The organism is Sphingomonas sanguinis (assembly GCF_001476905.1).
Classification (GTDB): Bacteria; Pseudomonadota; Alphaproteobacteria; order Sphingomonadales; family Sphingomonadaceae; genus Sphingomonas; species Sphingomonas sanguinis_B.
The window spans coordinates 1-55729 of record NZ_LDTE01000009.1 but is presented as its reverse complement, the minus strand read 5'-3'; the positions used below and the strand labels follow the sequence as shown (position 1 = coordinate 55729).

The following is a 55729-nucleotide window of genomic DNA, read 5'->3' as shown; positions in this document are numbered from 1 at the left end:
AGCTATATCATCTGGGAAGCGCGCAATCTGGGCATGTCCAAATTTCAGATGCTGCGGATGATGGGCAATGTCGGCTTCGACGCGGTGCTGGGTTTCGTGCCGCTGATCGGCGATGCGGCGGACGTGCTGTTCCGGTCCAACACGCGCAACCTGCGGATCATCCGCAAGCATCTGGACAAGCATCACCCCTCCGGCGTCACGCTGGAGGGGTAAGGCCGTTCAGCGGCCGCCGCGCCAGATCTTCAACGGCGCGTTCGGGGCAAGGCCGCCCTGGTGCACCGGGCAGCGGGTGGGACGGAACGCCTTGTTCAGGCAAATCCAGATTTCGTCGAGCCAACCGTCGCGGGTCGCGGTGACGCGCATCATGTCGGCGGTCATGCCGCGATTGGCCGCCGCGAACGCCGTCGCTAGATCGCCAGCCGTCAGGTCGTCGCGCCGCGACAGCCCCATCATGTCGGGATAGCGCAACCGGTCATACAGCGCATTGGACCGCTGGAAATAGCGCGCCGGGCTATAGCCGGGCATGCAGGTGCCGTGCTTGGCCCATTCATGCTGGAGCAGCTGGGCCGAGGGGGTGGCGCAGATATGGCGGCGAACCACGGCCTGCGGGAGGATCGCGGTCGGGCGACAATATTGCGGCCAGTCCTTGCCCACCCCGTCCGGCCAAAGGCCATGCAGGGTGAAGCCGAACCGGTTGCCCGATCCGCACTGGAAGCTGCTGTCCCCCCTGGCATCGCGGCAATATTGCGGGCTCCAGGTGATGGCGAGCGTATAGCTGCCGATCGGTAGAACGCGCGTCGGCTGGCTGGCGCTGGGCAGGTCCGGGCGGATGCTCTGCGGCCCGGACGGCGCGGTGCATTGAAGCGTCTGCGCCGAGGCGAGTTGCGGGGCGGCCAGCAGCGCCAGACCGATCAGGATTTTCTTCATGCTTCGTTGACCTCCGACATGACACGATACCAGGCGCGGGCATTGGGCCGTGCCAGCATGACCAACGCGACGAGCGACGCCGCCGCCTGAACCGTCGTCAGCACGCCGAACAGCCCCTCCGCCAGCGCGCCGACCGACACCTGAAAGAGAAAGCCGAACAGGTTCATCGCGGTCAGGATCGCCAGGAAGATCAGCCCGCCCAGACTGGCGAGTCGCGTCGTCAGCAGCGTCGCCAGCGCGAACAGGACAATGGGGATGATATTGGCGATGGCGGCGATGGTCGCACCATATTGCGCCACCGCCTCGCCCCAGCCCATCACCGCAAGCACCGCCAGCAGCAGGATGGCGAGGAGCGACAGGCGTTCGCCCAGGATCACCGATTTGGGTCGCACGACCTCTTCCCCTTGTTGGCGAACGGCTCAGGCCGCCGCGAAATCCAGTCCGATATCGGCCGCCGGGGCCGACTGGGTCAAGCGGCCGACGCTGACATAGGTGACACCGGTCTCGGCCAGCGTGCGGATCGTGTCGAGCCGGACACCGCCCGAAGCCTCGGTCGGCACCCGCCCCGCGACCCGCGCGACGCCTTGGGCCAGCTTGGCGGGCCCCATATTGTCGAGCAGCAGATGCGTCGCTCCCGCCGCCAGGGCGGGCTCGATCTGGTCGAGTTCGTCGACCTCGACGATGATCCGCGCGATGCCCGCCGCCTTGGCCGCGGCGACCGCCGGCCCGATGCCGCCCGCGACTGCGACGTGATTGTCCTTGATCATCGCCGCATCCCACAGGCCCACGCGATGGTTCTGCGCACCGCCCATGCGAGTGGCGTATTTCTCGATCAGGCGCAGGCCCGGAATGGTCTTGCGCGTATCGAGCAGCGTCGCCCCGGTGCCCTGGATCGCCGCGACGTAAGCCGCCGTCATCGTTGCGATGCCCGACAGGTGCTGCACGGTGTTCAATGCCGAGCGCTCGGCGGTCAACATCGCGCGTGCCTTGCCCGACAGGCGGAGCAGGTCGGTGCCCGCCGGAACCGCCGTGCCGTCCTCGACCAGCCGTTCGATCACGACATCCGGGTCGAGGTGCCGGAAGAACGCCTCGGCGATGGGCAGCCCGGCGACGGTGATCGCGTCACGGCTCGCCATGGTGCCGATGAAGCGCGCCTCGGCCGGGATGACTGCCGCCGAGGTGATGTCGCCGCCCGGCCCCAGATCCTCGGCCAGCGTCGCGGTGACGAACGCGTCGAGGTCGAAGCCTTCGATCACGCTGTCCGTCACGGGCGCGGACCCAGATCGCCCTGGCCGACCGTGCCGCTGGCGAGCGTCAGCATCGCGTCGAGACTCTTCTTGGCTTGAAGCCGCAGCCCCTCCTCGATCTCGACACGCGGGGTCAGGTCGCGCAGCGCCAGGTACAGCTTCTCCATGGTGTTCAGCGCCATGTACGGGCAGATATTGCAGTTGCAGTTGCCGTCCGCGCCCGGTGCGCCGATGAAGGTCTTGCCCGGCATCGCCTTTTGCATCTGGTGGATGATGTGCGGCTCGGTCGCGACGATCAGCGTGTCGCTGGTGACGGTTTGCGCAAACTCCAGGATGCCGCGCGTCGAGCCGACATAATCGGCATGGTCGAGGATCACGGCCGGGCATTCGGGATGCGCGGCGATCGGCGCGTCGGGATGCTGGGCGCGCAGCTTCAGCAGCTCGGTCTCGCTGAACGCCTCATGCACGATGCACACGCCCGGCCACAGCAGCATGTCGCGACCGGTCTTGCGCGCCAGATAGCCGCCCAGATTGCGGTCGGGGCCGAAGATGATCTTCTGCGCCGGATCGATCTGCGCCAAGATCTGCTCGGCGGAGGAGGACGTCACGATGATGTCGGACAGCGCCTTCACCTCGGTCGAGCAGTTGATATAGGTCAGCGCGATGTGATCCGGGTGCTGGGCCCGGAATTCGGCGAACTGCTCGGGCGGGCAGCTGTCCTCCAGGCTGCATCCGGCGGCCATGTCGGGCAGCACGACGATCTTGTCCGGCGACAGGATCTTGGCCGTCTCCGCCATGAAGCGCACGCCGCAAAAGGCGATGACGTCGGCATCGGTCGCCTGCGCCTTGCGACTGAGGTCCAGGCTGTCGCCGACGAAATCGGCCAGGTCCTGAATCTCGGGCTTCTGATAATAATGGGCGAGGATGACGGCGTTGCGTTCCTTGCGGAGCCGGTCGATCTCGGCGCGCAGGTCGAGGCCCGTCAGATTCGTCTGGATGGTCATGGCATTCCCCCTAGGCGCACGCACGCGCGCCGACAATCATGGACATCAGCCCGTATTGCTCAGAACCTCTTGCACCGTGCGCGTCGTGTCCCAGCGTTCGTCGTTGGACGGCTCGTCGGAGAAGCGGACCTTGACGTTCGCCTCCACGCCCGCCGCACGCAACGGCATGGCAAAGCTGCGCTCCACCGCGCGCCGCGTGGCATCGCGGGCCAGCTTCATCGGTGCGGGCGCGCGCGCCTGTCGCATCAATTCCACCTGCCCGGCGGTACGATTGGCGGCATCCAGACGCTGCTCGGCATCGGTGAAGGTTGTCAACACGCCGCCCGAGCCATATTCGCGGATCGCCGACAGATCGACCTGCGGCCCGTCGATCTCGACCGGCGGCAGCGTGACCGACAGGGTGCGGCTGCCCGCATCCCAGCGGACATCCTTCTGCTGCAACTTGCCCAGATCGACCTCGTAGCGGACCATGCCCGGCATGATGAGCGTGCGTTCGGTCGAAAAACCCAGCTGCGACTGGCGCGAGGTAACGACCGCGACATAGCGGGCGGCAAAGGCCGACAACCGGTTCTGCTCGCGCAGTCCGTCCAGGCTGGCCCGTGCGATCGTCGTCGGATCGGGGGTCAGCCGGTCGGCGACATAGCGCTCAATACCCCACACCACCAGCAGTCCGGCCAGCACGAGCAAGACCAGCGCACCCGCCACCTTGGTCAGGAACAGGCCCACACCGCCGCGCCGCTCGGCCGTCGACCGCTCTGTGGGCGGAGAGGGATTCACGCCGCGCTCGTCCATGATGCTCCTTCCTCGCGAACCAGGCCACGTGTCCGCAAGTCATAAAGATGCGCCAGCACCGATCGTTCCGCCGCCGGAATCAGTTTGGGGTTGAGGCCGACATACATGCGGGCGGTCATAGCACCGATGGTCAGGTCCTCTCCCTTGGCGAGCAGCCGCAAGATCTGGCCCTCGCGCTGCTTGCGATGCCCCAGCATCCCGCGCACCAGCCGCTGCGGATTGTCGACCGCCTCACCATGCCCCGGATAATAGACGCGGTCATCGCGCTCCATCAGCTTTTCCAAGCTCGCCATGTAAGCGCTCATGTCGCCGTCGGGGGGCGAGACGATGCTGGTTGACCAGCCCATGACATGATCGCCGGAGAAGAGCGCCCGCGTCTGGGGCAGTGCGAAGGCGAGATGGTTGGAGGTGTGGCCCGGCGTCGCGATGGCGGTCAGCGTCCAGCCGTCACCCACCACGCCTTCTCCCTCTGCCAGTACTTGGTCGGGAGCATAATCGCGGTCGAAGGCCGCATCGGAGCGGCCGCCTTCATAATCGGGTGCGAAGGGCGCGGCGCCTACGATGGGGGCTCCGGTGATACGCGCCAGCGGGCGGCTGGCGGGGCTATGGTCGCGGTGGTGATGGGTGATGACGATCGCGGTCACCGGCCGCCCGGCAATCGCGCGGGTCAGCGCGTCGAGATGGGCGGGATCATCGGGACCGGGATCGATGACGGCGACGTCGCGGACGCCGACCAAATGGGTCTGCGTCCCCGTATAGGTAAACGCCGAAGGATTGGGAGCGAGCACGCGGATGACCAGCGGCTCGAGCAGGATCGGGATGCCGGTCGGATGCTCAGCCATTATCGATTATGTGGGCAACCCGCCGCCAATAGGCAAGCCCCGCGCCGCGACAAGGACGCGGGGCATGAAGAGGCATCAATCCTGTTCGGGCTTGGCCATCTCGGCCTTCAGCTCGGCGGTCGCCTGCTCCAGACCGGCCAACGCCTCGCGGCGGGCCTCGTCGGACAGGTTGCGGTCCTGGGTAATCGTGGTCCGAGCCATGTCGATGCCCGCCATGGCGACCTTCATGTTGGTGTGCGCCGAACGCTTTGCCATCTGGGCCGACTTCGCCGCGCTCTGCGCCATCGCCTCGATCCGGTCGGTGCAGATCACGGTCACCATCGCGCCGCCGGGCCGGGTGGTCGTGAAGCTCGTCCGCGTGTCGCCACCGCCGACGCCGCACTTTTGCGAGCGGATATCGGGGATACGGATGGTCGTGACCTGTTCCTTGCCATCCGGCATGACGAAGCGGATGACCTTGGTGTCTCCGACACGCGTCATCGTGGAACGACGGGCGACAGGAAGCGGCGGGACCGGTGGCACGTCCGCCACCTGCGTTACTTCGGGCACCGACGGGATGGATGGCGTGGTCGCCGCGATTGCAGGCATGGGCATCGCGGCAGGTGCCGGAGTGGCGGGCACGCGCGGCACCGCGGGAACGGCCGGCTCGGTCTGTGCGACGGCGGGCAAGATCGCCGCCGTGCTGGTCAGGTCGACGCCCAGCGTCCGCTCGACCTTGCTGGTGAGCGCCGCCGCCGCCGGGGTGCCCGACGCGGTCGCGCCCAACCCGGCCAGCACCAGCAGGGACACGGTGGCCCCGCCGACCGCCAGCTGACGACGCGATTTCGGAGAAGTGGTCAACATCTTCAGCCTCCCTTTCAGATCATCGATCGTGTGCAGGTGACAGGCGCCGGACAGGGCGCGGCCATGCGCGGCCTTGACGATGGCGCAGGCATAGACATGCCGGTCGGCCCGGCTGCGCCCCTTCAGGACACGGGCGTCGTTGGCCAGCTCCTGATCGGCACGGAACGCGTGGAAGGCCCGCCACGCCAGCGGGTTGAACCAGTGCAGCGCTAGAACGGCGAGCGCGATCCAGTTGGCGATCAGGTCGCCGCGTGCGTGGTGGCCCAGCTCATGCGCCAGTGCGAGGTCACGCTCATCGGCGTCGTAACGCTCGGCGAAATCGCGCGGAAAGGCGACGTAGCGATGCCAGATACCGAAGGCGAGCGGCCCCGGCGCGCCATCACTGGCCACCACGCGCACGCCCTTGACCGCATCCAGCGGTTCGGCATCCGCAAGCAGCCGCGTGCGGAAACGCCAATGGCGAAACAGCTGGAAGCTCAGGAACCCCGCCGCGCCGATAATCCAGAACAGCGCCACGCCCTGCTCCACCATCGGCCAGATGCTGGGCGCATCCGGCGTGGCGGAGATTTGCGCGGTCATGGGCAGCACGACATAGGTGGCGAAGCGCTCACTCGCAGCCGCCAATGGCGGGGTCGCCTGCTCCGACAGCCCACGCGGCAGCGGCGGCAGGATCAGGCGGAGCAGCGGCAAGGCCCAGAGCGCATAGGCGACCTGCGGCCCAAAGGCCTGCCGGACATGGCGGCGGGCCAGCAGGACCAGCGCCATGAGGAGGGTGGAGGCAATCATCGCCTCCACCACCCAGCCGAGTTGCGCGCCGCTCACGCCTTCAACTCCTTGAGCAGCGCCTCGATCTCGGAAATGTCCTGTGCGGTCAGCTCATCCCGTTCAGCGAGATGCGCGACCAGCGGGGTCAGGCGGCCGCCGAACAGCCGGTCGATCAGACGGCGGGATTCACCCACGACATAATCGTCACGCGCGACCAGCGGGCGGTATAGATAGCGCCGTCCCTGCTCCTCATGCCCGATGGCTTCCTTGGCGAGCAGGCGACCAAGCAGCGTCTTGACGGTGTTGGTGCTCCAGCCACGTTCGGGATCGACCCGCTCGGCGACATCCTGCGCGGTCAGCGGGGCCTCGTCCCACAAGACCTCCATCACCGCATGTTCGGCATCGCTGATACGCTCGGCCATAGACTCGCCCTCTCATTGACTACAAGCGTAATCCTATGCCGATTACAGGCGTAGTCAATAGGCAAAGCGATCCTCCCCGGCACGGGGAGGTGGCATCGCGCCAGCGATGACGGAGGGGGGCTTCCACACAGGACACCCCTCGCGGCGATCCCCCTCCACCAGCTTCGCTGGTCCCCCTCCCCGTTTCGGGAAGGATAAAAAAGGGCCGGATTTTCATCCGGCCCTCTGTCGCATCACGCGGTCTTCACATCCTGGACCAGCTCGGCCAGTTCGCCGCTTTCGTACATCTCCATCATGATGTCCGAACCGCCGACAAACTCACCCTTTACATAGAGCTGCGGGATGGTCGGCCAGTCCGAATAGGCCTTGATGCCCTGGCGAATGCCCTGGTCCTGCAGGACGTCGACGCTCTCGAACGGCACATCCAGATGGTTCAGGATCGCCACAGCGCGGCTGGAAAAACCGCATTGCGGGAAGAGCGGCGTGCCCTTCATGAACAGCAGGACGGCATTGTCCTTCACCAGCGCATCGATCCGCGCGTTCGTATCGTCGGTCATGTCATTCATCCTCGAAGGAAAACAGGTCAGGCGGCCGGAACCGCCGTGGTCAGTTGCAGCGCGTGGAGCTCGCCTCCCATGCGCCCGCCCAGCGCGGCATAGACGGCGCGGGTGCGCGCGACGCGGCTCATACCTGCAAAGCTGGCGGCTACCACATGGGCGGCATAGTGATCGCCGTCCCCGGCCAGGTCGGTAATCTGAACCTCGGCATCGGGAATGGCGGAGCGGATCATCGCGGCGATATCGTCGGCAGCCATCGGCATGGTCAGCGGCTCTCGATCAGCTGGCGGCGGGCCTCGACCTGCTGCTCATCAAGCGCACGACGGACCTCGGCTTCCTCGACATCGATCCCGGCGGCGGTCAGGTCGCCCAGCAGCTTGCGGATGACATCCTCATCACCCGCTTCCTCGAAATCGGCCTGGACGACCGCCTTGGCATAGGCGTCGGTCTCGGCGGGGGTCAGCTTCATGCGCTCGGCGGCCCATTGCGCGACCAGACGGTTACGCCGGGCCGTGATGCGGAACATCATGTCCTGGTCGGCCACGAACTTGGCCTCGAACCCCTTCCTGCGATCATCGAAACTCGTCATCGGTCCGCTATCCCCCAGCCCCGCGGGGCTTCGCCAGTCATCACGTTAGATGCCCGAAATAGGCATGACCTGGCGCAGGTGCAACCAATGGGCCGCTGCGTCGTTATCGGGCGCCGCAAATTCGCACCGGCCAAAAGGAACATAGCGCATCGCTCGCTCGTAATGTAAGCAGCGCAGTGATCGGACGACTGGCCGCCCTTACGAGCCGGGGCCGATCGGCAGGAGAGAGCGATGCGTCACGAGCATTTCCCGAAAAGCCGCGAGGTTGCCCGCGGGTATGACATGGCCCCATCGGCACCGGTGACCGGCTTGGTCAACGGCCTGTTGGCATCGTTCGTCCTCTGGGCCCTGATCGCAGGCGTCGTCGCCTTCGCCCTCTAACCAAGCGCAGCAAACAGGAAAATCAGGACAGCGCCGCCGTCAGCCGCGCCCGCCCCTCGATCCAGGGACGTCCCGCCGCCATCTCGCCCTCGAACCGGCCGATGGCCTCATCTCGCGCCAGCGTCAGCCCCACTTCGTCCAGCCCCTTCATCAGGCATTCGCGACGAAACGGGTCCAGCTCGAAGGGAAAACGATCCTGATAGGGCGTCGTGACGCTCATCGTTTCCAGATCGACGGTGATCGGCTGGTCCTTCGCCACCTCCAGAAGACGGTCGACCGCCTCCTGCGGCAGGACCACCGGCACGATGCCGTTCTTGAAGGCATTGCCCGAGAAAATGTCCGAGAAGCTCGGCGCGATCACCGCCTGGATGCCCATATCGGCCAGCGCCCAGGCGGCATGTTCGCGGCTGGACCCGCAACCGAAATTGTCGCCCGCGATCAGGATCGGAGCGCCCGCATAACGCGGATCGTCGAAGATATTGCCCGGCTGCGCGCGCACCGTCTCGAACGCGCCACGCCCCAGACCGGCGCGGGTGATGGTCTTCAACCAATGCGCCGGAATGATGACGTCGGTGTCGATATTCTTGGCACCCCAGGGATAGGCGGTGCCCGAGACGGTCGTGACCGGATTCATGCGTCGATCCTGCCCTGCTCAGCGCTTCGGTGCAGGCCGCTGCTCGGCCGTCGCGGGACGCGAGGCGACCCCGGCGGCATAGGCGGCCGCGCCGCACAGCACCGCGCCGGTGACGAGCATGACCAATACGTGCTTCATGATGCTACCCCTGCCGTCCCTGTTATGCGTCTTCACGATCGACGTCGTGGACATTCAACTCTCTAACATCGAAAAGGCGCCCGGTCACGGCCGCCGCCGCCGCCATCGCGGGGGACAGCAGGTGCGTACGCGCCCCCGGCCCCTGCCGCCCGACGAAATTGCGGTTCGACGTCGAGGCACAACGCTCGCCCGGCGGCACCTTGTCGGGGTTCATGGCAAGGCACATCGAACACCCCGGCTCGCGCCACTCAAAGCCCGCCTGTACGAACACCTGGTCCAGCCCCTCGGCCTCGGCCTGGCGCTTGACCAGGCCGGAGCCCGGCACGACCAGCGCGCGGACGCCGTCGGCAACCTTGCGGTCGCGTGCCACGGCGGCGGCGGCGCGCAGATCCTCGATCCGGCTGTTGGTGCAGCTGCCGATGAAGACGTGTTGGATCGCGACATCCTGCATCGCGGTGCCGGGGGTCAGGCCCATATAGTCCAGCGACTTGCGCGCCGCTTCGCGCTTGGACGGATCGGCGAAGCTGTCGGGATCGGGAACCACGCCGGTGATCGGCACCACATCCTCGGGGCTGGTGCCCCAGGTCAGGTTCGGCGCGATGTCGGCGGCGTCCAGCGTCACCACCTTGTCGTACACCGCCCCCGGATCGGTCGGCAGCGTCCGCCACCAGGCGACGGCCTTCTCCCAGTCCTCGCCCTGGGGAGCCATGGGGCGGCCCTTCAGATAGGCGAAGGTCGTCTCGTCCGGCGCGATCAAGCCCGCCCGCGCGCCGCCCTCGATCGACATGTTGGCGATGGTCAGGCGCCCTTCGACCGACAGGTTGCGGATGACGCTGCCGGTGAATTCGATGACGTGGCCGGTGCCGCCCGCCGCACCGATCTTGCCGATGATGGCCAGCACGACGTCCTTGGCCGACACGCCATGACCCAGCACGCCATCGACGCGCACTTCCATCGTCTTGGACGGCGAGAGGAGCAGCGTCTGGGTCGCCAGCACATGCTCGACCTCCGACGTGCCGATGCCGAAGGCCAGCGCGCCCAGCGCACCGTGTGCCGAGGTATGGCTGTCGCCGCACACCAGCGTCGTGCCCGGCAGGGTGAAGCCCTGTTCCGGCCCGACGACATGGACGATACCCTGCGCCGCCGCCGTCGCATCGATATAGTCGACGCCGAACTCGGCAGTGTTGCGACGAAGCGCGTCCAGCTGCTGTGCGCTTTCCGGGTCGGCGATGGGCAGCAGGTTGCCGTTGGCGTCCTTGCGCGGCGTCGTCGGCAAATTGTGATCGGGCACCGCCAGCGTCAGCTCGGGACGACGCACCTTGCGCCCGGCGGCGCGTAGCCCCTCGAACGCCTGCGGACTCGTCACCTCGTGAACGAGGTGGCGGTCGATATAGATGAGGCAGGTGCCATCGGGCCGCCGTTCGACAACGTGCGCGGCCCAGATCTTCTCGTACAGAGTCTGGGGTCGTTGGGCCATGATGGGGGCGCTGTTATCCGAAAAGGTGCGAAAGGCAAAGGCGAAGCGTAATCTTATTTCGCTTCGGTAGCGAATTTGCCTTCCGGAGGCGGGTTTTCCTCACGCGCGGAAGTCTTGAGTCACCCCGCCATATTCCGCCAGCTCGATCTCGTGATCGGGATCGCGCCACGTCTCCGCCAACGCCTGAGCCTCCCAGTCCTTCACCGCCGGGTGCGCGAGCAGCGTCTCGACCCAGGTCGCACCGGCCGCGCCGACATCGATGCCATAGGTCCGCACCCGGAACGCCACCGGCGCATAAAAGGCATCGACCGCGGAGAAGCGCTCGCCCGCCAGCCACGGCCCACCAAAGCGCGACAGCCCCTCGCCCCATAGTTCCGCCAGCCGCGCGACGTCACGCTCCAACCGGGCGGACGGCGCTTTCGCCTCCACCCGCACGCCGCTGTTCATCGTCCGCTCGGCCCGAAGCGCGCCAAAGCCGCCATGCATCTCTGCCACGGCGCACATTGCCCAGGCGCGGGCCGCTTCATCCTCGGGCCATATGCCGGGGTGCCGTTCGGCCAAATAGAGCGCGATGCCCAGCGAATCCCAAACCGTCCGCTCGCCATCGAGCAGCACCGGCACCTGCCCCGTCGGCGAAAAGGCGCGGAACGCCTCGTAATTCTCCGCCGCCGCGAACGGCTCGATCCGGTCTGTGAAGGCGATCCCCAGCGCCTTCATCAGCAGCCAGGGACGCAGCGACCAGCTGGAGTAATTCCGGTTCGCGGTGACGAGGGTATAGGCCATCAGCGCTCGAACTTGGCGGTGGTCTTCGCCGCCACCTCGTCGGCGGTCACGCCCGGCGCGCATTCGATCAGGCGGAACGGGCTGTAATGATCCGGACGCTGGAACACGGCCAGGTCGGTGACGATCATATCGACGACGTTGCGCCCGGTCAGCGGCAGGGTGCATTCGGGGATGAACTTCGGACTGCCGTCCTTGGCGTTATGCTCCATGACGACGATGATCTTCTTGACGCCCGCGACCAGATCCATCGCGCCGCCCATGCCCTTGATCATCTTGCCGGGGATCATCCAGTTGGCGATGTCGCCGCCTTCGGACACTTCCATCGCGCCCAGCACGGTCAGGTCGATATGTCCGCCCCGGATCATCGCGAAGCTGTCCGCCGACGAGAAATAGACGGAGTGCGGCAGTTCGCTGATCGTCTGCTTGCCCGCGTTGATCAGGTCGGGATCGACCTCGTCATCATAGGGGAACGGCCCGATGCCCAGCATCCCGTTTTCGGATTGCAGCGTCACCTCAACCCCTTGCGGGATATGGTTGGCCACCAGCGTCGGGATACCGATGCCGAGATTGACGTAGAAGCCGTCCTTCAATTCCTTGGCCGCACGGGCGGCCATTTCGTCGCGGGTCCAGGCCATGCTCACTGCTCTCCTGTCGGATGCCACCGCCGGTCGGCGGGGAAGATGTCGTCGGGCATACCCTTCAGCGCCTTGCCGTAGACGGGGTTCGGAAAGACGAACCAGCCACGGCCCCACAGCGCCGCGACACGCGGGCCATCCGCCTTCGCGCGGCGTTGCGAAACGCTGGCCGGATCGTTGAACAACTCGCTGAAATCCCCCAACTGGTCGCCGCCCATCGCAATCACACAATAGCGGTCAGCGATCCGCCAGCGGCGAGCGTCCTTGTTATCACCGGTATTGGTGTCGGTCCGCACGAACAGCGTGTCACCATGCACTGCCGGACCAAGCCCCGCGGCCTCGATCGCGCGGGCTGCTCCCGCCGCATCGTCGCGATTGGTGTTGAAGATCACTGTCACACCCATCGTCCGCAGGTCCGCGATCGCCGCCGCCGCGCCGGGTGTCGGAAGCACGGCATGACCGTCGCTCTGCTCCCAGGCGCGCCAGCGATCAGAAAAGGCGCGGCCGGCGCGGCCGGTCAGATCATCCTGCTCGAAGCCGAGATTGAGGAGCACGGTCTCGTCGACATCGAACACCGCCGCTGGGCGCTTGCCCGCGCAAGACACGAAGCGGGGACTATCGAGGGTGGCATCCTCATCCAGCACCACGCTGTCGCGCACCGGATGGCGCACCCGGTCGGCGGTATAGGTGACGAGTGCGTTCCACGCCTGGCGCGATATCGCATCGGCTTCGGCTGAGCCGTATAAGTACTGCATCCCGGCCAGCTTGGGGTTGGCGACGGGTGGCGGAGGTGCGGGGCTGTTGTTGCCGACGGCGACGACGCAGCCGGATAGGGTCAGGGCGGCGGCAAGGGCAACGCCCAGCCTCAGGCCGGGGAGCCCTCTCCCAACCCCTCCCGCTTGCGGGAGGGGAGCGGTTGCGTGGCTACCGTCTTGCTTTTTCGACATATGTTTACGCCCCCAATGTCCGCCAAGCACGCTCCCCCTCCCGCAGGCGGGAGGGGGTCGGGGGGAGGACTGGCGCTCTCCGCATCCCCTCACCCCCAGAAAATCAAACCCGTTCGCGCACCGTGCGAAACTCGATCTTCTTCTCATAGGGCGCGCCGACGATCATCCGCTTCACATAGATGCCTGGCAGATGGATCTGATCGGGGTCGAGGCTACCCACCGGCACCACCTCTTCGACCTCGGCAACGCAGATACGCCCCGCCGTCGCCATCGGCTGGTTGAAGTTGCGCGCGGTCTTGCGGAAGATCAGGTTTCCGGCCTCGTCGGCCTTCCACCCTTTGATGATCGACAGGTCGGCGCGAATGCCACGCTCAAGGATGTAATCCTCACCGTCGAAGCTCTTCACTTCCTTGCCCTCGGCCACCCTCGTGCCGACGCCGGTCTTGGTATAGAAACCAGGGATGCCCGCGCCCCCTGCCCGGCAACGCTCGGCGAGCGTGCCCTGCGGACAGAACTCGACCTCCAGTTCGCCGCTCAGATATTGCCGCTCGAACTCCTTGTTCTCGCCGACATAGGAGGAGATCATCTTCTTGACCTGATGCGAGCGGAGCAGCTTGCCCAGCCCCACGCCGTCGATCCCGGCATTGTTGCTGGCGATGGTCAGGTCCTTGACCCCCGCGGCCTCGATCGCGTCGATCAGCCGCTCCGGGATACCACAAAGGCCGAAGCCCCCGGCGCAGATCGTCATGCCATCATGGAGCAGGCCGTCGAGCGCAGCGGCCGCGTCGGAATAGAGCTTCTGCATGGGCGTCCTCCCTATAATGCGGCAAGCGTTAGGCGGAGGGGTAGAGCCCGGTCAACCCGGCATAGCGTGTACGGAACAAGCGGGCCGGACGACGGAAGCTTCTACCCAACAGACTAATAACGCTCACAAAACCGTTTCCACGCTGCCAAGGCGATACAAGCAGAAATCGATTGCATGACCAGATCAAACATAGACAAAACAAAACCGCCCCGGAGTGACCCGAGGCGGCAAGTTCGTTGCTGATTGCTTTAGTCAGAAACGATTAGCAGGTTCAGATGTTGTCGCCAAGAGCGCCCTTCACCGAACCCTTCATCTGCTGGCCCTTGCCTTCCAGCTGCTGGGCTTCGCCCTCGGACTGCAGCTTTTCGTCATGGTTGTGTTCGCCAATGGCTTCCTTGGCCTTGCCAACCAGTTCATTGACGTTGCCCTTGATCTTGTCGACGAGTTCACCCATGGGGGCCTCCATTACTGGGGATCAAAGCGATCCCGTTGAACACTCGAAGACAAAACACTTCGTTACGCGGCAAGTTCCCTGAAATTAATGTCAGATCAGGCCCGCAAGCGGGCTCGACGGGTCGGCATAGCGGCGCATGCCCATGCGGCCTGCGCGATACGCCATGCGCCCCGCCTCGACCCCAGCCTTCATGGCGCGCGCCATCAGCACCGGGTCTTTGGCCTCGGCAATCGCGGTGTTCATCAGCACGCCGTCGCAGCCCAGTTCCATCGCCACCGCCGCCTCGGACGCGGTGCCGACCCCGGCATCGACCAGCACCGGCACCTTCGCGCCCTCGACGATCAGGCGAATCGTGACCTTGTTCTGGATGCCCAGCCCCGACCCGATCGGCGCGCCCAGCGGCATGATCGCGACCGCCCCGACATCCTCCAGCCGCTTCGCCGCAATGGGATCGTCCACGCAGTAGACCATCGGCTTGAAGCCTTCCTTGGCCAGCACATCGGTCGCGCGCAACGTCTCATACATGTCCGGATAGAGCGTCTTCGCCTCGCCCAGCACCTCCAGCTTGACCAGGTCCCAACCGCCCGCCTCACGCGCCAGACGGAGCGTGCGGATCGCATCCTCCGCGGTAAAGCAGCCCGCCGTGTTGGGCAGATAGGTGATCTTCTTGGGGTCGATGAAATCCGTCAGCATCGGCGCGTTGCGGTCCGACACGTTGACCCGGCGCACCGCGACCGTGACGATCTCCGCGCCGGAGGCTTCGACCGCCGCCGCATTCTGCGCGAAGTCCTTATACTTGCCCGTGCCGACGATCAGGCGCGAACGGAAACGCTGCCCCGCGACCTCCCACGAATCATCCTCGACGACTGGCGCGGCATGGTCGCCGCCGCCGACGAAGTGCACGATCTCGATCTCGTCGCCATCCTCCACCTGCACCTGCGCCAGCGTCGAGCGCGGCACGACCTCCAGATTGCGCTCCACCGCGACCTTTTCGGGTACCAGCCCCAGCTGGTTCGCCAGATCGGCCAGCGACAGGCCCGCCGCCACCCGCTTATGCTCGCCATTCACGGTGATCGTCACGGTTCCATCGGTGTGGGGCATATGTGTCACTTACCATGCAAGTCGCTGCCCGCTCGACGTGGGATAGGGCATGCGGTTAAGGAAGGCCCTCGATCTAGGCCCGGCCATCCCGAGCCGCAACCATGGGAGTGCCGATGCCCGCGACCGTTTATGTCCTCAACGGGCCGAACCTGAACCTGCTGGGTATGCGCGAGCCGCATATCTACGGCCATGACACGCTGGACGATATCGCGGGGATGCTGGAGGACCGGGCCCGCGAACTCGATCTGGAGATCGACATGCGCCAGTCCAACCATGAAGGCCATCTGATCGACTGGCTGCACGAGGCCCAGGCCTATGAGGCGAAAGCCGTGCTACTCAACGCCGGGGGCTTCACCCACACCTCGATCGCGATTCACGACGCGATCAAGTCGGTGACGACTCCGGTGATCGAGGTTCACCTTTCCAACCCCCATGCGCGGGAGGCTTTCCGCCATGAAAGCTATATCGGGCGTGCCGCAAAAGGCACAATCGCCGGTTTTGGCGCGCAATCCTATCTGCTCGCGCTTGAAGCCGCGGCCCGGTTCTGACAGGAGCGCGTCCCATGACCGAAAAGACTGAACAAGCGATGAAGGTCGATGTCGACCTCGTCCGTCAGCTCGCCGAGCTGCTCGACGCCACCGCCCTGACCGAGATCGAGGTCGAGCATGGCGACCGCAAGATTCGCGTCGCGCGCAAGGCGGCGGCCGTGGCACAGATGGCCTATGCGGCCGCGCCTGTGGCAGCCCCCGCCCCGGCGGCGGCCGCGCCTGTCGCGCCCGCCGCCGCGGAAGTCGGCGCCTCGGCCCCGGCCGTCTCGGCCAATGCCGTGAAGTCGCCGATGGTCGGCACCGTCTATCTGTCGGCCGAGCCGGGCGCCAAACCCTTCGCCTCGGTGGGCCAGAAGGTCGCCGCCGGCGACACGTTGCTGATCGTCGAGGCGATGAAGGTGATGAACCCGATCACCGCGACCCAGGCGGGCACCGTCACCGCCGTCCTGGTCGAGAACGGCCAGCCGGTCGAGTTCGACCAGCCCCTGGTTGTCGTCGAGTAAGCGGCCTTGGCGCAGATCAAGAAACTCCTGATCGCCAATCGCGGTGAGATTGCACTTCGCATCCACCGCGCCTGTCACGAAATGGGGATCGAGACGGTCGCCGTGCACTCCACGGCCGACGCCGATGCCATGCATGTGCGCCTGGCCGACCAGGCGGTGTGCATCGGCCCGCCCGCGGCCACCGACAGCTATCTCAACATCCCCAACATCATCTCGGCCGCCGAAATTTCGGGCGCGGATGCGATCCACCCCGGCTACGGCTTCCTCTCTGAGAACGCCAAGTTCGCCGAAATCGTCGAGGCCCACGGCCTGATCTTCGTCGGCCCCAAGCCCGAGCATATCCGGGTGATGGGCGACAAGGTCGAGGCCAAGCGCACCGCCGGCGCGCTCGGCCTGCCGCTCGTCCCCGGCTCGGACGGCGCGATCTCGGACCTCGAGGAGGCCAAGGCGCTCGCGACCAAGATCGGCTATCCCGTCATCATCAAGGCGGCCTCGGGCGGCGGCGGACGCGGCATGAAGGTCGTGTCCTCCGAGGACCAGCTCGAAACGCTGATGCAGCAGGCCGGCTCGGAGGCGAAGGCCGCGTTCGGCGACTCGACCGTCTACATGGAAAAATATCTGGGCAATCCCCGGCATATCGAATTCCAGGTGTTCGGCGACGGCAACGGCCAGGCGATCCATCTCGGCGAGCGCGACTGCTCGCTCCAGCGCCGCCACCAGAAGGTGCTGGAGGAAGCCCCGTCGCCGATCATCACGGCCGAGGAGCGCGCGCGCATGGGTGGCGTGGTCGCCAAGGCGATGGCCGATATGGGCTATCGCGGTGCGGGCACGATCGAGTTCCTGTGGGAAGACGGCGAGTTCTATTTCATCGAAATGAACACCCGCCTGCAGGTCGAACATCCCGTGACCGAGATGATCACCGGCCTGGACCTGGTGCGCGAGCAGATCCGCGTCGCCGAGGGGCACCCGCTGACCCTGCGCCAGCAGGACGTGCAGTTCCGCGGCCACGCGATCGAGTGCCGCATCAATGCGGAAGACCCGCGCACCTTCGCCCCCTCGCCGGGCACGGTGAAGATGTATCATGCCCCTGGCGGCATGCACGTCCGCGTCGATAGCGGGCTGTATCAGGGCTATAAGGTTCCGCCTTATTACGACAGCATGATCGCCAAGCTGATCGTCTATGGCACGACCCGCGAAGGCGCGCTGCGTCGCCTGCGTCGCGCGCTCAACGAGTTCGTGATCGAGGGCATGAAGACCACCATCCCGCTGCATCAGGCGCTGCTGGACGATCCGGAGTTCCAGAAGGGCGACTATACGATCAAGTGGCTGGAGGAATGGCTGGCCAAGCAGGACGCATAATCGCCCTGCCCTTCACCGGGATTGAAATAAAAAGCCTCCTCCCCAGCCGGGAGGGGGCTTTTTCATGCCCGAAAGCGGGGATTACCCCTCCACATTCCCCGCCGCTCATGCCAGAAGCAATGGCGATGAAGGCGACGATCCTCCACAACCCGCGCTGCTCCAAATCGCGCGAGGCGCTGGCCCTCCTGAACGAGGCTGGCGCGGATGTGACAGTGATCGAATATCTGAAGACGCCGCCGAATACCGAGGAACTGCGGCGCCTCTATGCCAAGGGCAGGCTTTCCCCGCGCGACGGGCTGCGCAAGGCGGAAGCGGAGGCCAAGGCGCTTGTCGACGCCGACGATGCCACGATCCTCGTCGCGATGGCCGCCAACCCAATCCTGATCGAGCGGCCTCTGGTCGAGACTGCCAAAGGTGTCGTCATCGGCCGTCCACCGGAAGCCGTGCGGGGCATCCTGTGATCGCTGCCCATATATTGAGCAGCACACGGCATCTTGCCCGCTTTTCGGGCGCAATCCTTACCATTTTCTTGCCCTTCCACGAGGGCGACGCAGTTGGCACGATCCCTGCTACGCAGGCGGTCGGGCGAGGGTTCGAACACCATCGGGGACAGTCAGACTCGTGAAAAAGATTGAGGCGATCATCAAGCCCTTCAAGCTGGATGAGGTGAAGGAAGCGCTGCACGAAATCGGCGTGTCCGGCATCACCGTCACCGAGGCGAAGGGCTTCGGCCGCCAGAAGGGCCATACCGAGCTTTATCGCGGAGCCGAATATGTCGTCGACTTCCTGCCGAAGGTGAAGCTGGAAGTGGTGGTCGAGGACGGCCTGGCCGAACGCGTGGTGGAGGCGATCGCCGCCGCCGCGCAGACCGGTCGCATCGGCGATGGCAAGATTTTCGTGATCCCGGTCGAGACCGCGCTGCGCATCCGCACGGGCGAACGCGACGACGCGGCGATCTGACGCACCCCATACCCATCCGTCACCGGGCCGACATTCGGCCCGCCTAAACACGTATCACCGGCCCCGGCCTTTCGTCGGAGGGCGGCCAAGCAGAGAGAGAACGGAACATGGCGAATACGGCCAGCGATATCCTGAAGCAGATCAAGGACGAAGAGATCGAGTGGGTCGACCTGCGCTTCACCGATCCCAAGGGCAAGTGGCAGCATCTGACCATGGTCGCTTCGATCCTGGGTGAGGACGAGCTGACCGACGGCCTGATGTTCGACGGCTCCTCGATCGAGGGCTGGAAGGCGATCAACGAGTCGGACATGGTCCTCAAGCCCGACCTCGACGCCGTGTACACCGATCCCTTCTCGGCCACCCCGATGCTGATCGTGTTCTGCGACATCGTCGAACCGTCGACCGGCGAGCTCTATGCCCGCGATCCGCGCTCGACCGCCAAGCGCGCCGAGGCGTTCGTGAAGACCACCGGCATCGGCGACACCGTCTATGTCGGCCCGGAAGCCGAATTCTTCATGTTCGACAACGTCCAGTTCGACACGAACTATGCGTCGTCCTACTTCAAGATCGACGATATCGAGCTGCCGACCAACACCGGCCGCGAATATGAGGGCGGCAACCTCGGCCACCGGCCGCGCGCCAAGGGCGGCTATTTCCCCGTCGCGCCGGTCGACTCGGCCGTCGACATTCGTGGTGAGATGGTTTCGACCATGCTCGAAATGGGCCTGCCCTGCGACAAGCACCACCACGAAGTCGCCGCCGCACAGCATGAACTGGGCATGACCTTCGGCACGCTGACCCAGACCGCCGACCGCATGCAGATCTACAAGTATGTCGTGCATCAGGTCGCACAGGCCTATGGCAAGACCGCGACCTTCATGCCGAAGCCGATCAAGGAAGATAACGGCTCGGGCATGCACACCCACTTCTCGATCTGGGAAGGCAAGACCCCGCTGTTCGCCGGCAACGGCTATGCAGGGCTCTCGGAGACCTGCCTGTACTTCATCGGCGGTGTCATCAAACACGCCAAGGCGCTGAACGCCTTCACCAACCCGACCACCAACAGCTACAAGCGTCTGGTGCCGGGTTACGAAGCGCCGGTGCTGCTCGCCTATTCGGCGCGCAACCGCTCGGCCTCGTGCCGCATCCCATACGGCACCGGCCCGAAGTCGAAGCGCGTCGAAGTGCGCTTCCCCGACGCGCTGGCGAACCCGTATCTCGCCTATGCGGCGCTGCTGATGGCAGGTCTGGACGGTATCCAGAACAAGATCCATCCGGGCGAAGCGATGGACAAGAACCTGTACGACCTGCCGCCCGCCGAGCTGGCCCAGGTCCCGACCGTCGCCGGTTCGCTCCGCGAAGCGCTCGACTCGCTGGCCGCGGACCACGACTTCCTGCTGAAGGGCGACGTGTTCACCAAGGACCAGATCGAAAGCTATATCGAGCTGAAGATGCACGAAGTGATGCGCTGGGAAATGACCCCCAGCCCGGTCGAATACGACATGTATTACAGCGGCTGATCCAGCCTCTGATCGATGTCACTACGGGGAAAGGGGCTGCAAGGCCCCTTTCTTTTTGCGCCCATCCCGCCCCGTAAATGACCAGGATCGCATCATAAAGCCGAAAAGCCCCCCATGTTCGTAACTGCGGGCGCGCCTGTAACGGACTGAATAGGACCAAAGCGAGCATATAGGCGCTTCCGTTTTTACATATAAAATTTGCAACAAAGGCGACACAGATCGCTTCTAGTGCGCTGCCCCAAGGCCAATCCAAGCCTGTGGGGACTAAGCATGAAATCGAGAATCACCCGCGCTGCCGGGTTCGGCGGCGCGTGCCTGATGGCGTTCACGTCGCATACCGCCATCGCTCAGACCGCCGGAACGATCGCGGCCGAGAACCGCGCCGAAGACGACATCATCATCACCGGCCAGAAACTGGCAGGCACGGGCATCGAAATGTCCAATTCGGCCAAGGCGCGCGCGGTCGTGACCCAGGACTATATCGCGCATACCGTCCCCGGTCAGTCGATCTTCAACGCGATCAACATGGTGCCCGGCGTCAACTATGTCGCCAGTGATCCTTATGGCGGCAATGGCGGCACAATCCGCATCCGCGGCTTCGACCAGTCGCGTATCGCCTTCACCTTCGATGGCCTGCCGCTGAACGATGCGGGCAACTACGCCATCTACTCCGCCCAGCAGGTCGATCCCGAACTGGTCGAATCGGTCAATGTCGGCTTTGGCTCGACCGACGTCGACACGCCGTCGGCCAGCGCATCGGGCGGGACGGTCAACTATCGGACGATCATGCCGACCGAGAAGGTCAGCGCGATGGGCGTCTATTCCCACGGGCGGGGCAATATGAACCGCGTCTTCGGCCTGATCAACACCGGCGATCTGAACCAGAGCGGCACGCGAGCCTGGGTGGCGGCCAGCAACCAGCGTTACGACCTGTTCCCTTTCTCCATCGTGCGCAAAAGTCAGTACAATGCCCGCGTTTACCAGCCGCTGGGCTCAGGCAAGGATTTCGTCTCGCTGGCGGGTTTCTTCTACCAGCATCGCAACACCGGCTATGGCAATCCATCGGTCGCGCAGATCAATACGATCCTGGGCAACCCGTTTCCGATCAAGACGGCAACGGCCGCCAATCCGGTCCGTGTCGACGTGACACGACAGCAATATGACCAGGTGCTGGCGACGGGCGGCTTCTTCAACTCAAACGAGTGCGCGCTGGCCTCTGCCAGCCCCGGTGCCGGGTCCGTGCAGGACGATCGGCGTCTGTGCACCAATGTGCGACAGATCAACGTGAATCCGGTCGACACCGGCAATCTCCGTTTCAACAGCCTGTTCACGTTGAGCGATCACCTGACCTTCACGGCCGACGGCGGGTACAGCTATACGCTCGCCAATGGCGGCGGCTCCAACGTGTTTGCCGAAAGCGATGCCAATGCCACGCAGTCAGGCGTTTCGCGCAATCAGTTTGGGCGGATGGGTGCAGGCCGCGCGGCGGGTCGCGATCTGAACGGCGATGGCGATCTGCTCGATTATGTACGTCTCTTCTATCCCTCGAACACGCAGACTCATCGCCTGATCGCGATTGCCGGTCTGCGCTATGATATCGACGCGGCCAATCTGGTGCGTCTGGCCTATACCTGGGATCGGGCGCGCACCCGCCAGACCGGCGAGGCGGGTTTTCTGTACCCCGATGGTCGCCCCAAATCCTATTTCCGCGGCCTGGGCGGCGGTGACGCAGCCGTATTGGATGCGGCGGGCGCGCCGCTCACCAAGCGCAATCGCCTGACCTACTCGATCCTGCATCAGCTGTCGGGCGAGTATCGCGGGCGGCCGATCAACGACAGCCTGTCGCTGACCATCGGTTTGCGCGCGGCCTTCTATCGCCGCAACATGAGCAATGCCTGCTATACGATCCCCGGAAGCGGCAGCGAAGCCTATTGCACGTCCCAGTCCGCGCAGCAGGTGGCCGCCGACAACCGCACGGCCAAGTTCGGCCCGCCCTATACCGGTCGTATTCGCGAGTACCGCGCGTTCCTGCCCAATATCGGCATGGTGTGGCAGATGGCCCCCGCCCTCAGCCTCTATGCCAGCTGGAACCGCGGCTTCTCGGCCCCCAGCACCGACATCTATTCCTATGACGACAAGGTCATCTCGCTCAAGGACAAGGAGGCGGTTCCCGAGCGTACCGACTCCTTCGACACCGGCCTGCGTTACACCAGCGGAATCGTACAGGCTCAGCTTGGCGGTTGGTTCATCCGCTACGACAACCGTATCCTCAACGTGACCGTGCCGCTGGAAGGCGGTGGTACGATCAGCGCCAGCCGCAATGTCGGCCGGGTGGACAGCAAGGGCATCGACGCCACCCTGTCGCTCACCCCGACCCGTTGGTTGTCGCTTTACGGGTTCGGCTCCTACCTGAAGTCGACGCTGCGGGACGATGTGCTGAATGGTGACGGCTCCGGTGCGATCCTGATCGCGACCAAGGGCAAGCAGTTGGTCGATACGCCCAACTGGCAATATGGCACCCGGGCGCAGATCACGCTGCCCAGCCTCGTCCTGGGTGTCTCGGCCAAGCATGTCGGGGATCGCTTCATCACCGATGAAAATGATGCGATCTCTGCCGGCTATACGCTGGTCGACCTCGATGCGCAGATCGGCCTGGGGGCGGTCGGCCTGCCCAAGACCTATTTCCAGCTCAACGTGACCAACCTGCTCGACAAGCGCTATTACAGCAATGTCTGGTCGGCGCCCCGGATCGCGAATGGCGGCTGGCTGAACTTCGGCAACGGCCGGACGGTCATCGGTACGCTTCACTTCGAGTTCTGATCGGCAGGGCGCGACGGAGAGCTACCGTCGCGCCCCATCCGTTCAGTGCGAGGTCACTGCGTCACCGTCAGCCGCTTGGCCGACAGGATCTTGACCGGCGCGGCCAGCATCTCGCCCTTGAAAGGTCCCTTGGAGGGATCGGCGGGCTGGTCGAGGATGGCATGGATCACGTCCATCCCCTCGACGACATGGCCGAAGGCGGCATAGCCCAGATTGTCGCCGGGCTTGCTGGGATCGGCATCGAGCGAGGGCTGGTCGCCGACCATGATGGTGAAGTCGCCGCGCGCCGTGCCCGGGGCCAGCCGCGCCACCGAGATGGTGCCGTTCAGGTGCTTGATGCCGGTCTTGGTCGTCGGCTCATGCACGATCGGGGGCAGGATGCGCCTGGGCTCGTTCTGGATACCGAACTGGACGAAGCCGAAATCGGGCGCGACACGAACCGAGCGGTAAAAGGTCACGCCGTCCAGCCGATGCTGGTCCACATAGCGCAGGAAATTGGCGGTCGTGATCGGCGCGTGGGTCCGGTCGAGGTCGAGGACCACGGGGCCGAGACTGGTCTGCATCGCGACGCGGACCATGACGGGCTTGGGCGCTTCGGTCGTGGCGGGCGCGGGCGGCGCGGCCGGGGCCGACTGCAGGGCCAGCAGGGCGAGCGGCAGGAGTGCGATCATCGAAGGTCTCCAGGCATGGGGTCGGCGGCAGGATAGCGAAGTGCCGATGGCAGGTGAATCCGTTGTTGCCCCGCTCAGGGGATCAACACCGTACTCCCCACCGTCTCCCCCGCCTCGATCGCCCGATGCGCCTCGGCCACGTCGGTCAGGGCGAAGCTCTGGCCGATCTCCGGCGTGATGGCGCGCTTTTCCAGCATGGCGAAGACCCGCGCGATCAGGCTGCGCTTTTCCGCCGCCGTTACCGCATAGTCGAACAGGGTCGGCCGGGTGACGAACAACGAGCCCTTGGCCGCCAGGATGCCGAGGTTCACGCCATCGACCGCGCCCGAGGCATTGCCGAAGCTGACCACCAGGCCGCGCCGCGCGGTGCTGTTCAGCGAGGCCTCCCAGGTCGCCTTGCCGACACCGTCGAGCACCACGGGGACACCCTGCCCGCCGGTGATCGCGCGCACGCGGGCCGCGACATCCTCGGTCCGGTTGAGGATGACATGATCGGCCCCGGCGGCCCGCGCCTTCTCGGCCTTGGCCTCGCTGCCCACGGTCGCGATCACCGTCGCGCCAATCGCCTTCAGCCAGCCGACCGCAAGGTGCCCGACACCGCCCGCCGCCGCATGGACCAGCACCGGCCAGCCCGGTTGCACCTTCGCGCAATCCTCGATCAGGAAAGCGGTCGTCGCGCCCTTCAACAGGATCGCCGCCGCCGTCCGATCGTCGACATGATCGGGCAGCGGCACGAGCAGGTCGGCCGCGACGTTGCGCGCCGTGGCATAGGCCCCGCGCGCCGGACCGAACACGCCGACCCGGTCGCCGACCTTAAAGTCGCTCACGCCCTCGCCCACCGCCTCGACCACGCCCGCCGCTTCGGAGCCCAGCTTGCCGGGCAGATCGATCGGGTACAGCCCGCTGCGGTGATAGGTGTCGATATAGTTCAGCCCGACCGCATGGTGCCGCATCCGCACCTCGCCGGGGCCGGGCGGCGGCAGTTCTTCGTCACGCCATTGGATGACCTCGGGCCCGCCGGTCTTTTCGATGAAGGCGGTCTTTTCCATGCGCCAAACTCCTAAACGCGATTCGGGCGGGCCAACGCCTCAATAGTCCTTGGATATCCGCACATTCACATTCTGCCGCCCCAGCGTCGAGATGCTGGAGAGCAGCGATAGCCAGCGCGTCACCTGGAACTCGACCTGGGTCGCGGAATAGCCCTGCCCGTCGGTGATGATCTCGGCATAGAAGCGCCGGGTGATATATTTGCCCGCCGCGACCGAAGTGGCGCGTCCGATCTGCACATCGGCGGGCAGCACGCGCAGGCGGTCGAGCCCCGCCGCGCGCCGCACTGCATTGATCGGGTTCAGCCCGTTGCCGCCATCCTGCAAGGCGGCGACGGCGGCGGCGAGTTGCAACGCCTCGGGCGCGGACAGGCTGGCGATCGAGGTGCCGAAAAGCAGGCGCGACAGCAGTTCGTCGTTCGGCAGCGCGGGCGTGCTGGAAAAGCCGATCTCGGGTTTCAGCGCGGTGCCGGTCACCCGGATGGTGGCGCTCAGTCCCTGGACGTTGGCATTGGCCGCGATGTCGAGCGCGGGGTTGGCGGGCACCTCTCCGCCGAAACGGATGACGCCGCGCGCCAGATCGAACTCACGCCCCGCAAATTCGTAATCGCCGCGGATCAGCGTCGCCTGGCCGGTGATCGCCGGGTTGTCCGGCGTTCCTGCGATCTTCAGGTCCGCCGACCACTCGCTGTTGAGGCCCAGGCCGGAGACGATCAGGCCGTTGGGCGCCTTGGCCACGATCGCCAGTGTCCAGGGCTTGCGCGGCACATCGTCCTCTTCGCCGCCGCCGGGAATGTTGATCTCGCGGATGTTGAGCTGCGGCACCGCCGTCGCCGCCGTCGCGCGGCCCAGGCGATAGCGGCTGCGGTTGAGCACGACATCGCCCGAGATGGTGCCGCCTGCCCCGTCCGAATGGAAGGTCAGCGGCCCGGTCACGGTCGCACCGATATCGTCGCGGGCGATCATCACCGCGTTGCGCGCGTTGAGCGACAGGTCCAGCGCGACGCCGTGTCCGCCCGCAAAGTCGAACTGGCCGGTGCCGGCGACACGCCCGTCCTTGCCCGCCTGCGCGGCGAAGCGGTCGATGACCAGCCGCGATCCGCCGAAGCGGCCGCTGGCCTGCACATCGGTCAGGACGGTGCCGGTCGTCGCGCTCTCGATCCGTGCGCCGACCGCCTTCACCGCGCCGCGAATGACCGGCTGGCTCAGCGCCCCGGTGACATCCGCGCCGATCGCGACCGGACCGGACAGGTCGAACATCTCGACCCCGGTCAGCCGCCACAGCGTGTCGGCGGGCCCGGCATAGCGAAGCTGCGCGATCAGCTTCCCGGCCTGCATCCTGGCGGCCCAGTCGCCCCCGCCGCCCGGCACCAGCAGCGCCTGCGCCCGGCCGATGATCTTGCCGCCCGACGCCATCACCGCGCGTACGCCCAGACGGTCGGCGGACAGCAGGCCCGCCACGCCCATATCGATCGGCCGCGAATTGAGCACCAAGCCCGCGCGTGTCAGCCCGCGAATGGTCAGGTCCGCCTTGCCCGTCGGCGCGCCAATCCCTTGTCGGATCGTCAGCGTGCCCGTCGCGGTGCCACCCAGACCCAGGCCTGGATAACCGATGTCGAGTACGGTCAGCGGCATTCGCGTCAGGCTGGCCTGCACCTCCGTCCCATCGGCATCGAGCCGCCCGGCCAGCTTCGCCTCACCCCCCGCAAAGCTCAACCGCGTCGGCGCGAGGACCCAGCCGTCGCCGTCGCGCGTCACGACTGCGGGCGACAGGAGTTGCAGCGGGCGGCGGTCGAGCGTCCCCTGCCCGCTCACGGTAAAGCGACCGGGCGTAACCTGCGTCACCGTCTGGATCGAGAAGGCGCGGCCACGCGAGCCCGAAATGCCGACCCGTACCTCTCCGGTGCCCCCGCGCAGCCGGGCGGTGCCGGTCATCTGCGCGATGTGGAACGCGCCGTGCCGCAGCCCTTGCGCCTGGGCGGAGCCCTCGACCGATGCCCCCGCCGGGTCGAGCAGCGCCACCATGTCCAGCCGCCCTTGCCGGACGGTGATGGCCGAAATCTGCGCCTGACGCGCGGCCAGATGCGCCTCGATCCGCTGGACCGTGCCGACCGGACGGAACAGCAGTTCGCCCGACAGCCCGCCGTCCACGACGTCGAGCCGCCCGTTGAAGCCGCCCTGCACCACGGTCAGCGCCCCCGTCGCCCGCGCGCCCGCGACGAGCAATGGCTGGATCTGGATAACCGCATTCTGCCCACGCGGCAGCAATATGGCCCCGCTCGCCTGGAACGGGCCCAGCCGCGATCCCCCGGCGGCCCGGAAGGCAAAGCCCTGATCGGTGGGATCGAGATGCGCCTTCACATCGCGCAGGCCCATCGCCGCATTGGGCGAGGCAAGTTGCAGGTCCAGCGTCGGCCGGTCGATCCGCCCGTCGAGCACCATCTGGACCGGGCCATAGCTGCGCTGACGTCCGCCGCCGACAAAATGGAAGGTGCCGTCCCGCCGCCGGATCGCCTCGCCGGTCAGGCGGATATCGGGGCCGGTCAGCACCAGGCGGTGGAAATGGAACACCCCGTCCACGCCCCGCTCCAGATCGGTGGTCAGGTGCGGCAACCCGCCCGCCAGCGAGCGGAGAAAGGCGTTGTCCAGCCGCCGCACCTGCGCCTCGCCCTTGCCGATCACGCGGGTTCCATGCCCATCGGCGCCCGGCACGGCGGTCAGCGTCGATCGGACGTCGACGATGCCGAGGCCGGGGATCAGATAGCGTTGCAACGCGCCGTTCAGCCCGACATCATAACGCCCGTTGGTCAGGTCGATGCGCAGGTTGAGCTTGCCCGCCAGCTTGTCGGAGCGCAGCGCGAGGCCCTGTCCCAGAATCTCATGCGGGGTGATGCGCAGGTCGCCCGCGACCGACAAGCTGTGGAGGATGCCTCCCGCCGCCTCGCCCACGCCGGTTACGGCTCGCGCCGTAAAGCGCACCGGCAGCACCCACGGCCAGCCGCCGCTCAACCGCCCCTTGCCGCTGGCATGAGCGTCCTCGAACCCCGTCCGGTCGAAGGCGAAGCGGGTCGCGGCGAGCTTATAGTCGAAGGTCGCCCGACCGAATGCCCCGTCCAGCCGGGTCGCCAGGGTGATGGTCTGGCCGCTCATGTTGAGGAACAGCGCCCCCGGTCGCAAAAGGCTGGCATCGACGCGCAGCCCCTCGAACGCGCCCGCGCCCAAATCGACCACGCCCCGCGCGCGGACGCGCAAGGCGGGCGAGCGCAGGACAAGCGCGCCGTTCAGCCGCCGGTCGGAGAAATCGGCTTGTCCGGCGACCACGACACGGGGCGCGGTCAGCCGCTGGAGACGGCCCCGCAGCACCAGCGACGGCGCGATGTCGCCCGACAGCGCATAGCGACCCGAACGCGCCGCCAGCCTCAGCGCGATGGCGCGCCGTCCGGCAATGACCCCTCGCGCACGACCGTCCCAACGCGACCAGCGGCCAGCGCCGTCGACCGTCAGCGCGACCGGCGCACGTGCACCGACCATCTTGGCCAGCACGCCGTCCGCGCCACCCTGGGCCCGCACGTCCAGGTCGAACCGGTCACGATCGGGCTGGGCATCCAGGCGCAGGCGGAGCCGGTCGGTGCCCGCGACCACGCCGTCCATCGTCACCAGCGCGCGGCCATCGCGGATATCGGCCTGTCCCTCGACCTTCGCGACCCGCTGTCGCCCCAGCACGGGAGCCGCCAGGATCAGCCGGTCGAGCCGGAGCCGGTCGATCCGGATATCGAAATCGGGCAGGATCGGCCCCTGCTTGCCCGTCCGCCGGGTGTGCGGCACATGATAGAGCATCGCCAGCGGCGCTTCGACGCGGCGAATGTCGAGCGTGCCCCGCGTCCAGTTCCACGGTCGCCAGTCGAGCCGCGCCTGGGGCACCCGTACCAGCATCCCGTCCAGGTCATAGACGCGCAGATCGACCAGCCGCATGTCCGAATAGAGCGACCCGTCGATCCGCCCCACCGAGAAGCGCAGGCCGGTATCGGTGCGAATGGTCGCGATCCGATCCACGACCCAGCGATGGCCGATCGAGGTATCGACGATGCCCAGCGCCGCCATGACGATACCGATCAGCGCCACCAGCGCGATCGCCACCGCCCGCACCCAGCGGACACGCGGCCGCGCGGGCGGCGGCGGCGGGGCGGCGTCCTCGCTCAAAAGGCCTGCCCCAGCGAGACATAGACCGCGACCCGGCTATCCCCCTTTTGCGGGTTCAGCGGCGTACCAACATCCAAGCGGATCGGCCCGAAATTGGAATAGTAACGCACCCCCAGCCCGGTGCCGAAACGCAGACCCGTCAGGCGCGGCAAGGGTGTGGTGGAGATGTTGCCTGCGTCGAGAAACGGCACGATGCCGAAATTGCCGAAGGTCCGCACTCGCGCCTCGATCGAGAATTCGGCTAAGCTGCGCCCGCCGATCGGATCGTTGTTCGCGTCGCGCGGCCCGATCGCCTGGAAACCATAGCCGCGCACCGACGCGCCGCCGCCCGCGTAGAAACGCCGCGACGGCGCGATCTGGTCGCGCGGCGCGCCCAGGATTGTGCCCAGCCGCGTCCGCGCCGCCAGCACCACCCGCTCACCGAACGGATGATAGAGGCTCGCATCGATCTGCGTCCGGGTATAGCCGAAGACGCTACCCTGCAGCGACACCTCCGGGCTAAGCCGCCCGCCCAGCCGAAAGCCGCGCGTCGGGTTCAACAGATCGTCCGAGCCATCGTAGTTCAGGCTGGTCGGCAAGGCACCGATGAAGAAGGTCCGCCGACGCGGCTCGCCGGTGCTCTCGATCACGTCCCGCTCGTCCGAGGTCAGCAGTTCGGCACCCAGCGACCAGGTCCATGTCTTCTGGAAGAAGATGTTGGTCTGCCGCTCCAGTCCGCCCGACAGCGAGAGGGTCTTGGCCTCATAGGCGTCGCGCAGGATGTGTGCGGCCGAGAATTGCACGGTCAGCACCCGGTCGCGGCCCTGAAAATTGTTGCGCCGGAACACGACCGCGCCCAGCTGCTCGCGGGTGCCCAGCACACTGCGCAGGGTCAGCGCGCCCTCGGGCGGGAAGAGGTTGCGGTCGGTCCAGTTGATCGTCGCGCTCGCGCCCTCGCCGGTGCCGTAACCCAGTTCGCCCGCGATGGTATGCGGCGGCGCGGGCTCCAGCGCGACGGCGATGTTCACCGTGTCGGGCGTGTCGCCGGGCACGGGCTTCACATCGACCGAGGAGACAAGGCCGGTCTGCACCAGCGCGCGGCGCAGATCGTCGAGCCCGGCGGAGTCATAAGGCTGGCCGGGCTGGAAGCGGGCGATGTCTTGGACGTGCCGGGCATCGAACAGCTTGTCGTTCGCCATGACGATCCGGCCATAGCGGCGCGACGATCCCGGATCGACCGACAGGTCCAGCGTCGCGGTGCGGGCCGCGCGGTCGACCACGATCTGCGGATCGCCGACCTTGGCGAAGGGAAAGCCTTCCTCACCCACCGCCGCCTTCAGCTTGGCCTCGCCCGCGACGATGGTGTCGGCGTCGACCGGATCGCCCGGCCTGATGCCGAACGCCTTTTCCAGCGGCGCGGCCTTGTCGCCCGCCGCCTGTACCCCCGCCAGCGTGACGCCCGCGAAGCGATAGAGATTGCCCGGCGTCGCCTCCAGTACCACGGTCGGCTGGTCGCCCGGCTCGATCCGGGTCGCGACCTGCGCATCATAATAACCCGCGCCGCGCAACAGGTTGGTGAGCAGTGCCGCATCCTCGCGCGCGCGGCGGTCGAGCTGCGCGGCATTGGCGGGCTCGCCATCATTATTGTCCAGCGAGGAGAGCTGCTCGAACCGCTGGCGGACCAGTGCGCCCGCGCCGTCGATCCCCTCGACCTTCCAGTGATAACGCCGCTCCGCCGCGGCATCGACGGTCGCCGCCATCGCGCCAGCCGGATCGCCGGGCGCGGTCGCCAGGTCGGGCCAGGCCACGCCGATCTCCGGCAAGGGGGCCAGCGGCGCGGACGGGTCGAGCATGGTCGGGTCGTCGACCTCGGGGGGTGTACCCGTCTGGACGGTCTGGTTCGCGGCAGGCTTCGGGGATGTGGTCTGCGCAAGGGCACGGCCGGACCAGCCCGTGCCGCCCACCCCCATTGCGATCATCAAGATGGCGGCCGAGCGGCACGGCCGCCCGACGCGGACCATCATGCCGCCATCCCTAGCCGCGCAAAACCGTTCGCGACACCCCCAAGCGCCTTCGTTTGAACAGATTTGCCGAGCCGATGGTCGCGACGCGAGGCCGATGGGCCGGTGTCGTCGGGAACCGCCTGGCGTTGTGCGTTTCCCGGCCTCCTCAATGGACGGTGCCGAACACCTCTTCGAGCTGCAACAGATCGATCAACCGCTCGATCTGACGCCAGCGGCAGAAATGGATGTGATTGCCGATGTCGCGGCTGCGCCCGGCCCGGATCGCGGCTTCGTCCCCCGCCGATCCGCCGAAACGCTCGATCATCGCAGACGCCGTCGCCACGTCGCCGTCACTCACGAACGGAGCGACAAAGGTGCCGCCGCGCTGATTAAACATGGATACTCCCGAACCGATCCTCGAACGACTGCGGGACTAGGCCAGGGTTATGAATGGAGCCATTTCAGCGGTGGTTAACGACCTGTCGACCACGCATGGCTGGTTTCGCGCGGCGCGGCGTGACAGGATGGCGGCATGACACCCGTCCCCGATCCGCACCCGTCCCAGCCGCATTCTCCCCAGCCGCAGTCCCAGGGGTCGACCGCCCATGCCGGCGGAATCTTCATCGCGCTGGGCGTCGTCGTCGGCATCGTCGCCGGGCTGGCGACCGGACAGGTGACCATGGGCGTGCTGATCGGCCTGGCGATCGGCATCGTCGTCGCCCTGCTCCTGTGGTGGCGCGGGCGGTAATCCACGCCGCTCCGCAAAACCCTCAGGCGGGCATCCGCATCTGCCACACCACCCGGCCGATCACCGCCATGGGCCCCTGGGGTAGCGGCGGCGCAGTGGGGTTGTCGCTGGAGGCGGTCAGCCCGTCCGGCCCCGCCTTCACCCGCTTGACCATCAGCACGTCACCGATGCGGATGACGTAAAGGCCCCCGCGCGCGGTCGGGCGGACATCGTCCTGGTCCACCACCAGATGATCGCCGTCGAGCAACCCCGGCGCCATCGAGTCGCCGCGCACCCGGATGACCGACCCTGCCCCCTCACGCAGGCCCAGCCTGCGCGCCAGTTGCCGGTCGATCGCCTCGACGCCCAGCATCACATCGTCATCCACCGTCGCGCCCGGCCCGGCCGAGGCCGCCACCGCCAGCCGCCGGACCAGCATCGGCCCATCCTCGACCGACGCGCCCAGCCGCGTTTCCGGCACCCCGAAAAACGCCGCCAGCTGTCGCCGGTCGTCCTCGGCCAGGACGCGTGGCGTGCCCCGCTGCACGAACTGCTGGAGATAGGCATCATTGCGGCCGAGCATCCGCGACAGCGCGGCAAGGCTGACCCCCGCCTGCCCCGCCAGCGCCTGAAGCGTTGCCCTGATCTCCGGTCCCGACATGCCCAATGATATAGGCATAGGATTTTTCCTAGACAAGTTGGAAATCAGAACAGATCATGAACAACGGAACAAGAATCGGACTTTGGGAGAACGTCCATGGAATTGCTGGGGTTGATCGAACGCTATCTGAAACGCAGCCATATGCCCGAGACGAAGTTCGGGCGGCTGGCGGTCAATGATCCCCGCCTGGTCAGCGACCTGCGCAAGGGCCGCGAGCCGGGCGCGCTGATGATCGCGCGGGTCTCTGCCTTTATCGCGGAGCAGCGCGCATGACGGCGCTCGCCCGGATTTCTTGCGCGAGCCCTGTCCGCATCGACCGATCGCAGCCGGTATGGCGGCGCCATCGCCCCGCCGATCGTGGCCAGAGGCTAGCGTGCGCGCTGACACGCGATGCGGCCAGTGCGGGCTGCGTGGTCACGCTGTCCGTTGCGAGCGTCGAGCCGTGGTCCTCGGCGACGTTCAGCGGGTCGGTGATTACGCTGATGCTGACCGCGCCGCCGACCGCTGCATTGTCGGCATGGCTGGCCGCCCTGCCCGAGCGCGACGTGCCACTGGGACGCGACATCGTCGCCGACCTGGCGGTCGAACCGGTGGATAGCGGATGGCGGTTACGCGCGCTCCTTTGCCTGGATGCGGCGAATGGATGACGAAAACGCCACCAAACCGTCATTTTCTACTTGATATGTTGTATCACCGCGCTACGCAGCAGGGCTTCTTTCATCGGGAGCCCTGTTCGTGTTCAAGCCCGTTTTGCTGTCCGGCCTGTCGGCCACCGCGCTTGCCAGCCTGCTTGCCGCCCCCGCCGCCGCCCAGACCAATGCCCCCTCCGCCAATCGTGGCCGCGAGATCGTCGTGACCGCGCCCGTGCGGCAGTCGGAAACGGACGTGCTGGCGGGCACCTCGATCGTGACCGGCGACGAGCTGGAGCGTTCGATCCGCCCGACCATCGGCGAGACGCTGGCCCGCCAGCCGGGTGTGTCGGCGACGTCCTTCGGCCCCAACGCCTCGCGCCCGGTGCTGCGCGGTTTTCAGGGCGAGCGTATCCGCGTGCTGTCCGACGGCATCGGCTCGATCGACGTGTCGAACACCAGCGTCGACCATGCCGTGGTCATCAACCCGCTGCTCGCCGAGCGGGTCGAGGTGCTGCGTGGCCCCTCCGCGCTGCTGTTCGGATCGTCGGCGGTCGGCGGCGTGGTGAACGTGATCGACACCCGCATCCCGCGCTCGGTGCCCGAGAAGGGCTATCGCCTGTCGGGCATGGCGTCCTATGGCTCGGCCGCGAACGAGCGTTCGGTGGCGGGTGCGACCGACGTCGCGGTCGGCAAGCAGTTCGTGCTGCACGCCGATGGATCGTATCTGAAGACCGACGACCTGAAGATCGGCGGCTATGTCCTGTCGCCCCGCGCCCGTGCCGAAGCGCAAGCATCGGCGGCGCAGGCCCCGAACGATCCGCTCGATTTCGGTGCCATCGCGAACCTTCGCGGTCGCCTGCCCAACACCGCCAGCGAGACCTGGACGGCGGGCGTCGGCGGCGCGCTGATCACCGACTCGGGCTCGCTGGGCATCGCCTATAGCCATTATGACAGCCTGTACGGCGTGCCGGTCCGCTACACCCTGACGCCGGGCGGCGAAGAGCCGGAAGCGCCGCGCCTCAGCCTGGTCCAGAACCGCCTCGACCTGCGCGGCGAGATCGAGACGGGCGGCGGCTTCCTCGAACGCATCCGCCTGCGCGCCGGGGCGGCCGAGTATCGCCATTTCGAGCTGGAGGAAAATGGCGACGTCGGCACGGCCTTCTACAACAAGGGGATCGAAAGCCGCCTGGAGCTGGTCCAAGCCAATCACGGTGGCTGGCAGGGCGCCTCGGGCGTCCAGTTCTTCAACCGCGACTTCGACGTGCGGGGGGACGAGGCGTTCCTGCCGCGCAACAACACCGCGCAGATCGGCCTGTTCACCCTGCAGCAGCTGGATCGCGGTGCGTTCAAGATGGAGGCGGGTGCCCGTTACGAGCATACCTCGCTGACCGCACGCACGGCAGTCAGCGACGACCGCTTCTTCCGGGGCCAGCGCAGCTTCGACGCGTTCTCGGGCTCGATCGGCGCCAGCTATGGCTTCGCGCCCGACTGGCGGGCGGGCCTGAACCTGTCGCGCACCGAGCGCGCCCCCTCGGCCGAAGAGCTGTTCGCCAACGGCCCGCACGCCGGGACGGAAGCCTACGAACTGGGCAACCCCAACTTCAAGAAGGAAGCCAGCTGGGGCATCGAGGCGACCGTGCACGGGCATGGCGACGGCTACAGCTTCGACGCCTCGGCCTATTACAACCGCTTCTCCAACTATATCTATGACGCGCTGGTCCAGCAGGGTCCGTGCGAGGCCGCCGCGGCCCCCTCGGGTCGAGAGGTCGACCTGCCCTGCTTCACCTATACCCAGGCCGATGCCCGCTATTACGGCATCGAGGCGGAGGGCTCGCTGCGCCTGGCCACGATCGGGAAATATGCGATCAATGCCGACCTGCTGGGCGATTATGTCCATGCCCAGATCATCGGCACCGGCCCCGCACCGCGCATCCCGCCGCTGCGCCTACTCGGCGGGCTGGAAGCGCAGTCCGACATGGTGAATGCGCGCGTCGAGGTGGAACGCAGCTTCAAGCAGACCCGCGTGCTGGGCCTGGAGACGCCGACCGACGGCTTCACCCTGGTCAACGCCTCGGTGCAGCTCAAGCCATGGGGCACGCTGAACCCGACGACGCTGACCCTGTCGGCCAACAACATCTTCGACGTCGATGCGCGCCGTCATGCCAGCGTGCTCAAGGACTTCGCGCCGCTCAGCGGACGCGACCTGCGCGCGACGCTCAGCTTCAAGCTCTGACGCCCCCTCGAGCGTTGAGACCTCAGGCCCTTCCCGCTCCGGCGGGAGGGGCTTTTTTTGCGTGATCGCCGGTGAGCGCGCTCGGCCGCGCCGATCCCAGGCCGGTAGCCCGCCGCCCCCGCATCGGCTAAGCCCTTCCTTCCGATGACCAGCTTCACCGTCAACAACCAGCCCGTCCGCTATCGCCTGCCCCCCGATACGCCCCTGCTCTGGGCGCTGCGCGATGCGTCGAACCTGACCGGCACCAAATATGGTTGCGGCAGCGGCGATTGCGGCGCGTGCACGGTCGATATCGACGGCCGCGCGGTGCGCAGCTGCCAGGTGCCGATCGGCCGGATCGAGGGCAGCGTGGTCACCACGATCGAGGGGCTGTCCCGCGACCGCTCGCACCCCGTGCAACAGGCCTTTCTGGCCGCCAATGTCGGCCAGTGCGGTTACTGCATCCCCGGCATGGTGATGGCCGCCGCCGCTCTGATCCACCGCAATCCCGATCCGTCCGAAGAACTGATCCGCGCGAGCATCTCCAATTTGTGCCGCTGCGGCATCTATCCCCGCTTGGTCGAGGCGATCCAACGTGCTGCCCGCGCCGCGCGGGGGGAGGAAACCATTCCGGCCGCCCCCCTGCCCGGCACCGAACCGGCGGACGCGGCGCGCGCGGTGCCTGCCCTGGTTCCAGGGGCGATGCCGCAAGATCCATGACGCCGCCCCATCCGGGAACAGCCAGTCTTAACGGGATGTCCATGCGAACCTGTTAGCGTGCCCCCGCGAACAGAAGGATGGGAGGCCGAGGCACGGTGCGGAAACGGATCGAGGAGCTCATCGAACAGCATCGCGACGTCAGGTCCGCCCTCGCCCGCCTTACCGCCCTGTTCGACCTGCCTTATCAGGACGCCGAACCGCATCTCTATGCCGCACGGGCCGATATCGGCCGCCGGGTCATGCGCTGCCTGAAATTTCAGGACGAGGTGGTCCTGGCACCGCTGCACGAGCGCGGCTTGCTGTCCCGAATTCCCTGCAGCGCGTCGATCGAATCGCGGACCCGCGAGCTCCGGCTGCTCTACTCCGCCCATATCGTCGATTGGACGGCGGGCGCGATCGCCAAGGACTGGCCGGGCTATATCGCGTCCGCGAAGCGGTTGAACGTGCTTCTCCACGAGCTCACCGCCCTGAAGGAGACGCAATTATATCCCGAGGCAATCCGATTGCTGGACCGTGCTTGACGGGCCTTGCCGCATTTCATGCCAATTCTTTCACGATGCTGACAGGTGGGTTCAGCAACCGCTCAACGCTGAGGTGGCAGGGTTCATCTCATGATCGGGGTCGGCTCGTGCGCCGACACATGGGGTAAGGCAAGATGAACAGGCGTTGGATGGCGGCCCTGCTGGCGGCGACGACGATGGTGGCGGGCGTTAGCCCGGCAATGGTCCGCGCGCAGGACCTGCGGATGAACGAAGGCCCGCGCGGTGGCCCCGGCGGTGGTCCGCAGCGCAGTGGACCGGGCGGCCCGGCCGGTCGCGTCGAACGCAGCGAAGGACGACCGATCTTCAACGATCGCGCGGCCTTCCCGGAAAACCGCCCCGCCTTCCGCCCGGACCATCCCGAGGCACCGCGTCCGCCCGCCCCCCAGCGAGCTCCCGAACCGGGCCCTCGCAATGATCGCTGGCGCGACCGGCCAGAGCCGTCCCCCGCTCCCCTGCCCGGCGAGGAACGTGCCTGGGGCAATCGCGGCGGCGGCTGGCGCGACCGGCCGCAACCAGGCCCTCAGCCCGTGCCGATGCCGCGCCCCGATCCGGTCGGACCAGGCGGCGTCCGGGTCGATCGGCCAGGCCCCGGTCCCGGAGACTGGCGGAACGACCGCCGTGCGCAGTGGCAAGAGCAGCAACGCCGCGACGACCGCTGGCGCGACGACGAACGACGCCAGCGCGAGGACCGCGATCGGTGGCGGCGCAACTATGGCGACTGGCGCGACCATAATGACCAGTCCTATGGCTTTGCCGAACGGCGCGCCTGGGCCGATCAGTGGAATCGCGGCTGGCGGCGTGACCGGCGCTATGACTGGCTGGGCTGGCGCTCGCTGAACCGGGGCGCCTATCACCTGCCCCGCTATTACGCCCCCTATGGCGGCTATGGTTATCAGCGCTTTTCCAGCGGCGTGATCCTGGAGCCGATGTTCTTCGACCAGAATTACTGGCTGGGCGATCCCTATGCGTATCGCCTGCCGCCCGCCTACGGATCGTATCGCTGGGTGCGCTATTATAACGACGCGATCCTGGTCGACCTGCGCAGCGGGCTGGTCGTCGACGTGGTGTACGACATCTTCTGGTGATGCGGGCGGGAGGGGGCGCCGCGGCTCCCTCCCCCCTTGTCTTTATGGCACGGGCATCGCAAATCGAAGGCATGTCGTTCTTCTCGAGGAAGCCGAAGGGCAACCCCGCCGCCTCCCCCGTCCGCGCGCGCTTCGGCGTCACCGTCGCGCAAGCGCTTGACGCGAATCCCGCCGTCACCCGCGTGGCGACCGATACGGCGCAAATCTATTATCAGGCGGACTTCCTGACCGGGGACCAGTGCGACAAGCTGATGGCGATGATCGACGCCAACCGCCGCCCGTCCACCCTGTTGTCGGACCGACCGGACTACGGCTTTCGCACCTCGGAAAGCTGCGACATGGCGCGCTGGTCCCCCGATGTGCAGCCGATCGACGAATCGATCGCCGCGCTGCTCGGCATCGCCCCTGAACAGGGCGAGACGATGCAGGGCCAGCGTTATGCCCCCGGCCAGCAGTTCCGCGCCCATCACGACTATTTCCATGAGAGCGAAAGCTATTGGGAAAAGGTGCGCGTGCATGGCGGACAGCGGACCTGGACCGCGATGATCTATCTCAATGACGTGGCCGAAGGCGGCGCGACCTGGTTCCCGCAGGCGGGCATCCGGGTCGCCCCGTGCCGGGGCCTGCTGCTCGCCTGGAACAACATGAAGCTCGACGGCAGCCCGAACGAGATGACCCTGCACGAAGGGATGCCGGTGGTCGAGGGCACCAAATATGTCATCACCAAATGGTTTCGCGAGGGCAACTGGGTCAACCACGCGAGCTGACGGCCCGCTCTTGTCGCGACTCCCGCGCCCGTGGCATGGCGTTCGCGTGACGTTCTATTCCCCGATGATCCGCCCATGACCGATGTTCTCGGCATCGCCCAGTCGATCCTGGGCCAACCCTGGCGCTGGCGGGCGCTGGCCGCCGATGCGCGCGACGGCCTGGGCCATGACGATCTGGTGGCGCAGTTGCTGCTCGCGCGCGGCTGTCCGCCCGATGCGGTCGAGGCGCACCGCGCGCCCTCGATCCGGGGCTTCATGCCCGACCCCTCGATCTTTCGCGACATGGACCGCGCCGCCACCCGTCTGGCCGACGCCGTGATCGCGGGTGAGGCGGTGGCGATCTTCGGTGATTACGATGTCGACGGCGCGACCTCGGCCGCGTTGATGGTGCGCCTGCTCCGCGACCTGGGCCTGAACCCCCGTCCCTATATCCCCGACCGCATGACCGAAGGCTATGGCCCGACCGAAGGAGCCTTGCTCCGGCTCCAGGCGGAGGGCGCGAACCTGATCGTCACCGTCGACTGCGGCGCCCAGGCCTTCGAGCCGCTGGCGGCGGCGCAAAGCGCGGGGATCGAAATCCTGGTCGTCGACCATCACAAATGCGCGACGGAACTGCCCCGCGCCCATGCCGTGGTGAACCCCAACCGGCTGGACGAGACGGAGGGCGCCGCGCACGGCCATCTGGCGGCGGTGGGAGTCTGCTTCCTGCTCGGTGCCGCGCTCATCCGCACGCTGCGCGCGCGCGGTTTCTTCGCGGACCGGGCCGAACCCCGGCTGCTCGACCTGCTCGACCTGGTGGCGCTCGGCACCGTCGCCGACGTCGCGCCCCTGAAGGGGCTGAACCGCGCCTTCGTCGCGCAGGGCCTGAAGGTCATGGCGCAGCGGCGCAATATCGGCCTGTCCGCTCTGGCCGAGGCCGCGCGCCTGACCCGCGCGCCGACCTGCTCCGACCTGGGCTTCGCGCTGGGCCCGCGCATCAATGCGGGCGGGCGCGTCGGTCGCGCAGATCTGGGCGTCCGGTTGCTCACCACCGACGATCAGGCCGAGGCGCGCGCCATCGCCGAGGAACTGAACCACTTCAACGACGAACGCCGCGCCATCGAAGCGGGCGTGCAGGCGACCGCGGAAACCTCCGTCGACCGCAGCCGCCAGGTCGCGGTCGTCTCGGGCGAAGGCTGGCATCCCGGCGTCATCGGCATCGTCGCCGGACGACTGAAGGAAAAGCTCGACCGTCCCGCCATCGTCATCGCGGTCGACGAACACGGCCTGGGCAAGGGCTCGGGCCGCTCGATCGCGGGCGTCGACCTGGGCGCGGCGATCCTGGCCGCCAAGGAGCACGGCCTGCTGATCGCGGGCGGCGGCCATGCCATGGCGGCGGGCCTGACGGTCGAGGCACACCGCATCGCGGAACTCGCCGATTTTCTGGAAGAGCGGCTCGCCGACGCCGTCGTCCGCGCCAGCGCCGGTCGCGCGCTGCTGGTCGATGCCGTCCTTGCTCCCGGCGGCGTGAACCCTGCCCTGGTCGGCGCGATGGACGCCGGCGGCCCATACGGCATGGGCTGGCCCGCCCCGCGCATCGCCGCCGGGCCGTTTCGTGTCATCCGCGCCGATCTGGTCGGCACCCATCATGTTCGCGCCATCGTCGCGGGCGCAGACGGCCGCAGCCTGAAGGCCATGGCCTTCCGCCAGGCCGACACGGCCCTGGGCCAGGCGCTGCTGGGCGCCGGGAGCACCCGCCGCCTATGGCTGGTGGGCCGCGCCAAGGTGGACGACTGGTCCGGCCGCGATGTGGCCGAACTCCATGTCGAGGACGCCGCCTGGGCCGATTGAAACGAAACTGAAAAAAGCCCTTGACCGTTTCACCCCCCTCCCTTAGAGGCCCCTCCACGCCACCCGGCGGCCCCTTCGTCTAGCGGTTAGGACGCGGCCCTTTCACGGCTGAAACACGGGTTCGATTCCCGTAGGGGTCACCAATGGCGGAAATCAGCCATTCTTGGCTGTCGCCATAGCGACTTTTGCCCCCGACAATCCGATGATTTTGCCCCCGGTCATGCGATCGGCCGCGCCACGGGCGACCATGAGGGCGCGCGTGCGCTTGCCGTAGTGCCGCACGATCTCGGGCGACATGCCGAGAATGGAGCCGACCTCGCTGTCGTTCAGACCCGTCTCGAGCAGGTAGCAGCACGCGTTCTTGCGCAGTCCGTGGAACGTGAAGGTTGCGCCTTCCTTGATCGTCTCGCGCGCGATCAGATCCTCCAACACTTCGCGCACTGGTTCCTTGTCCATCAGCTTGCGCAGGCGCTCTTGGATGGCGGCGGTTGTCTTGAACGGCGCTCCCGTGCGCTCGTATAGCAGCGTCACCGACTTTCTCGGCAGCTTGGCCAGCTCCTCGGTCCAGAGCGGATGCATCGGCACAGCGACGTCCTTCGTCACGCCGCCCTTGCGGACCTTCTCTTGGGTGAACTCCATGATCCCGGCCGTGATCCAGCCATATTGCATACGGATGCAATCGCCGATCCGCTGGCCGGAGCAGAGCCCCGTGATGATCGCCAGCCGGGTCATCGGTGTCGCTTCCTCTAGGCATACCCGCAGCAGGTCGACTGGCCACGGTTCATGCTCGCCCGTCTTTAGGACAGGGACTTCGTTGGCGGGGTTCTTGTCGATCAGGCCCAGCTTGATCGCGTGGCGCATCAGCGAGCCGAACACGCTGAGCCATACGTTGGCCTTGCCGGGCGTCTCGGCATAGGCGTCGCGCATCTTGTAGATCATGAACGGCCGGACGCCGGTAACGGTGCGATGGCCATGTTCGTCGATGATCAACTGAATGTAGCGGTCCTGATTTTCACGCGTACGTGCGCTCTTGGCCTGCCATTCGACCGAGCCGCGATAGTCCAGCGCTAACCAATGCAAGGTCCCGTGCTTCGGTCCGACCCGCGCGGGTGCCGTGCTTGAAAGCTGGCGATAAATTTCGTGGAACGTCGGATCATCGACAGCCGGCAGGCGATGATAAGTGTCTTTGCCCGCGATTTTACGACGGAAATAGAGCTGGCCCGAACCCGGTGGGCGCTCGGTCACATTTTTCACCGCAAATCGTCCCATGAAGTATCGCTGTCCTCGCTACGCGCCTGCGCGCGAGGCTGCTTGATGCTGAATTGCTTGGCAATGAGTCGATCGAGCTGTGCACGTGCCCAGAAGACGTTCGATCCCTCCTTCACTCCGATGTCACCGAAGCGGGTCAAGAACGTCGATTTCGACACGGACATATAGACGGCAGCGATATCGGCCGTCATCCGCGCTGGCCAGTCCGGCAGGCGCTGAAGGACCTCCGCTTTCACGATGCCGCCCTCCTTTGCTCCCAAAGGTTGTATTCGTGTGCGAGCCAGATATGCGGCCCCGACCCGGCAGCGACCGGCTGATGGTGCCACGCCAGCGCCTCCGCCAGTTCCGCCTGGACGCGCAGCTGGCGTTGGTCGGGGTTGTTGCGGGCCATCTGGCGCGCGCGATGGGCGATGACGGCCGTCTCCTCGCGCATCTCTTCCCATCCGCTGGCGAACGACCCCGACCAGTCGGACGGGTCTGGTAACGGGGCAGCGTCGATGACCAGGCGCCAGAGCTTCGCCACGCCAGTCATGATGCGCAGGCCGCGATCGGCCGCGTCCTGAGTCATCTTCTTCTCTTCGACTGCCTTGGGATAACCGGTCTCGCGCTGCTTCAGCAGATTAGCGGCCGTCGTCGCGATGCCCGCCAGATCGGCGCGGCGGGGCGGAAAACCGGCGTCGCTGACCAAGGTCATGGGGCCGGATCTCATGTCCGCCTCCGAAGGCGAGGGACGCGATGAGATGCGGCCTGGCGTGCATGACGCAAAGCAGCTTTCCCCGCGCGAGCGGCGGCGGGCTGAATGGTCCGAGCCACAATCGCCTCGACCGCTCGGTTCGTGAGCCAGCCGATGATCTGCATAGCGGGATCATCCGACATCATGCACCCACCAGATCGCGAAACAAAAGCGGTTGAACCGCGCCGCTGGGGTAGATTGCATCCATCCAAGCATCCGCGTGAGGCTCAGTTCCGTCCCATTTTTCAGGAAAAGTCTTGGCCTCGATCAGCTCGCGAATACGGGCTTCCTCCTCGTCGTTGATCAGATCGACGCGGGCGCGGCTCTGGATGTCGAGAATTCGGTCCAGTGCATGGCATCGCGCTTCCAGTGTCAACGGGCCCATCCGCTGCGGGTTCTTTGCAATCGAGCCATCCTTAAGTCGCTCGACACCACTCTTGCGGTGGCGTTGAGCAGGCAGACGCATCCACCGATAAAGCGGCTTGAGCTCGAGCAACGCGGAGAGATGCGCCCATTGCGGCATGGCGGACACGATCTCCAGCGCCGTATCCTTGTCCGTCAGGGGGCACGCAATGCAGCCGGTCCGCGCGGCAATATCCGCCGCGTCATCGCCGCCATAGGCATCTGCCATGATCGAGACGGGCCACTCGCCGTGGCCGGGCGCGAACGAAGCGCGACCGATCCAGTCCCACACATGGCATACCCGCCAGTGGAGGATGGGTGCCAACGTCGCGATCTTGCCGCGGACGCCCTTGGCGTCCGGCAGAATCTGCTGATACCAACCCTGTCCGCACTCCGCGCCGTCTTTTGAGCACGACATGACGATGCGGTCGTCGCGGATCGCGCTCTCGCCCTGGCGAACGCCGGTGATCATCAGCGCGGTGCCGTCGAGGTTCGACATAGCGGCAACCAAGGCTTCCGCCATCGGCTCAACCTTGATCTGTCGCGTACACCAGCGGAGCGTATTGTTGTTGGGAGGTGGTACGCCCCTTCCGAGGATGTAGACCATGAAGCGCTTGTCGAGCGGCGCGCGAACGACGTGCACGGTGATCCAGTTGCGCTGACGAAGGCGTTCCATCACCAACTCCGCTGCCCGCTGGATCGGCGGCAGCTCCTGCCGCGTATCCGCATAGAAGACATGAAGCCGGTCGGGTTGGGGAATGCGGCCGGTGTCGATCAGCCAAATGATGACCGTCAGCGTGGCGGTGCTGTCCTTACCGCCAGACCAAGCGATGGCGTAGTGGCCATGGCGGTCCCAATAGGCCAGCAGAGATTGCACGGTTAGCTCAATCGCTTCGTCCAGCACCATGAAATCGCCATCAGCGCCGTTGGCGAAGAGGTTTGGCACCGCCGACATCCGTCAATCCTCCCCACAACCGCGACCGACCAGCTCGCCCTGCGCGCCCCCGGTAAAGTCCTGCCAATGCTTCCAGCCGTTGGGGCAGTGGAAACCCCACTCTCGGACCTTGGGCCCGGTCATGAACAATGAGACCGCGCGCTCACCTGGGAGGATTTCCAGACGATGAGCGGCGGCCGCGCCGCGTTCACCGATCCAGCCGGCTTCTCGCAAGAAACTGCCGTCCGGCGTGTGCTCGACATACCGCCCGGCGAGCAGGTACGACGTGTTGGGCCACGGGTGATCGTGGAGCGCCCGATCGTCGTCGCTGCGCAGGATCTCGTGCAGATAGAGGTTGAGGCTCGCGTTGCGAGGAACGATCCACCAGCGCCGGAGGTAGGGCTTTTCTGGTTCACCAATCACGAAATCGGGCGCGCGGGACATTTGCGCGGCGGCCCATGCGGCCATCGCGTCGAGCGAAGCATAGCTCTGGAGCATCACGACCTCGGGGAAAATAGGGAGAGGATCGACCGCTGGCGATCGCCGGCCGGTTCGGGAGCAGGCGGCGCGGGCGCGACGCGGGCGGGGACGTTCGGGCCGTGCCACTGCTCGTCGTTCGTATCGAGAGCCCAGCCGCGTTCGTAGCCATGCTCCTTTGCCCAGGCGGTGAAGGTCGCGTTCAGCCGGTCGATCAGCTGTTGAGCCGCTTCCTCTTCCCACCAGAGCGGGCCGCTTTCCCCGTCGTCCCCGAGGTTCTGGCCATTGGCGGCGTCGAAGGCGTCCGCAATCGCGCCTTTCTCCTGCACCATGTCCATGTCGAAGATGGCGAGGTCGTGCTGCACCGGCCGGCCAGTGGCGGTCCAGAAGCCTTCGTCCGTTTTGGCGAGGGCGGCGGTTGCGGCGGCTTCACGACTGCCATGCGGCCCGAACCACGCCTCCGCGTCCTGCAACTCGCGGACCATGCTGTAGTAATAGGAATGGCCGGTGAAGCCACCATCGGGGATAGGCTCCAAGTCCAAGTCGCGACGGGCCACCGAAATCGAGATGAACGTGTGTCCGGCACCAAAGAGATGGACCAGTTGCGGAAGACCATCCGTCGTCAGGAACAGGGCGCCGCGCGGCAACATAAAACCCTTGCGGATGCGGCCTATCTCGCTCCCGTCAACGATATTGGTGCAGCCATAATGCTTGGCGAAGCGATCGGCGTGGAAGGTCTTGCCGGTCGCGGGCGGGCCATAGATGATGACGGCCATCAGATCCGTCCCGCCAGATAGGCGCGTGCTACCGCGAACAGGACGTAAAAGACGAGCGTATTGGCAACGAGCAGGATGAGTGTGAGCGTTCGATCGCGGCTGCGGCGTTCGCACGTCGCGGGCGGCGTGATGCCGCACGCGCGCCAGCGCTGAACAGTGGCAGCGATATCGCGCGAAGCCGGTGGCAGGATTGGCTGACCGATCGTCGCTGGCGGCTCGTGTCCCAGCCCGGTCATGAATTCGTAGAGCGAGGCGTCAGTGCCTTCGCCATCGTGATGATGCGGTTGGATGCGCATGGGGTGCTCCGGCGGGCGGAATGTCCGCGTCCCCCCTAAAATGCCATTTCGGCATCTTTCGTCAACGGTAAAGTTGCCATTATGGCATTTTGCGATTTAGCGTATTGATCCAGTTCTACATTTGTTCCAGCTTTGCCGGGTCAGGGTGAGTGGATCGATGGGTCGAATCGTTGTTCATTGGTATCGGGCAATGTGTTTTGGAAGGCCGATCGGGCCTTGGCGGCAGGGGATATCAGCGGCCCGCGCCGATCTCGTATCGGCTAAGCTCGGCTCTTACGAACCAGACGGTTTCTTCATCACGGTGCCGGGCGCTTTGCAGTGCCAGTCCGCCTGGATGGACTTCGACGAGGCGATCAGCGCTCGCGCATCAGTGACACAACGCGGCCTAGCACGGTGAAGGCCTGACCGTCGCCGATGAGGATCGTCGAATGGATGGGGTTCGTCGATCGCGGCACCAGGCGAAGGGGGTCAGCCTCGAATTGCTTGAACGTCGCCTCCCCATCGCCGTTGAGGACGACGAACAATCGACCGGGAAACAGCGCCTTGTCGTCCAAATCAACGACGACATAACCCCCGTCCTCTATCTCCAAATCCATGCTATCCCCCTGCACTTGCAGAACGATCGCGTTGGGTGATGCGGTTGCGGCCCGCACAGGCATATGACCCAAAGGCTGCTCGACGGCCTCCCGCCATGATCCTGCTGCGACTTGCCCGATGATCGGGAGCATCCGGACTTCACCGCCCTGTAACGGCGCGGTCCTGGCCTGACCTAGCCATGCTTCGATCTTGCGCATTTCGTCCAACTTGAAAGCGCGCTTGCCCGTCAGTCGCTTATTCACGGCGGTCGGGTCGATCCCGATCAGGTTCGCGAGGTCAGCCTGCGTGAACCCCCGTTCCTTCATCAGCTTGCGGATTTCAGCGTTTTCCATGCCAACACCGGTCGCGGAAAACATGCCGATATGGCAAATGCCGTTTTGGCATTTTCCATCTTGTGCATAAACTGCCATTTTGGCATGTTTGGCGACATGGACGCTTTCGCCAATGATCTGATCGACGCGCTCGGAGGTACGACCGCGACCGCCAACCTCGCTCACACGGGGGTTTCGACCGTGCACAATTGGCGGAGAAACGGTCTCTCCGCTTCTCGGCTCGATCACCTGCACCGCATTGCGCAAAGCCTGTCCCCTTCGGTCGATGTCGCCACGCTGGCGGAAAAGCACGGTGTTGTGCTCCCGTGTATCCAGCCGGAGCCGGCGCCGTCATCCGGAAAGATCGACAAAATTTCCGCCCCGGTGCTGGCATGAAGCCCGAGCATCTGAACCTCAAGTTTGCGGCTGGCGACCTGATCAAGGGCGTTGGTGGCGTCGAGTATGCGGCAACCGTCTGTCGTGTCGGCAAGAGCACGCTGTCGGATGCGCAGAACCCCGGCAAGCCCGACAACTTTCTCGCGATCGACGTCGTGTTCGATCTGGAGCCGCTCGCTCGTGAGCGCAGCGGATGGCCGCATGTCACGCGGGCGCTGTGCGCCGCGAACGGCGGCATGTTCGTGCCTTTGCCTGAAGCGCCGGTCACGCGCGAAGACCTGCTGATGCTCTTGGCGCGGAAGGCGCGTGAAAGTGGTGAGCTGACCGAGGCTGCCATCGCTTGCTGTTCGTCCGTCGATGACAATCCGGCCGAACGCCGGAGTGCAGCGGGGCGCGCGATCAAGGAACTGGATGAGGTGGTCGCGGTCGCGCTGGAGATGCGCGTCGCGCTGAAATCGATCGAGGGAGAGAATTGATGCGCAGCAAGCTGAGCCTAGGAACCCGCCCGCCGCATGAGGCGGCGCGCCGGATCGCGCAGTGGGTCATGACGCTGCCCGGTGGCGTTCAAGAGGCAGCCGACGCCCTCAATATGCCAGCCGATTGGGTCCAGCGCATGGTCGCGGACGAAATGGTGCCGGGCCTCGACGATGGCCTCCGGCTGCACAAGCTCATCGGCGTCACGGCCCGCATGTTCCGCGTGCCCGCGCGGGGCGGCTGGTTCGACCGCGTGCCTTTCGCGCAGGCGGGCTGATGCTGATGTCCGAGATCGCATGCGGGACTCCCGCCGCGTGCGACGGCGCGGGGGAGGTTCCTCTCCCCTCTCCCGCGCCGCTTATGATTGACGAAGTGCCCGGCATCGTCGCGCCGCGCGAGCGGATCGCGGCCTGGCTGACCATTGCGCAGGCGGGGGACGAGTTCGTCTATGCCAGCCGGATGATCCGTTTGCCCGCGAAATCGCCGGGTGCAGAGGTCGTGCGGGGACTGGTTCGGAACGGCATGGTGTTCGCCTATCAGCGACCCATCCCCGGCCGGTCGGAGCGGAATTATTGCATCAAGCGGTCGAGCAAGCCGTTGACCCCGCCCGCGCCCGTGCGACCACGTCTGAGTGCGGTGGTCGAGAGCATTGCGGACGACGAGGTCGACACGGTCAACGCGGTGATGGCGCAGCTGTCCCGCGCGGCGCGGTTCCGGCTCCCCTGCCCCACCGATGCGCAGATCGCGCGGCGGGCGGGGATCGCGGCGGACCGGGTGCCGGAGATTCTGCAGATGATGACGGCTGCGGCGATGATCCGGGTCCATGCGGCCCCGGCCCCGACGCTCCGCTTCGTGACGATCGTGGATACTAATGAGCGAACAGGGGTAGCTGTATGAAGGTCGAGGTAGAACGCGACGCGCTGATGGGCGCGGTCCGCGCGGTGATCGATGTGGTTGAGGCGCGGACGACGATCCCCGTGCTGTCGAACATGCTGGTCGAGGTCGAAGGCGGTTCGCTGACGCTGACCGGCACCGATCTGGATCTGCAGGTCAGCGCGACGGTTCCGGCGGCTGGCGAGATGAAGACGACGGTCGATGCGCGCAAGTTGCAGGCGGCAGTCGATTCTCTTTTCAAGGGCAAGGTGTCTATCGCGCCGATCGACGGCCGGGCGGCGGTGACGCTGAAGGCGGGTCGCGGGCAGCGCATCCTGCCGACGCTATCAGCTGCGGATTTTCCGAAGCGGGCAGCTATCACCGATGCGCGGACCTTCTCCATTCCGGCAGCCGACCTGTCGCGTATTTTGGACACGGCGTCGGTGGCGATGTCGACCGACGAGACGCGGTTCTATCTGAACGGCATTTATATTCATCCGTGGGAAGGCCGCCTGCGCGGTGCCGCGACGGATGGTCATCGGCTTGTGCGGGTCGAGGTCGCCCTGCCCGCTGGAGCCGAGATGATCGAGGGCGTCATCCTGCCCCGCAAGGCCGTCGGCCATCTGCGCAAGCTGCTGGCCAAGCATGATGGGCCGGTCGGAATCGAGACGACAACGGCGGCGATGGCGTTCCAGATCGGCAATGTCAGGGTCCTGACTAAGCTGATTGATGGGACCTTCCCCGACTATAACCGGATCATTCCCGAGCATGCGAGCCGTGGCTTCACCTGTCGGCCCGCCGTGGTGTCCGAGACGGTCAGCGCCGTCACGGCCGTCACCGCGCCGGAAGGCGAGAAGATGAAAGTGCGGTCCGTCGTCCTGGCGATCGCTAACGCACCGAACGAAAGCGAGGCGCGCGCCAAGGATCAGACCGGCACCAGCGCGAATGAGGCTTTCGATGTCGAGCCCGTCGGAGAACCGATCCAGTTCGGGGTGAACCGGGATTATCTGCGGTCGCTGGTGGCGCTGTTCCGGGAGAACGGGGCGCTGACGCTCGATATTCGCGATCCGGCCTGCCCGATGAAGCTGACCGGTGAGCACGATCCCGACCTGGTCGCGATCGTCATGCCGATGCGCGTTTGAAGGAGGTCGATATGCGTACCTATGATTTCGATAACGATTTCAGCCCACGCGAACTGGCGGAAGCGCTGCGCGACGCAGGCTTCCCGCGCGATGCGACGCTCAGTGCGATCATCAACGGGTCGATCGAGGATGTTGATCATGAGGTGAACCTGACCTTCACGCTGGGTGAAGATGAGATGATCGACGATTTGCACGATGACGCGATCATCGAGGCTTATCGTGACCTGGCGGACGATGCCACGTCGGCACGGGATATCGAGGACGGCCTGGCCTACGCACTGAAGGGCGACAAGGCGATGTCGCGGGCCATGTTCGCGCGCGTGTTCGAGGGGGGCAACCTCCAGGCGGTCGAGCGGGCGCTGTCATGAGTGCGGACGCCTATTCCGACTTCCTCAAGGCCAAGGTCGCATCGGCCGTCCCGATGGGCCTGCCATGCGCGCCGGAGGATATCCGGTCGCATCGTGTCGACGGCCATCCGATCCGCGACCATCAGCGGGCCTGTGTCCGCTGGGGCGTCGAGGGCGGGCGGCGTGCCTATTTCCTGGCCTTCGGTCTGGGCAAGTCGACGGTGCAGGTCGAAACTGGCCGGATCGTGCTGGCCAAGCTGGCGGAGGATCCGGAGCGCGTGGCGCCCTTCGAGCCGATCGGGTTGATCGTCGGGCCGCTGGGTTGCCGGTCGGACATGATCGCCGATGCCGCGCAACTGGCGGTCGACCTGCGGTTCGTTCGCGACATGGACCAGCTATGGGCGGCCTATGCCGAGGGCGTTCGCATGTTCCTGACCAATTTCGAGACGGTGCGGGAGGGCAAGCTGGACGTCAGCGTGTTCAGCTTCGCATCGATCGACGAGGCGGCGGCTCTGCGCGATTACGGGTCGGAGACGTTCCAGACGTTTCTCCCGCTCTTCGAGCCGGTGCCGTATCGCTATGTCGCGACGGCGATGCCCGCCCCCAACCGGTATAAAGAGCTGATCCATTATGCGGCGTTCCTGGGGATCATGGACAGCGGGCAGGCGCTGACCCGGTTCTTCCAGCGCAATTCGACCAAGGCGGGCGACCTGACCCTCTATCCGCACAAGGAGGAGGAGTTCTGGTTGTGGGTGAACAGCTGGGCGGTATTCCTCCAGAAGCCCAGCGACCTGGGCTTTTCGGATGAGGGCTATGCGCTCCCTGAGCTCGTATTCCGTACGCATATGGTGGCGGCCGATATTGCGGCGGCCGGTGAGGATCGGGACGGGCAGCAGCGGCTGTTGAAGACCGCAGCGGCGGGCGTGGTCGAGACGGCGCGCGAGGCGCGCGACACGATCGCGGCGCGGTGCGGCAAGGTGGCGGAGATCGTAACGGCGGCGCCGGATGATCACTTCATCCTGTGGCATGATCTTGAGGACGAGCGGCGGGCGCTGCGCGATGCGCTGGGCAATCCGGCCGGTCTGGTCGAGGTGTTCGGGTCGCAGAAGCTGGAGCGGAACGAGGCGCTGGCGGACGGGTTCGCGGCGGGCGAGCATCGCCTGTTGTCCGCCAAGCCGTCGATGCTGGGGGCCGGGCGGAATTTCCAGCATCACTGCCACCGTGCGACGATCTTTCCGACGTACAAGTTCCACGACTTCCTCCAGGCGCTTCACCGCATCTATCGGTTCATGCAGCGCCATGAGGTCGTGATCGATCTGGTCTATGCGGAAACGCAAGCCGAGCAGCTGCGCGAGCTGATGCGCAAATGGGACGATCACAAGGCGATGGTCGAGCGGATGTCGGAGATCATCCGCCGCTATGGCCTGCGGCACGACGCGGCGGTCCAGATGACGCGGACGATGGGCGTCGAGCGGGTGGTCGCGCAGAGCGAGGAGCCGGGGGAGCCGGTGTGGACGGCCGTCAATAACGACTGCGTCGCGGAGACGCGGGCGATGCCGGACAATTCGGTCGACTTGATCGTCACCTCGATACCGTTCGGTAACCATTATGAATATTCCGCCCGATATGAGGATTTCGGTCATACCGACGACAACCAGCATTTCTTCGGGCAGATGGACTATCTGACGCCCGAACTGCTGCGCGTCCTCCGGCCCGGCCGCCTGGCGTTCATCCATGTGAAGGACCGTATCCGGTTCGCGGCGGTCACCGGCCTGGCGCGGCCCACGGTCGATCCCTTCCATGCCGATACCATCGCGCATTTCATGCGGCACGGCTTCGCCTATTGCGGGATGCGCTTCATCTCGACCGACGTCGTGCGGGAGAACAACCAGACCTATCGGCTGACCTATAAGGAATTGAAGCGCGACAGCACCAAGATGGGCTGTGGCAGCCCCGAGTTCCTGCTGTGCTTCTACAAGCTGCCGACCGACCGGTCCAAGGGCTATGCCGATGTGCCGGTCATGCATGTCGAGGAAGAGTATAGCCTCGCGCGGTGGCAGGTCGATGCCGACAGCCTGTGGCGGTCGTCGGGCAACCGGCCGGTGCGCCCGGACGAGCTGGGCGTGATGCCGCCCGGCGCGCTGGCCAAGGCATTTCCCGCCTGGTCGGTGCAGGACGTGTACGATCACGAGGAGCATGTCGCGATCGCGGAGGCGCTGGCGGCGCGTAACGAGCTGCCCCGCACCTTCGCGGTCATGCAGCCCGCCTCGATGCGGACCGATGTATGGACCGATATCGCGCGCATGCAGACGCTGAATGGCGAGCAGACGCGGCGTGGCCTCGAGAATCATATCTGCCCGCTGCAATTCGACATCGTCGACCGGGCGATCCGCCTGGGCAGCAATCCGGGTGAGCTGGTCTATGACCCGTTCGGGGGACTGATGACGGTGCCCGTTCGCGCGATGCGGCTCGGGCGGCGCGGCCTGGGATGCGAGCTCAACCCGCAATATTGGCGCGATGGCGTCCGCTATTGCCGGGAGACGGAAGCCGAGCGCTCGACGCCCACGCTGTTCGACCTGCTAGGGTTGAACGAGGCGGTGCCGGCATGAAGATTAAGCTGGAGCATCAGGTTCTGACGGCGGTGGGTGCGATACTCGGCTCGGTCGATCGCATGTCGCTGGACGATGTGTTCGAGCAGCTACCGCCGCACCTGAAGGCCGCGAACCCGAGCATGAAGTCGATCACGAAAGCGATCGTGCATGCGGGGTTCGTCGGCAAACAGGCCGGCGGCGGCTCGGTCGTCTATGTCCGGTCCGATGTGCCCACCGAGCCCGGCGCCGATCACAACGGCTGCGAGGAGGGATCGGTCACAGCCGACGAAATGCGGCTGTTGCTGGAGCGCGCGGAGCGGCTCGAGGAAGAGAAGAAGGGCATCGCCGATGACATCAAGGATGTGTGGAAAGAGGCCAAAGCGCGTGGATTTGATGCTCCGGCCCTGAAAGACATCATGAAGATGCGCGGCAAGAAGAAGGAGGATGTCGTTGCCAAGCAGGCGATCCTCGACACGTACATGAGAGAATTGGGGATGATGGCATGAGCGGCAGCGTCAACAAGGTCATTCTGGTTGGCAACCTCGGGCGCGATCCGGAGAGCCGTTCCTTTCAGAACGGCGGCAAGGTGGTCGAATTGCGTATCGCCACGTCGGAAAGCTGGAAGGATCGCAACAGCGGAGAGCGCAAGGAAAAGACCGAGTGGCATACGGTCAAGATCTTCAACGAGGGTCTCGCGAATGTCGCGGAGCGTTATCTGCGCAAGGGCTCCAAGGTCTACCTGGAAGGCATGCTGACCACGCGGAAGTGGCAGGATCAGCAGGGCAATGACCGCTATTCGACCGAGGTTACGCTCCAAGGCTTCAATTCGGTGCTGACCATGCTGGACGGCCCTGGTCAGTCCAATGGCGATGATCAAGGATCGGCACGTGGCTCCGGGGGCGGCCCTTCGGGGCAGAGCCGGCGCGCCTCCGCGTTCACTGACGATCTGGACGACGACGTTCCCTTCTGACGTTCGCGCGCTGACGCGCCCCCGATGGCAGGCCGGGTCATGCCTGCCCAATCATAGATACGCTCCGGGGGCTTGTTTCCGATGGCATCGAATATTTCCACGTCGTCTCTGCTGGAGGCGGCGCTTGATTACGCGCGTCGGGGGTGGCCGGTCTTCCCCTGCGATCCGCGCACGAAGCGGCCCTATCTTGCGATGGACCGCGACGATGAGGGTAAGCCGATCAAGGGCACGGGCGGCGTCACCAAGGCGACGACCGACGAAGATCAGATTCGCGCATGGTGGCGCAAATGGCCGCGCGCGATGATCGGCGTGGCGGTCGGCCGGGCAGGCCTGATCGTCATCGATTTCGATCCTGGCGTCTATGACGTCATCGATCGCAGGACCAAGGAGATCACCGGTCAGGAGGAGTGGACGCTCGAGCAGCTGAAGGATGCGCTTGCCGAGCGCATGGAAGGCGAGATGCTGCCCGCCACGCTGACCTCGGTGACGCGGTCGGGAGGTGAACATCAGTGGTTCAAGATGCCGGCCGGGGAGCCGATCGGCAATACCGGCAGCCTGCCCAACCATATCGACGTGCGTGGGCTAGGCGGTTACGTGATCGCGCCCCCGAGCCATTTCGAGGGCAATGACGATGATGCGCCTGGCGACTATCGGTGGTTGATCGATGGTGATGCCGGCCGGATCGCGGAGTGTCCCGATGCGCTGGTCGCGATCATGCGGGCGCCGCCACCCCGCAATACGGTCGACGATGCCGAACCTGCGGCGGTCGCCACACGGTTCGCGGTCGACCTCGACGCGTCCACACGCCGCTACGCGATGCATGCGCTGGATGCCGAGCTGCAGGAGCTGGCATCCACACCGAGGTCCGGCGGCCGACATGGCGGCCGGAACATGGGCGCCTATTGGGCCGCCTACAACCTGGGCCAGTTCGTGGGTGCCGGCGCGCTATCCGAGACGCTGGTCAAGCAATCCCTGCTCGATGTCATCCGGACCTTCGATCCGACCGCCTATGAAAAGCATAAGGATGCGGTGGAGAACGGCCTCGCCAACGGGATCGCAAAGCCTCGCGACCTCAGCGCCGTAGGCGCTCAAAAGACGCGCGGCCGCGATAGCGGCCGGTCATCATCCTCTTCGGTCTATCCCCCGGCCGCCCCTCCAGAGGCTTACGCCGATGATTTCGACCGCCCCGGACCCCGCGAGGAGGAGGACAGCGAAGCCTCCTTCCATATTGGAACCGTCGCTATTCCAGCCCTTCCGGGGGGCGTGGGGGACAGGATCGCGCCGGAGGCAAACCCGGAGGTCGACCGGCGGTGCGCATTCTTCTCGCTGACCGATTTGGGCAATGCCGAGCGGTTTCGGGCGCGGCATGGATGGCGTTTTCGTTTCTGCAACGAACTTGGTTGGTTCGTTTGGGACGGGCGGCGATGGGAACTGCTGTCCGAGGAAAAGGACAAGGTGCCCGGTAAGGTCAGCTTGGCGGTGTTCGATACGGTGCGCGCGATCCGCAACGAGGCGGACCTGGTCGAGGCCAGCGGGTTGCGCGAGGACGTTCCGGCCGATGCGTCGGATGATGAGAAGGCGGCCGCGCTGGATCACATCGTCGGGTGGCGGGGATCGGGCGATAACAAGGTGCCGGTCTTCTATTCGGAGACGCTGCGGGCGCATGCCAAATCGTCCGAGGGAGCCAGTCGCCTGGGCTGCATCGCCGGGCTGGTGAAGTCGTTCGATGACGTCGCGATCCGCGCCGATGCGATGGACGCCGATCGCATGGCCATCAACGTGTTGAACGGAACCCTGCGGATCGTCGCCAAGCCCGGCGGCAACGAGCCGGTGATTCAGCGCTTCGATCATAATCCGGCCGATCTGATCAGCAAGATCGCGAACGTCGTCTATGATCCGGCCGCCCCGTGCGAGGCATTCGATGGCTTCCTGTTGACCGTGCAACCGGATGAGGCGACGCGGCGGTTTCTCGGTCAGTGGCACGGCCTGTCGCTGACGGGCGATATCAGCGAGCAGAAACTGGCCTTCTACCATGGCAAAGGCCGTAACGGTAAATCGACGATGGTCGATGCTTGCAGCGAGGTTGCGGGCGATTATGGCGGTTCCGTCGCGATCGAGACGTTCCTCGATCAGGGGCGCGGGCGCAAGGGTGGCGAGGCCACTCCGGACCTCGCGCGGTTGCCGGGCATCCGCTTCCTCCGGACCTCCGAGCCTGAGAAGGGTGCGAAACTGGCGGAGGCCCTGATCAAGCTGATCACCGGTGGCGAGCTGATCGACGCGCGCCATCTGAACAAAGGGTTCTTCTCCTTCCTGCCCAGCTTCAAGGTGACGATTTCGGGCAACCACAAGCCCAAGATCACGGGCCATGACGATGGCATATGGCGGCGCGTGATGCTGGTGCCCTGGGACGTCCAGATCGCGAAAGAGGATATCGATCGCCAGCTGCCCGAAAAACTGCGCAAGGAAAAGTCCGGCATCCTCAATTGGATGCTGAAGGGGCTGATCGACTGGCGCATGAACGGGCTGGTCGAGCCGGAGAGCGTGCTGGCGGCAACCGCGAAGTATCGAGAGCAGAGCGATCAGCTCGGTCGCTTCCTTGACGAATGCACAAAGCCTGTAGAGGGTGCGCGCTCCAAATCGTCGGTGCTCTTCGCGCTCTTCACCGCCTGGGCCAAGGCGACGGGCGCCGGGGAGTGGCAGCCTCAAGGCTTTTCCAAGGCCATGGAAGATCGCGGTTTCGAGAAGAAGACCTCGAACGGCGTCCAGTGGCTCGACATCGAGATGATCAAGGATGTGGGCGATTTCGCTGACGCATCCGGGGACGAGGGTGACGGCGGATATGCCGGATATCCCGGACCCTATGGTGACGATGTCCCGCTGTAGGCTGATGTTGGAAGGATGGCTCCTTCCACATGGAAGCACGATTGGAAGGACGAAAATGGCGGTTTTCTGCGGCATTGGAAGGGGTGGAAGGGCTCTGCTTGGTCCTGCCTCATGCGCGCATGCGCGCATG

At 65.9% G+C, this 55729-nt stretch carries 60 protein-coding genes and 1 tRNA gene (1 of these 61 cut by a window edge); 28 read left to right on the top strand and 33 right to left on the bottom strand.

Going from position 1 to position 55729, the window contains the following annotated elements:
• Nucleotides 1–213, top strand: partial view of a DUF4112 domain-containing protein gene (locus SB4_RS02330; RefSeq protein ID WP_058751266.1) — the 3' portion only. 207 nt of this gene lie to the left of the window's left edge; the window shows 213 of its 420 coding nt (coding positions 208–420); its start codon lies beyond the left edge, outside the window; its stop codon occupies nucleotides 211–213.
• Between the two features lie 6 nt (nucleotides 214–219).
• Here SB4_RS02330 and SB4_RS02325 read toward each other — a convergent pair whose 3' ends face one another.
• The 11 genes from SB4_RS02325 to SB4_RS02275 all read right to left on the bottom strand — a co-directional run bounded on the left by SB4_RS02325 (nucleotide 220) and on the right by SB4_RS02275 (nucleotide 7988).
• Entirely contained in the window at nucleotides 220–927 is a 708-nt protein-coding gene (locus SB4_RS02325; protein WP_058751253.1) for a ribonuclease T2 family protein, read from the bottom strand.
• Nucleotides 924–1319 (bottom strand): hypothetical protein, encoded by a 396-nt coding sequence (locus tag SB4_RS02320; RefSeq protein WP_058751252.1) that lies wholly within the window; start codon nucleotides 1317–1319, stop codon nucleotides 924–926. The genes SB4_RS02325 and SB4_RS02320 overlap by 4 nt, the downstream gene beginning before the upstream one ends.
• A gap of 27 nt (nucleotides 1320–1346) precedes the next feature.
• Nucleotides 1347–2195 (bottom strand): carboxylating nicotinate-nucleotide diphosphorylase, encoded by an 849-nt coding sequence (gene nadC, locus SB4_RS02315; RefSeq protein WP_058751251.1) that lies wholly within the window; start codon nucleotides 2193–2195, stop codon nucleotides 1347–1349.
• Entirely contained in the window at nucleotides 2192–3178 is a 987-nt protein-coding gene (gene nadA, locus SB4_RS02310; RefSeq protein WP_058751250.1) for a quinolinate synthase NadA, read from the bottom strand. The genes nadC and nadA overlap by 4 nt, the downstream gene beginning before the upstream one ends.
• A 45-nt stretch (nucleotides 3179–3223) precedes the next feature.
• Complete coding sequence (locus tag SB4_RS02305; protein ID WP_153006021.1) at nucleotides 3224–3970, bottom strand: DUF4230 domain-containing protein; 747 nt, start codon at nucleotides 3968–3970, stop codon at nucleotides 3224–3226.
• Nucleotides 3952–4812, bottom strand: a complete 861-nt coding sequence (locus SB4_RS02300; RefSeq protein ID WP_058751248.1) for an MBL fold metallo-hydrolase — start codon at nucleotides 4810–4812, stop codon at nucleotides 3952–3954. The genes SB4_RS02305 and SB4_RS02300 overlap by 19 nt, the downstream gene beginning before the upstream one ends.
• Nucleotides 4813–4887: 75 nt before the next feature.
• The gene (locus SB4_RS02295) at nucleotides 4888–6477 is read right to left on the bottom strand and encodes a M56 family metallopeptidase (RefSeq protein ID WP_153006020.1); all 1590 of its coding nucleotides are present in this window, start codon (nucleotides 6475–6477) and stop codon (nucleotides 4888–4890) included.
• Nucleotides 6474–6842, bottom strand: coding sequence for a BlaI/MecI/CopY family transcriptional regulator (locus SB4_RS02290; RefSeq protein ID WP_058734383.1), 369 nt, complete (start codon nucleotides 6840–6842; stop codon nucleotides 6474–6476). The genes SB4_RS02295 and SB4_RS02290 overlap by 4 nt, the downstream gene beginning before the upstream one ends.
• A 233-nt stretch (nucleotides 6843–7075) precedes the next feature.
• Nucleotides 7076–7399 carry a Grx4 family monothiol glutaredoxin gene (grxD, locus tag SB4_RS02285; protein WP_056439494.1) on the bottom strand — a complete coding sequence of 108 codons (324 nt, stop codon included), beginning with the start codon at nucleotides 7397–7399 and terminating at the stop codon, nucleotides 7076–7078.
• Nucleotides 7400–7425: 26 nt separating this feature from the next.
• A complete protein-coding gene (locus SB4_RS02280; protein WP_058751247.1) occupies nucleotides 7426–7662 on the bottom strand; it encodes a BolA/IbaG family iron-sulfur metabolism protein in 237 nt (78 codons plus the stop codon).
• A 2-nt stretch (nucleotides 7663–7664) separates the two neighbouring features.
• Nucleotides 7665–7988, bottom strand: a complete 324-nt coding sequence (locus SB4_RS02275) for a DUF1476 domain-containing protein (protein ID WP_058717553.1) — start codon at nucleotides 7986–7988, stop codon at nucleotides 7665–7667.
• Nucleotides 7989–8219: 231 nt separating this feature from the next.
• On the opposite strand from SB4_RS02275, the gene SB4_RS19900 reads away from it, so the two are divergent.
• Nucleotides 8220–8369 (top strand): hypothetical protein, encoded by a 150-nt coding sequence (locus SB4_RS19900; protein ID WP_193753717.1) that lies wholly within the window; start codon nucleotides 8220–8222, stop codon nucleotides 8367–8369.
• 22 nt (nucleotides 8370–8391) lie between these two features.
• Here SB4_RS19900 and leuD read toward each other — a convergent pair whose 3' ends face one another.
• From leuD to thiS, 8 genes are all read right to left on the bottom strand, one after another.
• Nucleotides 8392–9003, bottom strand: a complete 612-nt coding sequence (leuD, locus tag SB4_RS02270; protein ID WP_058717552.1) for a 3-isopropylmalate dehydratase small subunit — start codon at nucleotides 9001–9003, stop codon at nucleotides 8392–8394.
• Nucleotides 9004–9163: 160 nt separating this feature from the next.
• On the bottom strand, nucleotides 9164–10618 hold the full coding sequence (gene leuC, locus SB4_RS02265; protein ID WP_058751246.1) for a 3-isopropylmalate dehydratase large subunit: 1455 nt from the start codon (nucleotides 10616–10618) through the stop codon (nucleotides 9164–9166).
• A 99-nt stretch (nucleotides 10619–10717) separates the two neighbouring features.
• Complete coding sequence (locus SB4_RS02260) at nucleotides 10718–11401, bottom strand: glutathione S-transferase family protein (RefSeq protein ID WP_058751245.1); 684 nt, start codon at nucleotides 11399–11401, stop codon at nucleotides 10718–10720.
• Nucleotides 11401–12036: a CoA transferase subunit B gene (locus SB4_RS02255; RefSeq protein WP_058751244.1), complete on the bottom strand. Its 636-nt coding sequence runs from the start codon at nucleotides 12034–12036 to the stop codon at nucleotides 11401–11403. The genes SB4_RS02260 and SB4_RS02255 overlap by 1 nt, the downstream gene beginning before the upstream one ends.
• Nucleotides 12037–12038: 2 nt before the next feature.
• Nucleotides 12039–12983 (bottom strand): HAD family acid phosphatase, encoded by a 945-nt coding sequence (locus SB4_RS02250; protein ID WP_082669905.1) that lies wholly within the window; start codon nucleotides 12981–12983, stop codon nucleotides 12039–12041.
• 103 nt (nucleotides 12984–13086) lie between these two features.
• Entirely contained in the window at nucleotides 13087–13788 is a 702-nt protein-coding gene (locus SB4_RS02245; RefSeq protein ID WP_058751243.1) for a CoA transferase subunit A, read from the bottom strand.
• Nucleotides 13789–14059: 271 nt separating this feature from the next.
• Nucleotides 14060–14242 (bottom strand): CsbD family protein, encoded by a 183-nt coding sequence (locus SB4_RS02240; protein ID WP_058717950.1) that lies wholly within the window; start codon nucleotides 14240–14242, stop codon nucleotides 14060–14062.
• 90 nt (nucleotides 14243–14332) lie between these two features.
• Nucleotides 14333–15343, bottom strand: a complete 1011-nt coding sequence (gene thiS, locus SB4_RS02235) for a sulfur carrier protein ThiS (RefSeq protein WP_082669904.1) — start codon at nucleotides 15341–15343, stop codon at nucleotides 14333–14335.
• 113 nt (nucleotides 15344–15456) lie between these two features.
• On the opposite strand from thiS, the gene aroQ reads away from it, so the two are divergent.
• From aroQ to SB4_RS02200, 7 genes are all read left to right on the top strand, one after another.
• The gene (aroQ, locus tag SB4_RS02230) at nucleotides 15457–15891 is read left to right on the top strand and encodes a type II 3-dehydroquinate dehydratase (protein ID WP_058751242.1); all 435 of its coding nucleotides are present in this window, start codon (nucleotides 15457–15459) and stop codon (nucleotides 15889–15891) included.
• A 14-nt stretch (nucleotides 15892–15905) separates the two neighbouring features.
• Nucleotides 15906–16394, top strand: a complete 489-nt coding sequence (gene accB, locus SB4_RS02225) for an acetyl-CoA carboxylase biotin carboxyl carrier protein (protein WP_058751241.1) — start codon at nucleotides 15906–15908, stop codon at nucleotides 16392–16394.
• 6 nt (nucleotides 16395–16400) lie between these two features.
• Nucleotides 16401–17753, top strand: coding sequence for an acetyl-CoA carboxylase biotin carboxylase subunit (accC, locus tag SB4_RS02220; RefSeq protein WP_058717943.1), 1353 nt, complete (start codon nucleotides 16401–16403; stop codon nucleotides 17751–17753).
• Nucleotides 17754–17878: 125 nt separating this feature from the next.
• On the top strand, nucleotides 17879–18214 hold the full coding sequence (locus tag SB4_RS02215) for an arsenate reductase family protein (RefSeq protein WP_058751262.1): 336 nt from the start codon (nucleotides 17879–17881) through the stop codon (nucleotides 18212–18214).
• Between the two features lie 160 nt (nucleotides 18215–18374).
• Nucleotides 18375–18713, top strand: a complete 339-nt coding sequence (locus SB4_RS02210) for a P-II family nitrogen regulator (RefSeq protein WP_007405799.1) — start codon at nucleotides 18375–18377, stop codon at nucleotides 18711–18713.
• A gap of 107 nt (nucleotides 18714–18820) precedes the next feature.
• A complete protein-coding gene (gene glnA, locus SB4_RS02205; protein WP_042490094.1) occupies nucleotides 18821–20233 on the top strand; it encodes a type I glutamate--ammonia ligase in 1413 nt (470 codons plus the stop codon).
• Between the two features lie 270 nt (nucleotides 20234–20503).
• Entirely contained in the window at nucleotides 20504–23053 is a 2550-nt protein-coding gene (locus SB4_RS02200) for a TonB-dependent receptor (RefSeq protein ID WP_058751240.1), read from the top strand.
• 53 nt (nucleotides 23054–23106) lie between these two features.
• On the opposite strand, the gene SB4_RS02195 is transcribed toward SB4_RS02200, so the two are convergent.
• The 5 genes from SB4_RS02195 to SB4_RS02175 all read right to left on the bottom strand — a co-directional run bounded on the left by SB4_RS02195 (nucleotide 23107) and on the right by SB4_RS02175 (nucleotide 31349).
• Entirely contained in the window at nucleotides 23107–23724 is a 618-nt protein-coding gene (locus tag SB4_RS02195; protein WP_058751239.1) for a peptidylprolyl isomerase, read from the bottom strand.
• Nucleotides 23725–23798: 74 nt separating this feature from the next.
• The gene (locus SB4_RS02190) at nucleotides 23799–24773 is read right to left on the bottom strand and encodes a quinone oxidoreductase family protein (RefSeq protein ID WP_058751238.1); all 975 of its coding nucleotides are present in this window, start codon (nucleotides 24771–24773) and stop codon (nucleotides 23799–23801) included.
• A gap of 39 nt (nucleotides 24774–24812) precedes the next feature.
• A complete protein-coding gene (locus SB4_RS02185; RefSeq protein ID WP_338112926.1) occupies nucleotides 24813–28970 on the bottom strand; it encodes a translocation/assembly module TamB domain-containing protein in 4158 nt (1385 codons plus the stop codon).
• Nucleotides 28967–30973 carry an autotransporter assembly complex protein TamA gene (locus tag SB4_RS02180; protein ID WP_193753716.1) on the bottom strand — a complete coding sequence of 669 codons (2007 nt, stop codon included), beginning with the start codon at nucleotides 30971–30973 and terminating at the stop codon, nucleotides 28967–28969. Before SB4_RS02180 ends, SB4_RS02185 begins: the two co-directional genes overlap by 4 nt.
• A 145-nt stretch (nucleotides 30974–31118) precedes the next feature.
• Nucleotides 31119–31349, bottom strand: a complete 231-nt coding sequence (locus SB4_RS02175) for a hypothetical protein (RefSeq protein WP_058751237.1) — start codon at nucleotides 31347–31349, stop codon at nucleotides 31119–31121.
• A gap of 135 nt (nucleotides 31350–31484) precedes the next feature.
• Here SB4_RS02175 and SB4_RS02170 point away from each other — a divergent pair, with 135 nt between their 5' ends.
• Entirely contained in the window at nucleotides 31485–31700 is a 216-nt protein-coding gene (locus SB4_RS02170) for a hypothetical protein (RefSeq protein WP_058751236.1), read from the top strand.
• A gap of 22 nt (nucleotides 31701–31722) precedes the next feature.
• Here the strand turns inward: SB4_RS02170 and SB4_RS02165 are convergent, their stop codons facing one another.
• Complete coding sequence (locus tag SB4_RS02165; protein WP_241488448.1) at nucleotides 31723–32358, bottom strand: S24 family peptidase; 636 nt, start codon at nucleotides 32356–32358, stop codon at nucleotides 31723–31725.
• A 78-nt stretch (nucleotides 32359–32436) separates the two neighbouring features.
• Here SB4_RS02165 and SB4_RS19895 point away from each other — a divergent pair, with 78 nt between their 5' ends.
• The 9 genes from SB4_RS19895 (at nucleotide 32437) to SB4_RS02125 (ending at nucleotide 40271) form a co-directional block, all read left to right on the top strand.
• Complete coding sequence (locus SB4_RS19895; protein WP_167348896.1) at nucleotides 32437–32613, top strand: hypothetical protein; 177 nt, start codon at nucleotides 32437–32439, stop codon at nucleotides 32611–32613.
• Nucleotides 32610–32987, top strand: a complete 378-nt coding sequence (locus SB4_RS02160; protein ID WP_058751234.1) for a hypothetical protein — start codon at nucleotides 32610–32612, stop codon at nucleotides 32985–32987. Before SB4_RS19895 ends, SB4_RS02160 begins: the two co-directional genes overlap by 4 nt.
• 88 nt (nucleotides 32988–33075) lie before the next feature.
• On the top strand, nucleotides 33076–35205 hold the full coding sequence (locus tag SB4_RS02155) for a TonB-dependent receptor (RefSeq protein ID WP_058751233.1): 2130 nt from the start codon (nucleotides 33076–33078) through the stop codon (nucleotides 35203–35205).
• Nucleotides 35206–35349: 144 nt separating this feature from the next.
• Complete coding sequence (locus tag SB4_RS02150; protein WP_058751232.1) at nucleotides 35350–35904, top strand: (2Fe-2S)-binding protein; 555 nt, start codon at nucleotides 35350–35352, stop codon at nucleotides 35902–35904.
• Between the two features lie 95 nt (nucleotides 35905–35999).
• A complete protein-coding gene (locus SB4_RS02145; protein WP_058751231.1) occupies nucleotides 36000–36425 on the top strand; it encodes a hypothetical protein in 426 nt (141 codons plus the stop codon).
• Nucleotides 36426–36559: 134 nt separating this feature from the next.
• Nucleotides 36560–37531 (top strand): RcnB family protein, encoded by a 972-nt coding sequence (locus tag SB4_RS20260; protein ID WP_082669903.1) that lies wholly within the window; start codon nucleotides 36560–36562, stop codon nucleotides 37529–37531.
• A gap of 71 nt (nucleotides 37532–37602) precedes the next feature.
• Nucleotides 37603–38298, top strand: a complete 696-nt coding sequence (locus SB4_RS02135) for a 2OG-Fe(II) oxygenase (RefSeq protein ID WP_058751229.1) — start codon at nucleotides 37603–37605, stop codon at nucleotides 38296–38298.
• 75 nt (nucleotides 38299–38373) lie between these two features.
• A complete protein-coding gene (gene recJ, locus SB4_RS02130; protein ID WP_058751228.1) occupies nucleotides 38374–40128 on the top strand; it encodes a single-stranded-DNA-specific exonuclease RecJ in 1755 nt (584 codons plus the stop codon).
• A gap of 68 nt (nucleotides 40129–40196) precedes the next feature.
• Nucleotides 40197–40271 (top strand) — tRNA-Glu (locus tag SB4_RS02125).
• A gap of 10 nt (nucleotides 40272–40281) precedes the next feature.
• On the opposite strand, the gene SB4_RS02120 is transcribed toward SB4_RS02125, so the two are convergent.
• From SB4_RS02120 to SB4_RS02085, 8 genes are all read right to left on the bottom strand, one after another.
• Nucleotides 40282–41397, bottom strand: a complete 1116-nt coding sequence (locus tag SB4_RS02120; protein WP_058751227.1) for a site-specific integrase — start codon at nucleotides 41395–41397, stop codon at nucleotides 40282–40284.
• The gene (locus SB4_RS02115) at nucleotides 41379–41633 is read right to left on the bottom strand and encodes a hypothetical protein (RefSeq protein ID WP_058751226.1); all 255 of its coding nucleotides are present in this window, start codon (nucleotides 41631–41633) and stop codon (nucleotides 41379–41381) included. Before SB4_RS02115 ends, SB4_RS02120 begins: the two co-directional genes overlap by 19 nt.
• On the bottom strand, nucleotides 41630–42091 hold the full coding sequence (locus tag SB4_RS02110; protein ID WP_058751225.1) for a hypothetical protein: 462 nt from the start codon (nucleotides 42089–42091) through the stop codon (nucleotides 41630–41632). The genes SB4_RS02115 and SB4_RS02110 overlap by 4 nt, the downstream gene beginning before the upstream one ends.
• A 181-nt stretch (nucleotides 42092–42272) precedes the next feature.
• Nucleotides 42273–43487, bottom strand: a complete 1215-nt coding sequence (locus SB4_RS20640; RefSeq protein ID WP_058751224.1) for a phosphoadenosine phosphosulfate reductase domain-containing protein — start codon at nucleotides 43485–43487, stop codon at nucleotides 42273–42275.
• Nucleotides 43488–43490: 3 nt separating this feature from the next.
• Nucleotides 43491–43964, bottom strand: coding sequence for a hypothetical protein (locus SB4_RS02100; protein ID WP_058751259.1), 474 nt, complete (start codon nucleotides 43962–43964; stop codon nucleotides 43491–43493).
• Nucleotides 43964–44719, bottom strand: coding sequence for a nucleoside/nucleotide kinase family protein (locus tag SB4_RS02095; protein WP_058751223.1), 756 nt, complete (start codon nucleotides 44717–44719; stop codon nucleotides 43964–43966). Before SB4_RS02095 ends, SB4_RS02100 begins: the two co-directional genes overlap by 1 nt.
• Entirely contained in the window at nucleotides 44719–45015 is a 297-nt protein-coding gene (locus SB4_RS02090) for a hypothetical protein (RefSeq protein ID WP_058751222.1), read from the bottom strand. The genes SB4_RS02095 and SB4_RS02090 overlap by 1 nt, the downstream gene beginning before the upstream one ends.
• A 353-nt stretch (nucleotides 45016–45368) precedes the next feature.
• Nucleotides 45369–46190 (bottom strand): LexA family protein, encoded by an 822-nt coding sequence (locus SB4_RS02085; protein ID WP_193753715.1) that lies wholly within the window; start codon nucleotides 46188–46190, stop codon nucleotides 45369–45371.
• 125 nt (nucleotides 46191–46315) lie between these two features.
• On the opposite strand from SB4_RS02085, the gene SB4_RS02075 reads away from it, so the two are divergent.
• From SB4_RS02075 to SB4_RS02035, 9 genes are all read left to right on the top strand, one after another.
• Nucleotides 46316–46795, top strand: coding sequence for a phage regulatory CII family protein (locus SB4_RS02075; protein WP_058751219.1), 480 nt, complete (start codon nucleotides 46316–46318; stop codon nucleotides 46793–46795).
• Nucleotides 46795–47070: a hypothetical protein gene (locus tag SB4_RS02070; protein WP_058751218.1), complete on the top strand. Its 276-nt coding sequence runs from the start codon at nucleotides 46795–46797 to the stop codon at nucleotides 47068–47070. Before SB4_RS02075 ends, SB4_RS02070 begins: the two co-directional genes overlap by 1 nt.
• Before the next feature lie 83 nt (nucleotides 47071–47153).
• Entirely contained in the window at nucleotides 47154–47690 is a 537-nt protein-coding gene (locus tag SB4_RS02065) for a hypothetical protein (protein WP_058751217.1), read from the top strand.
• Nucleotides 47687–48808: a DNA polymerase III subunit beta gene (gene dnaN, locus SB4_RS02060; protein WP_058751216.1), complete on the top strand. Its 1122-nt coding sequence runs from the start codon at nucleotides 47687–47689 to the stop codon at nucleotides 48806–48808. The genes SB4_RS02065 and dnaN overlap by 4 nt, the downstream gene beginning before the upstream one ends.
• Before the next feature lie 11 nt (nucleotides 48809–48819).
• Nucleotides 48820–49176, top strand: a complete 357-nt coding sequence (locus SB4_RS02055; protein WP_153006017.1) for a hypothetical protein — start codon at nucleotides 48820–48822, stop codon at nucleotides 49174–49176.
• Complete coding sequence (locus SB4_RS02050; RefSeq protein WP_058751214.1) at nucleotides 49173–51764, top strand: DNA methyltransferase; 2592 nt, start codon at nucleotides 49173–49175, stop codon at nucleotides 51762–51764. The genes SB4_RS02055 and SB4_RS02050 overlap by 4 nt, the downstream gene beginning before the upstream one ends.
• 272 nt (nucleotides 51765–52036) lie before the next feature.
• Complete coding sequence (locus tag SB4_RS20175) at nucleotides 52037–52252, top strand: DUF2312 domain-containing protein (RefSeq protein ID WP_058751258.1); 216 nt, start codon at nucleotides 52037–52039, stop codon at nucleotides 52250–52252.
• Complete coding sequence (gene ssb / locus SB4_RS02040; protein ID WP_058751213.1) at nucleotides 52249–52716, top strand: single-stranded DNA-binding protein; 468 nt, start codon at nucleotides 52249–52251, stop codon at nucleotides 52714–52716. Before SB4_RS20175 ends, ssb begins: the two co-directional genes overlap by 4 nt.
• Nucleotides 52717–52797: 81 nt before the next feature.
• Complete coding sequence (locus SB4_RS02035) at nucleotides 52798–55599, top strand: phage/plasmid primase, P4 family (RefSeq protein ID WP_082669900.1); 2802 nt, start codon at nucleotides 52798–52800, stop codon at nucleotides 55597–55599.
• Nucleotides 55600–55729 lie beyond the last annotated feature (130 nt).

What these genes read in the sequence shown, in the direction of transcription:
- SB4_RS02325 (WP_058751253.1), bottom strand. Translation starts at nt 927, where the DNA reads ATGAAGAAAATCCTGATCGGTCTGGCGCTGCTGGCCGCCCCGCAACTC.
- nadA (WP_058751250.1), bottom strand. Translation starts at nt 3,178, where the DNA reads ATGACCATCCAGACGAATCTGACGGGCCTCGACCTGCGCGCCGAGATC.
- SB4_RS02305 (WP_153006021.1), bottom strand. Translation starts at nt 3,970, where the DNA reads ATGGACGAGCGCGGCGTGAATCCCTCTCCGCCCACAGAGCGGTCGACG.
- SB4_RS02300 (WP_058751248.1), bottom strand. Translation starts at nt 4,812, where the DNA reads ATGGCTGAGCATCCGACCGGCATCCCGATCCTGCTCGAGCCGCTGGTC.
- SB4_RS02290 (WP_058734383.1), bottom strand. Translation starts at nt 6,842, where the DNA reads ATGGCCGAGCGTATCAGCGATGCCGAACATGCGGTGATGGAGGTCTTG.
- grxD (WP_056439494.1), bottom strand. Translation starts at nt 7,399, where the DNA reads ATGACCGACGATACGAACGCGCGGATCGATGCGCTGGTGAAGGACAAT.
- SB4_RS02280 (WP_058751247.1), bottom strand. Translation starts at nt 7,662, where the DNA reads ATGCCGATGGCTGCCGACGATATCGCCGCGATGATCCGCTCCGCCATT.
- SB4_RS02275 (WP_058717553.1), bottom strand. Translation starts at nt 7,988, where the DNA reads ATGACGAGTTTCGATGATCGCAGGAAGGGGTTCGAGGCCAAGTTCGTG.
- SB4_RS19900 (WP_193753717.1), top strand. Translation starts at nt 8,220, where the DNA reads ATGCGTCACGAGCATTTCCCGAAAAGCCGCGAGGTTGCCCGCGGGTAT.
- leuD (WP_058717552.1), bottom strand. Translation starts at nt 9,003, where the DNA reads ATGAATCCGGTCACGACCGTCTCGGGCACCGCCTATCCCTGGGGTGCC.
- leuC (WP_058751246.1), bottom strand. Translation starts at nt 10,618, where the DNA reads ATGGCCCAACGACCCCAGACTCTGTACGAGAAGATCTGGGCCGCGCAC.
- SB4_RS02260 (WP_058751245.1), bottom strand. Translation starts at nt 11,401, where the DNA reads ATGGCCTATACCCTCGTCACCGCGAACCGGAATTACTCCAGCTGGTCG.
- SB4_RS02255 (WP_058751244.1), bottom strand. Translation starts at nt 12,036, where the DNA reads ATGGCCTGGACCCGCGACGAAATGGCCGCCCGTGCGGCCAAGGAATTG.
- SB4_RS02250 (WP_082669905.1), bottom strand. Translation starts at nt 12,983, where the DNA reads ATGTCGAAAAAGCAAGACGGTAGCCACGCAACCGCTCCCCTCCCGCAA.
- SB4_RS02245 (WP_058751243.1), bottom strand. Translation starts at nt 13,788, where the DNA reads ATGCAGAAGCTCTATTCCGACGCGGCCGCTGCGCTCGACGGCCTGCTC.
- SB4_RS02240 (WP_058717950.1), bottom strand. Translation starts at nt 14,242, where the DNA reads ATGGGTGAACTCGTCGACAAGATCAAGGGCAACGTCAATGAACTGGTT.
- thiS (WP_082669904.1), bottom strand. Translation starts at nt 15,343, where the DNA reads ATGCCCCACACCGATGGAACCGTGACGATCACCGTGAATGGCGAGCAT.
- aroQ (WP_058751242.1), top strand. Translation starts at nt 15,457, where the DNA reads ATGCCCGCGACCGTTTATGTCCTCAACGGGCCGAACCTGAACCTGCTG.
- accB (WP_058751241.1), top strand. Translation starts at nt 15,906, where the DNA reads ATGACCGAAAAGACTGAACAAGCGATGAAGGTCGATGTCGACCTCGTC.
- SB4_RS02215 (WP_058751262.1), top strand. Translation starts at nt 17,879, where the DNA reads ATGAAGGCGACGATCCTCCACAACCCGCGCTGCTCCAAATCGCGCGAG.
- glnA (WP_042490094.1), top strand. Translation starts at nt 18,821, where the DNA reads ATGGCGAATACGGCCAGCGATATCCTGAAGCAGATCAAGGACGAAGAG.
- SB4_RS02200 (WP_058751240.1), top strand. Translation starts at nt 20,504, where the DNA reads ATGAAATCGAGAATCACCCGCGCTGCCGGGTTCGGCGGCGCGTGCCTG.
- SB4_RS02195 (WP_058751239.1), bottom strand. Translation starts at nt 23,724, where the DNA reads ATGATCGCACTCCTGCCGCTCGCCCTGCTGGCCCTGCAGTCGGCCCCG.
- SB4_RS02190 (WP_058751238.1), bottom strand. Translation starts at nt 24,773, where the DNA reads ATGGAAAAGACCGCCTTCATCGAAAAGACCGGCGGGCCCGAGGTCATC.
- SB4_RS02180 (WP_193753716.1), bottom strand. Translation starts at nt 30,973, where the DNA reads ATGATGGTCCGCGTCGGGCGGCCGTGCCGCTCGGCCGCCATCTTGATG.
- SB4_RS02175 (WP_058751237.1), bottom strand. Translation starts at nt 31,349, where the DNA reads ATGTTTAATCAGCGCGGCGGCACCTTTGTCGCTCCGTTCGTGAGTGAC.
- SB4_RS02170 (WP_058751236.1), top strand. Translation starts at nt 31,485, where the DNA reads ATGACACCCGTCCCCGATCCGCACCCGTCCCAGCCGCATTCTCCCCAG.
- SB4_RS02165 (WP_241488448.1), bottom strand. Translation starts at nt 32,358, where the DNA reads ATGCCTATATCATTGGGCATGTCGGGACCGGAGATCAGGGCAACGCTT.
- SB4_RS19895 (WP_167348896.1), top strand. Translation starts at nt 32,437, where the DNA reads ATGGAATTGCTGGGGTTGATCGAACGCTATCTGAAACGCAGCCATATG.
- SB4_RS02160 (WP_058751234.1), top strand. Translation starts at nt 32,610, where the DNA reads ATGACGGCGCTCGCCCGGATTTCTTGCGCGAGCCCTGTCCGCATCGAC.
- SB4_RS02150 (WP_058751232.1), top strand. Translation starts at nt 35,350, where the DNA reads ATGACCAGCTTCACCGTCAACAACCAGCCCGTCCGCTATCGCCTGCCC.
- SB4_RS20260 (WP_082669903.1), top strand. Translation starts at nt 36,560, where the DNA reads ATGAACAGGCGTTGGATGGCGGCCCTGCTGGCGGCGACGACGATGGTG.
- SB4_RS02135 (WP_058751229.1), top strand. Translation starts at nt 37,603, where the DNA reads ATGTCGTTCTTCTCGAGGAAGCCGAAGGGCAACCCCGCCGCCTCCCCC.
- recJ (WP_058751228.1), top strand. Translation starts at nt 38,374, where the DNA reads ATGACCGATGTTCTCGGCATCGCCCAGTCGATCCTGGGCCAACCCTGG.
- SB4_RS02120 (WP_058751227.1), bottom strand. Translation starts at nt 41,397, where the DNA reads ATGGGACGATTTGCGGTGAAAAATGTGACCGAGCGCCCACCGGGTTCG.
- SB4_RS02110 (WP_058751225.1), bottom strand. Translation starts at nt 42,091, where the DNA reads ATGACCTTGGTCAGCGACGCCGGTTTTCCGCCCCGCCGCGCCGATCTG.
- SB4_RS20640 (WP_058751224.1), bottom strand. Translation starts at nt 43,487, where the DNA reads ATGTCGGCGGTGCCAAACCTCTTCGCCAACGGCGCTGATGGCGATTTC.
- SB4_RS02100 (WP_058751259.1), bottom strand. Translation starts at nt 43,964, where the DNA reads ATGCTCCAGAGCTATGCTTCGCTCGACGCGATGGCCGCATGGGCCGCC.
- SB4_RS02095 (WP_058751223.1), bottom strand. Translation starts at nt 44,719, where the DNA reads ATGGCCGTCATCATCTATGGCCCGCCCGCGACCGGCAAGACCTTCCAC.
- SB4_RS02090 (WP_058751222.1), bottom strand. Translation starts at nt 45,015, where the DNA reads ATGCGCATCCAACCGCATCATCACGATGGCGAAGGCACTGACGCCTCG.
- SB4_RS02075 (WP_058751219.1), top strand. Translation starts at nt 46,316, where the DNA reads ATGAAGCCCGAGCATCTGAACCTCAAGTTTGCGGCTGGCGACCTGATC.
- SB4_RS02070 (WP_058751218.1), top strand. Translation starts at nt 46,795, where the DNA reads ATGCGCAGCAAGCTGAGCCTAGGAACCCGCCCGCCGCATGAGGCGGCG.
- SB4_RS02065 (WP_058751217.1), top strand. Translation starts at nt 47,154, where the DNA reads ATGATTGACGAAGTGCCCGGCATCGTCGCGCCGCGCGAGCGGATCGCG.
- dnaN (WP_058751216.1), top strand. Translation starts at nt 47,687, where the DNA reads ATGAAGGTCGAGGTAGAACGCGACGCGCTGATGGGCGCGGTCCGCGCG.
- SB4_RS02055 (WP_153006017.1), top strand. Translation starts at nt 48,820, where the DNA reads ATGCGTACCTATGATTTCGATAACGATTTCAGCCCACGCGAACTGGCG.
- SB4_RS02050 (WP_058751214.1), top strand. Translation starts at nt 49,173, where the DNA reads ATGAGTGCGGACGCCTATTCCGACTTCCTCAAGGCCAAGGTCGCATCG.
- SB4_RS20175 (WP_058751258.1), top strand. Translation starts at nt 52,037, where the DNA reads ATGCGGCTGTTGCTGGAGCGCGCGGAGCGGCTCGAGGAAGAGAAGAAG.
- ssb (WP_058751213.1), top strand. Translation starts at nt 52,249, where the DNA reads ATGAGCGGCAGCGTCAACAAGGTCATTCTGGTTGGCAACCTCGGGCGC.
- SB4_RS02035 (WP_082669900.1), top strand. Translation starts at nt 52,798, where the DNA reads ATGGCATCGAATATTTCCACGTCGTCTCTGCTGGAGGCGGCGCTTGAT.